Source organism: Enterobacter sp. 22499, from assembly GCF_052044815.1.
GTDB lineage: Bacteria > Pseudomonadota > Gammaproteobacteria > Enterobacterales > Enterobacteriaceae > Enterobacter > Enterobacter bugandensis.
The window spans coordinates 57,542-114,382 of the sequence record NZ_JBQENR010000006.1 but is presented as its reverse complement, the minus strand read 5'-3'; the positions used below and the strand labels follow the sequence as shown (position 1 = coordinate 114,382).

Sequence of the window (56,841 nt, the reverse complement as noted above, 5' to 3'; positions counted from 1 at the left end):
TTCAAACTCCAAAGTATAAAAAATGTAAGGGTGCCGATCTCTAATTCAGCGACCCCATGTACGCCCCGCAGATTGTTAAACAATTTACCGGGCGTTAAGCGGCGATATTCTACTCGTCTCCCCTGCTTATCGCAAGGTGAGGCGTAATCACCGTCACGCGTCGACCGGATATTCGACGACCAGACGACGCGGCGCAACGCGCCCTTCACCGTCCATTTCGCCCATACCGATGAATTTCCCTTCGTCACCTTCCGTCACGCGTACCAGTCCATCCAGCGGCGCATCCGTCGTACGAACCGGGTTTCCGTTTTTAAAGTAAACGGACGATGTTAAAGGAAGATTAACGATCGGGAAGTCCGCTGCCGGACTGTCCATTGGCATCAGCAGTGGATCCAGCAAATCTGCTGGTTCCACTCCCTGCGCTTGTGCCTGCTCAGCCAGCGCGCGCAGCTGCTCAAGCGTCACCATGCGTTCCACCGGATATTTACTGACCGCCAGACGACGCAGGTAGATCACATGCGCGCCGCAGCCCAGCTTTTCACCGAGATCGTCAATGATGGTGCGAATATAGGTCCCTTTCGAACAGTGGACTTCCAGCTCCAGCTCGTCACCTTCGTGGCGAATGAACAGCAGCTCATACACGGTTATCGGACGCGCTTCGCGCGGGACGTCAATTCCCTGGCGCGCATATTCGTAGAGCTTCTTGCCCTGATATTTCAGCGCCGAATACATCGACGGCACCTGCATCGTGTCTCCGCGGAAGCTCTCCAGGGTCGCATCAAGCTGTTCGGCGCTGAAGGTCACCGGGCGCTCTTCCACCACCTGACCATCCGCGTCGGAAGTATCCGTACGCTGGCCCAGTTTAGCGATAACGCGGTAGCGTTTATCGGAATCGAGCAGGTACTGGGAAAACTTTGTCGCTTCACCCAGGCAAATCGGCAGCATGCCGGTCGCCAGCGGATCCAGCGCGCCGGTGTGGCCCGCACGGTTAGCGTTATAAATACGCTTCACTTTTTGCAGCACGTCGTTGCTGGATGCACCCTGTGGTTTATCCAGCAGCAGCACGCCATGCACGTCGCGACCGCGACGACGAGGACGACTCATCAGTCCTCCTTGCTGTCGTCCGTCGGGTTAACACGACGTTCGTCGTCATGTTTCACCACGCTGGTCACCAGGTTGGACATGCGCATACCTTCGACCAGCGAGTTGTCGTAGAAGAAGGTCAGCTCGGGAACAATACGCAGGCGCATCGCTTTGCCGAGCAGAGAGCGGATGAAACCAGAGGCTTCCTGCAGTGCTTTAATGCCGTTCTTCACCGCCGCTTCGTCCTGATCGTTCAGGAAGGTCACGAACACTTTGGCATAGGCCAGGTCACGAGACATTTCCACGCCAGAGACGGTGGTCATCATACCGATACGCGGATCTTTGATTTCGCGTTGCAGGATGAGTGCGATCTCTTTCTGCATCTCCTGCGCCACGCGCTGTGGGCGACCAAATTCTTTCGCCATAATAAATTCTCCAGACAAAAAAGGGGCTAAAAGCCCCTTTTAAAATTATTGCCGGGTGGCACGAGGCGATCCCGGCCTACATATGGACTTATCCCTAAGGATTAGTCGATGCTGCGTTGGATCTCGATGATTTCGAACACTTCGATCATATCGCCAACGCGAACGTCGTTGTAGTTCTTAACGCCGATACCACATTCCATGCCGTTACGGACTTCGTTAACGTCATCTTTGAAGCGGCGCAGGGATTCCAGCTCGCCTTCGTAGATAACCACGTTGTCACGCAGTACGCGGATTGGGTTGTGACGCTTGATGGTACCTTCGGTAACCATACAGCCCGCGATCGCACCGAATTTCGGTGATTTGAACACGTCACGCACTTCAGCCAGACCGATGATCTGCTGTTTCAGCTCAGGAGACAGCATACCGCTCATCGCGGCTTTCACTTCGTCGATCAGGTTATAGATGACGGAGTAGTAGCGCAGATCCAGGCTTTCCGCTTCGATCACGCGGCGAGCAGATGCATCAGCACGCACGTTGAAGCCAACCAGGATAGCGTTGGATGCCGCAGCCAGGGTTGCGTCGGTTTCGGTGATACCACCTACGCCAGAACCGATGATCTTCACTTTCACTTCGTCGGTAGACAGTTTCAGCAAGGAGTCGGAGATCGCTTCCACAGAACCCTGAACGTCCGCTTTCAGAACGACGTTCACTTCGTGAACTTCGCCTTCAGCCATGTTCGCAAACATGTTCTCAAGTTTAGATTTCTGCTGACGCGCCAGCTTAACTTCACGGAATTTGCCCTGACGATACAGTGCCACTTCACGCGCTTTCTTCTCGTCACGCACAACGGTCACTTCATCACCGGCAGCCGGAACACCGGACAGACCCAGGATTTCCACTGGAATGGACGGACCTGCTTCCAGCACTTCCTGACCCAGTTCGTTACGCATCGCACGAACGCGACCGTATTCGAAGCCACACAGAACGATGTCGCCCTTGTTCAGCGTACCTTCGCGAACCAGAACCGTTGCAACCGGACCACGACCTTTATCCAGGAAGGATTCGATTACCGCACCGCTCGCCATACCTTTACGAACGGCTTTCAGCTCCAGAACTTCGGCCTGAAGCAGGATAGCGTTCAGCAGGTCGTCGATACCAGTACCCGCTTTTGCAGATACAGGGATGAACTGCGCTTCGCCGCCCCACTCTTCCGGCATAACGCCGTACTGAGACAGTTCGTTCTTCACGCGGTCCAGATCGGCTTCTGGCTTATCGATTTTGTTGACCGCAACAACCAGAGGCACCTGCGCCGCTTTCGCGTGCTGGATAGCTTCAATGGTCTGTGGCATAACGCCATCGTCTGCTGCAACAACCAGTACAACGATATCCGTAGCCTGAGCACCACGAGCACGCATTGAGGTGAACGCTGCGTGGCCTGGGGTATCCAGGAAAGTGATCATGCCGTTTTCAGTTTCTACGTGGTAAGCACCGATGTGCTGGGTAATACCACCCGCTTCGCCGGAGGCAACTTTCGTAGAACGAATGTAGTCGAGCAGAGAGGTTTTACCGTGGTCAACGTGACCCATGATGGTCACAACCGGTGCACGCGGTTCAGCCGCAGCGCCAGTGTCACGGTCGCTCATTACTGCTTCTTCCAGCTCGTTTTCACGACGCAGGATAACTTTGTGGCCCATCTCTTCGGCAACCAGCTGTGCGGTTTCCTGGTCGATAACCTGGTTGATGGTCGCCATTGCGCCCAGCTTCATCATCGCTTTGATGACCTGAGAGCCTTTAACCGCCATCTTGTTCGCCAGATCGCCAACGGTGATGGTTTCGCCAATCACGACGTCACGGTTAACCGCCTGAGCTGGCTTCTGGAAGCCCTGCTGCAGAGAAGAACCTTTACGCTTACCGCCTTTACCACCGCGAACCGCTGCACGAGCTTCTTCGCGGTCAGCTTTAGATTCAGCGTGTTTGTTACCTTTCTTAGCCGGACGCGCGGCTTTTGCATTACGACCACGGCCACGGCCGCCTTCTACTTCACGGTCGTTATCATCTTCAGCCTGACGCGCATGCTGAGAAGTGGTCACGTGATAGTCGCTGGTGTCTTCAGTCGGTTCAGCGGTATTCACGCCATTCTTCTCGTTTTCTTCTGCCATACGGCGCGCTTCTTCAGCGACGCGGCGAGCTTCTTCTTCCAGCTTACGGCGGGCTTCTTCTTCCGCTTTACGCTTCAGCTCGGCAGCTTCATTTTCACGGCGGGCTTTTTCAGCCTGGGCGGTTTTGGTCATTTCGTCTGTCTGTTGATTGCTCACTTTGTCTTTTTCCGCAGCGTCACGCTTCACTTTATCACTGGCGTCGCGTTTCGCTTTTTCTGCGGCCTCACGTTCAGCTTTTAATTCTGCTTCACGTTTGGCGGCTGCTTCCGCCTCACGCTGAGCTTGTTCTTCCGCTTCACGCTGTGCCTGCTCTTCCGCGGCAAGGCGTTCTGCCTCTTGCGGATCACGTTTTACAAAGGTGCGCGTCTTGCGGACTTCAATTTGTACCGATTTGCTTTTGCCACCGGTACCAGGAATGTTTAACGTGCTGCGCGTTTTGCGCTGCAGCGTTAACTTGTCAGGCGTAGAACCGTGTTCGCGGTTCAGGTGCGTTAACAAGGTTTGTTTTTCTTGCGCGGTCACCGAGTCATCAGCGGACTTCGGGATCCCTGCATCAGCAAATTGCTGTACCAGGCGGTCCACGGAGGTCTGAATCTCAGCAGCCAGCGATTTTACAGTTACATCAGTCATGCTGTTCCTTCCTGCTACAGTTTATTACGCTTCGTCGCCGAACCAGCAAATATTACGTGCGGCCATGATGAGTTCGCCGGCTTTCTCGTCGGTTAAACCTTCGATATCGGCCAGGTCATCAACGCCTTGCTCAGCGAGATCTTCCAGCGTACAAACACCACGGGCAGCCAGCTTGAACGCAATCGCACGATCAAGACCTTCCAGATTCAGCAGGTCATCAGCCGGCTTCTTATCGCCAAGGCTTTCTTCCTGAGCCAGTGCCAGGGTGGTCAGTGCGTTTTTAGCGCGTTCACGCAGGGCTTCAACGGTTGGCTCATCCAGACCGTCAATTTCCAGCAGCTCTTTCATTGGCACATAGGCCAGTTCTTCCAGCGTAGAGAAACCTTCTTCTACCAGAACAGTGGCGAAGTCTTCGTCAATGTCGAGGTATTTGGTGAAGGTATCGATCGCCGCATGGGCTTCAGCCTGATGCTTAGCCTGCAGGTCATCAACGGTCATGACGTTGAGTTCCCAGCCGCTCAGCTGTGACGCCAGGCGTACGTTCTGACCGTTACGGCCAATCGCCTGCGCCAGGTTGCCCGCTTCAACAGCGATATCCATGGTGTGTTTGTCTTCGTCAACAACGATAGACGCGACATCAGCCGGAGCCATTGCGTTGATCACGAACTGCGCCGGGTTGTCGTCCCACAGAACGATATCAATACGCTCGCCGCCCAGTTCGGTAGAAACCGCCTGAACGCGCGCACCGCGCATACCGACGCAAGCACCGACCGGGTCGATACGCTTGTCGTTGGTTTTCACCGCAATTTTCGCACGAGAGCCTGGATCGCGAGCTGCTGCTTTGATCTCAATAACTTCTTCGCCGATTTCCGGCACTTCGATGCGGAACAGTTCAACCAGCATTTCTGGTTTAGAACGGGTCACGAACAGCTGTGCTCCACGCGCTTCAGGGCGCACGGCGTACAGAACACCACGAATACGGTCGCCCGGGCGGAAGTTTTCACGCGGCAGCATGTCTTCACGCAGGATCACGGCTTCAGCGTTGCCCGGCATCCCTTCGGATTTAATTTCCAGAGAGATGTTGTCACGGTTCACTTTCTTCACCACGCCGGTGATGATTTCGCCTTCCTGATCGCGGAACTGATCGACAACCAGCGCGCGCTCGGCTTCGCGCACTTTCTGCACGATAACCTGCTTAGCGGTCTGGGTGGTGATACGGTCGAAGGTCACAGATTCAATCTGATCTTCAACGTAGTCACCCACGTTCAGACTTTCGTCTTCAAAACGTGCCGCTTCCAGGGTGATCTCTTTGGTCGGCTGGGTCACTTCTTCAACGATTACCCAACGACGGAATGTATCGAAGTCACCGCTTTTACGATCGATTTCTACGCGAACATCGATCTCTTGTTCGTATTTTTTCTTGGTTGCTGTAGCCAGTGCACTTTCCAGCGCTTCGAAAATTTTCTCACGCGGCAGTGATTTCTCGTTGGAGACGGCTTCAACAACAGCCAAAATTTCTTTGTTCATCGCGGGCTTTTCACCTCAATCCAGACTGTTAAAAGTGGGGAACCAGGTTCGCCTTCTGGATATTACTCAGCGCGAACACTTCATCTTTGCCTTCGACTGTTACCGTGATCATTTCACCATCAACGGCTTTGATAATTCCCTGCCATTTACGGCGGTTCTGTACGGCCATACGCAGAACGAGAGCCACTTCTTCACCGGTAAAGCGCACATAGTGCTCGGCCGTGAACATCGGGCGATCCAGGCCAGGTGAGGAAACTTCCAGGTTGTACGCAACGGTAATCGGGTCTTCAACATCAAGAACCGCACTCACCTGGTGGCTGACATCAGCACAATCATCAACATTGATGCCATCTTCACTATCAATATAGATGCGCAGCGTCGATGTACGGCCGCGAACGAATTCGATGCCGACCAGTTCGTAGCCCAGTGCTTCGACCGGTGCAGTAATCATCTCTGTTAATTTTTGCTCTAATGTGGACAAGCCCACCCCCAAGACATAAAAAAAGGGCGTAAAGCCCAGTTATTCTGTAGTCAGATAACAAAAAACCCCGATAAATCGGGGCTTTAGATAACTGAACCCTATAGCCACAACTGTGGCCTGGAGCACTCTCCGAAAGAATTTTTTCAAATCCAGCTACGAAGGCTCTAAGTCTTCACAGTATATTTGAAAAAGAACTTTATGGGAAAGTGGTTGCGGGGGCCGGATTTGAACCGACGACCTTCGGGTTATGAGCCCGACGAGCTACCAGGCTGCTCCACCCCGCGCCTGAAACGTGGCAAATTCTACGCGTTTTGGACAGAATTTGCAAATAATGCTGGGATTTGGTACCGAAGACGGGACGTAAAATCGGCGTTTAGTATATTGATAGTTGACCCCACCTGTCAACCCAGCTTCCGCCAGAGAGAACAGGCCAAATTTTTTACAAAAAACGCATGAGTCTCTTCCGGTATTCGATAAAAGATGATTAAATGAATACTCACTTATTTTGCATAAAAATGCACAAGAGAACGAAAGCGGTCTCTAATCAGTCAATCAAGCAGGGTTTTATTCTATGACGACGATTCTCAAGCATCTTCCGGTAGGACAACGTATTGGCATCGCTTTCTCAGGCGGCCTGGATACCAGCGCTGCACTGCTGTGGATGCGCCAGAAGGGAGCGGTTCCGTATGCATATACTGCGAACCTGGGTCAGCCGGATGAGGACGATTACGATGCTATTCCTCGTCGCGCTAAAGAGTATGGCGCAGAAAACGCGCGACTGATTGACTGCCGTAAGCAACTGGTTGCTGAAGGTATCGCCGCTATTCAGTGCGGTGCGTTCCATAACACCACGGGCGGCCTGACCTATTTCAACACCACCCCGCTGGGTCGTGCCGTCACCGGCACCATGCTGGTTGCCGCCATGAAAGAAGATGGCGTAAACATCTGGGGTGACGGCAGCACCTATAAAGGCAACGATATCGAACGTTTCTATCGTTATGGCCTGCTGACCAACGCGGAGCTGCAGATCTACAAGCCGTGGCTCGATACCGACTTCATCGACGAGCTGGGTGGTCGTCATGAGATGTCTGAGTTTATGATTGCCTGCGGCTTTGACTACAAAATGTCCGTTGAGAAAGCCTACTCTACCGACTCCAACATGCTGGGCGCGACGCACGAAGCGAAGGACCTGGAGTTCCTGAACTCCAGCGTGAAGATCGTTAACCCAATCATGGGCGTGAAGTTCTGGGACGAGAGCGTGAAGATCCCGGCAGAAGAAGTGACCGTGCGTTTCGAACGTGGTCATCCGGTTGCCCTGAACGGTAAGACCTTCTCTGACGACGTTGAACTGATGCTGGAAGCAAACCGCATCGGCGGTCGTCACGGTCTGGGCATGAGCGATCAGATTGAAAACCGTATCATCGAAGCGAAAAGCCGCGGTATCTATGAAGCTCCGGGGATGGCGCTGCTGCACATCGCTTACGAGCGTCTGCTGACCGGTATTCACAACGAAGACACCATCGAGCAGTATCATTCTCATGGTCGTCAACTGGGCAAACTGCTGTATCAGGGTCGCTGGTTCGATCCGCAGGCGCTGATGCTGCGTGACGCGCTGCAGCGTTGGGTAGCGAGCGCGATCACCGGTGAAGTGACCCTGGAACTGCGTCGTGGTAACGACTACTCCATTCTTAACACCGTGTCGGACAACCTGACCTATAAAGCCGAGCGTCTGACCATGGAAAAAGGTGAGTCTGTGTTTTCTCCGGACGACCGTATTGGTCAGTTGACCATGCGTAATCTGGACATCACCGATACCCGTGAGAAGCTGTTCAACTACGTTGAGAATGGTCTGCTCTCCGCGAATTCCGGTAACGGCCTGCCGCAGGTTGAAAACCTGGAGAATAGCGATAAGAAGTAATCGCTGATGTAACATGCAAAAGGCGCCCAATGGGCGCCTTTTTGTTTGGCTTTTGTAGGGCGGGTAAGCGCAGCGCCACCCGCTATTTTGCCCGGTGGCGCTGCGCTTAACGGGCCTACGAAAGGCAAAAGCTACAGACGAAAAAAAAGACGTCTTGCGACGTCTTTTTTCTGGAATATTGGTACCGAGGATGGGACTCGAACCCACAAGCCCGTTAGGGCACTACCACCTCAAGGTAGCGTGTCTACCAATTCCACCACCTCGGTACGGAATACTTACTGCGGGATATCGCTGGTTGGCTTAGCCGGTGCAGCTGGCTGAGTCTGCTCAGTTTTGGCTGGCGCGCTCAGATTTTCCCACTCGCTTCCTTTGCTGGTCTTGTTGCTGTTGATATTGCCCAGCACCAGACTGATGATGAAGAACAGCGTAGCCAGAATCGCCGTCGTGCGGGTCATGAAGTTCGCAGAACCACTTGAACCGAACAGCGTACCGGAAGCGCCTGCTCCGAAGGAGGCTCCCATATCAGCGCCTTTACCTTGCTGCAGCATAATCAGCGCTACGAGAGCGATGGCTACAATAAGGAAAATAACTAAAAGAGCTTCGTACATAATCAACCTGTTCCTTGCGGATTTGCCGCATACCAATGCTTCGACCAATTAGCAGGATTTTTGTTTCCCACTGAAGCGGGTGTGAATACTAACCAAAGCGAATGGCCTTCGCAAGGGCATTTTCGACGCATTGTATCAACTGCGGAAAAAAACAGCAAAAAGCCATTAATTGCTTAAAACAAAGGCGGCAAACGCCGCCTTTTTAAACATTTAGCATGCAAGATTATGCAGCTTTTACGGCATCCGCAATACGGTGCGCAAATTCGGTGACCTGCGCTTCGTCTTCGCCTTCCACCATCACGCGGATCAGTGGTTCGGTACCGGACTTACGCAGCAGCACGCGTCCACGGCTGCCCAGCGCCGCTTCAACGTCAGCCATTACCGCTTTCACGTTGTCATTTTCCAGCGGATCGCCTTTACCCGCAGTGAAACGCACGTTCACCAGGATCTGCGGGAACATTTTCATCCCGCTGCACAGATCGTGCAGGCTCATATGGTTGCGCGCCATCGCGGCAACTACCTGAAGCGCCGCTACGATACCGTCGCCAGTCGTGGTTTTGTCGAGCAGGATCACGTGGCCGGAGTTCTCAGCACCAATGCGCCAGCCCTTCTCCTGCAGCTTTTCAAGCACGTAGCGGTCGCCCACTTTCGCGCGGACGAACGGAATACCGAGCTGTTTCAGCGCCAGCTCCAGACCCATGTTGCTCATCAGCGTCCCAACCGCGCCGCCGCGCAGCTGACCCTGGCGCAGGCCTTCACGGGCAATGATGTAGAGGATCTGATCGCCGTCGACTTTATTACCTTCGTGGTCAACCATGATCACGCGGTCACCGTCGCCGTCCAGGGCAATACCCAGATCGGCTTTTTCCGCCAGCACGCGCGCCTGCAGGGCGCGCACGTCCGTCGCCCCGACTTCTTCGTTAATATTCAGACCATCCGGCTCGCAGCCGATGGCGATCACTTTCGCACCCAGCTCGCGGAAGACATTCGGCGCAATGTGATAGGTCGCACCGTTCGCACAGTCCACCACAATTTTGAGATGCGCCAGGCTCAGCTCGTTCGGGAAGGTGCCTTTGCAGAATTCGATATAACGACCCGCCGCATCGACGATACGGTTCGCTTTACCCAGCTCGGCGGAATCAACACAGGTGATCTCTTTTTCCATTTCGGCTTCAATGGCCTCTTCCACTTCGTCCGGCAGCTTGGTGCCGTCAATGGAGAAGAACTTGATGCCGTTGTCGTAGAACGGGTTATGAGACGCCGAAATCACAATTCCCGCTTCCGCGCGGAAGGTGCGCGTAAGATAGGCAACAGCAGGCGTTGGCATTGGGCCAGTAAAAGAGGCTGAAAGCCCTGCCGCTGCCAGACCCGCTTCCAACGCAGATTCCAGCATATAGCCCGAAATACGGGTATCTTTACCAATAATGATCTTACGTGAGCCATGACGCGCCAGCACCTTGCCGGCAGCCCAGCCGAGCTTCAGAACAAAATCAGGGGTAATTGGAGCATCGCCTACGCGCCCACGGATACCATCGGTACCAAAATACTTACGATTACTCATAGCGTTTGTTTTCCTTCGCTGCCAGTGTGGCTTCCACCACACGCATGGCTTCTACTGTTTCTTTGACGTCATGGACACGGATAATGTGCGCGCCTTGCATCGCCGCAATTACCGCGCAGGCCAGGCTGCCACTCAGGCGCTCGCTCGGTCCTACATTCAGCAATTGGCCAATCATCGACTTTCTCGACATACCCACCAGCAGTGGCAGACCAAAGTGATGAAATTCCGATAAGCGCGCAAGCAACGCATAATTGTGCGAGAGATTTTTACCGAAACCGAACCCCGGGTCGAGCAGCAATTTCTCTTTTGGGATGCCTGCACGCTCACAGCGTTCAATATGCTCAATAAAGAAGCGATTCACGTCGGCAAAGACATCATCATACTTCGGCGCTTCCTGCATGGTTTTCGGTTGCCCCTGCATATGCATCAGGCATACCGGCAGGCCGGTTTCTGCAGCGGCCTCGATCGCACCCGGTTCGGTCAGCGAGCGGATGTCATTAATAATGTGAGCACCCACTCTCGCCACTTCACGAATCACTTCTGGTTTGGACGTGTCGACGGAGATCCACACCTCGAAACGTTGCGCGATGGCCTCAACCACCGGCACCACGCGCGCCAGCTCTTCTTCCACCGAAACATCTGCCGCGCCGGGACGCGTCGATTCACCGCCCACATCTATGATGGTGGCACCCGCGTTGATCATTAGATTTGCGTGCTTAACCGCGTCGATAAGCGTGTTATGCGTGCCGCCGTCAGAGAAGGAGTCAGGGGTAACATTCAGGATCCCCATCACGTGCGGATGTGAAAGATCGAGATGCGAGTCCTGGGCGAAGAGTTTCATGGTTAAATCCCTGGTTTTAGTGTGGTTTAACGGAAAAGAAAAACCCCGGAGCAAGCTCCAGGGTTTGGGGTACAGACAAACGCTTCAACAGCAGTGACTTACTTGTCGCCCAACTGCTCTGACATGGTGTTGCCCGGGTTTGGCGTACGCGGTTCATCGACCGGACGCGGCGCGCGCGGGGTACCATTGTTGTCAGAATTGTTGGAAGCGCCTGGGTCTTCCCAGCCTGCTGGCGGACGCACTTCGCGGCGAGCCATCAGGTCGTCAATCTGCGGTGCATCGATGGTCTCATATTTCATGAGCGCATCTTTCATCGAATGCAGAATGTCCATATTGTCGTTCAGGATCTGACGCGCGCGACCGTAGTTACGTTCTATCAGCGCTTTCACTTCCTGGTCGATGATACGTGCCGTCTCATCGGACATATGTTTTGCTTTCGCCACGGAGCGGCCCAGGAATACTTCACCCTCTTCCTCTGCATACAGCAGCGGACCGAGTTTGTCGGAGAAGCCCCATTGAGTCACCATGTTACGCGCCAGGTTTGTCGCCACTTTAATGTCGTTCGACGCACCGGTAGAAACATGTTCTGGACCGTAGATGATCTCTTCTGCCAGACGACCGCCGTACAGGGTCGAAATCTGGCTTTCCAGCTTCTGACGGCTGGCGCTGATCGCGTCGCCCTCAGGCAGGAAGAAGGTCACACCCAGCGCACGGCCGCGCGGAATAATCGTTACCTTGTGTACCGGATCGTGTTCCGGCACCAGGCGACCGATAATCGCGTGACCCGCTTCGTGGTAAGCCGTGGACTCTTTCTGCGCTTCCGTCATCACCATGGAGCGACGTTCCGCACCCATCATGATTTTGTCTTTCGCTTTCTCGAACTCCACCATGGAGACCACGCGCTTGTTACCGCGAGCGGCAAACAGTGCAGCTTCGTTGACCAGGTTAGCCAGGTCCGCACCGGAGAAGCCCGGGGTACCGCGCGCAATGATTGCCGCGTCGATATCTGGCGCCAGCGGTACGCGACGCATGTGCACTTTCAGAATCTGTTCACGACCACGAACATCCGGCAGACCGACAACAACCTGACGGTCGAAACGGCCTGGACGCAGCAGCGCAGGGTCAAGTACGTCCGGACGGTTAGTCGCCGCGATAACGATAATACCTTCGTTACCTTCGAAGCCGTCCATCTCAACCAGCATCTGGTTCAGGGTCTGCTCACGCTCATCGTGACCACCGCCCAGGCCCGCGCCACGCTGGCGGCCTACGGCGTCGATTTCATCGATAAAGATGATGCACGGTGCTGCCTTCTTGGCCTGCTCGAACATGTCACGCACACGAGATGCACCGACACCCACGAACATTTCAACGAAGTCAGAACCTGAAATAGTAAAGAACGGCACCTTCGCTTCACCCGCGATGGCTTTCGCCAGCAGGGTTTTACCGGTACCCGGAGGGCCTACCATCAGGACGCCTTTCGGGATCTTACCGCCCAGTTTCTGGAAACGGCTCGGCTCGCGCAGGTATTCAACCAGTTCACCCACTTCTTCTTTTGCTTCGTCACAACCGGCGACGTCAGCAAACGTGGTCTTGATCTGGTCTTCCGTCAGCATACGCGCCTTGCTCTTACCGAACGACATGGCACCTTTGCCACCGCCGCCCTGCATCTGGCGCATAAAGAAGATCCAGACGCCGATAAGAAGCAGCATCGGGAACCAGGAAATGAAGATAGAAGCCAGCAGGCTTGGTTCTTCTGGCGGCTCGCCTACCACTTTGACGTTTTTGGTCAGAAGGTTATCAAGCAGCTTAGGATCGTTCACCGGGATGTAAGTCGTGTAACGGTTACTATCTTTCTTGGTAACGTTGATCTCACGTCCGTTGATACGCGCTTCGCGAACCTGGTCCTGATTGACCTCTTGCAGGAAGGTAGAATAATCCACCTTGCGGCCATTCGACTCGCTGGGCCCAAAGCTCTGGAATACTGACATCAGCACAACGGCAATGACCAGCCAGAGTATTAGGTTTTTCGCCATGTCACTCAAGGGATTAACCTCATATTACAACTGTGTTAAAAACAGCGTCAGGATACTCTATATCCAGTTTCATTCAAACTTTCGTCTGAAATCTCCCGGTTATCATTTTCGCCCGGTCGCTACAATATACACTTCACGGGAACGGGCCCGGGAAGAGTCCGGCTTACGAACTTTGACCTTCGCAAACAGGGAGCGAATTTCCTTAAGATACTCCTCGAAACCTTCGCCCTGAAACACCTTCACAACAAAACTACCACCAGGCGCTAGTACATCACGACACATTTCTAACGCTAGCTCCACCAGATACATGGCGCGGGGGATATCCACCGCCGGTGTTCCGCACATATTTGGTGCCATATCCGACATGACAACCTGGACCTTACTGTCACCAACACGATCAAGTAACGCTTTCAGCACTAATTCATCACGAAAGTCGCCCTGAAGGAAGTCGACACCAACGATGGGATCCATTGGTAAAAGATCGCACGCGATGATTCGGCCCGTTCCGCCGATCTGCGTTACCGCATACTGGGACCATCCGCCAGGTGCCGCACCGAGGTCGACAACCGTCATCCCCGGCTTAAAAAGTTTGTCACTTTGCTGTATTTCATCAAGTTTAAACCAGGCACGGGAACGTAACCCCTTTTTCTGTGCCTGTTGAACATATTTATCGCTAAAGTGTTCCTGAAGCCAGCGGCTGGAACTGGCAGAACGCTTTTTACCTGTCATTTAACATTTCCGTCCTGGTTCATCGTTGCTTGCCTGTGACGTAAATTTCTACGCAGCTATTTGGCGATATAAGGGAGATGGCGGTAGAATGAACCGTTTTCAATCCCAACGTAAGCAAAAATATACGATGAATCTGAGTACTAAACAAAAACAGCACCTTAAAGGTCTGGCACATCCGCTCAAGCCTGTAGTCATGCTTGGCAACAATGGTTTGACCGAAGGGGTGCTTGCCGAGATTGAACAAGCGCTGGAACACCACGAGCTGATCAAGGTGAAAATCGCCTCTGAAGACAGAGACACTAAAAACCTGATCGTGGAAGCCATCGTGCGCGAAACCGGCGCCTGTAATGTACAGGTCATCGGTAAAACGCTGGTGCTCTATCGCCCATCTAAAGAGCGTAAAATCTCGCTGCCACGCTAAGGATATCCTGAATCAATCACATTTTCTGTGTGAAACGAGGGATTTCTTTCAGCAGGCTCAGCAAAATGCCATGCTCCTTGAGTTGATAAAAGGCCGCTATGCGGCCTTTTTCTTTTCTTTACAATGTATCAACATCTTAGTAGAGAAGCGAATTACAGGTATTCAACCTTGATAATTTCGTATTCCACTTCACCGCCAGGGGTGCGGATGGTGACAACATCGTCCTGCTCTTTGCCAATCAGGCCGCGAGCAATGGGTGAGTTCACCGAAATCAGGTTCTGTTTGAAGTCTGCTTCATCATCGCCCACGATGCGATAGGTTTGCTCTTCATCGTTGTCGAGGTTCAGAACGCTGACGGTAGAACCAAAGATCACGCGACCGTTGTTAGGCATTTTGGTGATATCGATAACCTGCGCATTAGACAGTTTCGCTTCGATATCTTTAATGCGCCCTTCACAGAAACCCTGCTGCTCGCGCGCCGCATGGTATTCAGCATTCTCTTTCAGGTCGCCATGCTCACGGGCTTCCGCGATAGCGGCGATGATTTCAGGGCGACGCACGGATTTCAGGAAATCCAGCTCTTCGCGCAGTTTTTCGGCACCACGTAAGGTCATCGGAATAGCTTGCATTTGTTATACCTCTTAAACATTCCTGTTGGGAGCAGTGTTCCCTGCTCCTGCCCCCCGAAGCGGGCAAGAAGCAAAAAGAAAACCGACCCGGGAGCGACGCCCCAGGTCAGCAGCAATTTTTCAATTTGATACGCATTTTACCGCGAAGTTCACTATGGGTCATCGTTTACTTTGCAGTGCCATGCACCGTAGTATGACGGTTTGTTTTCGGGTTGTTAGCGCGAGATTATGCGATTTTCCAGTTTTATCATCGGATTGACTACCAGTATAACGTTCACCGCCCAGGCCGCGAATGTTGATGAGTACATTAATCAGCTCCCCGCAGGCGCGAACCTCGCCCTGATGGTGCAGAAGGTTGGCGCACAGGCTCCCGAGATTGACTATCACAGTCAACAGATGGCGCTGCCTGCCAGTACCCAGAAGGTGATCACTGCCCTCGCCGCCCTGCTCCAACTCGGGCCTGACTTCCGTTTTACCACCACGCTTGAAACCAAAGGTAACGTCGACGGTGGCGAACTGAAAGGCGATCTTATCGCCCGTTTCGGTGGCGATCCCACCTTTAAGCGCCAGGATATCCGCAACATGGTAGCGGTGTTGAAAAAATCCGGCGTGACAAAAATCGATGGCAACGTGCTGATCGATACCTCCATTTTTGCCAGCCACGATAAAGCACCAGGCTGGCCGTGGAACGACATGACGCAGTGCTTTAGCGCCCCGCCAGCCGCCGCGATTGTTGACCGCAACTGCTTCTCGATTTCCCTTTACAGCGCGCCCAAGCCAGATGATTTAGCGTTCATTCGCGTGGCATCTTACTATCCGGTGACCATGTTTAGCCAGGTGCGAACGCTGGCTAAAGGCTCCCCTGATGCCCAGTACTGCGAACTGGACGTGGTGCCTGGCGATCTTAACCGCTACACCCTCACCGGCTGCCTGACGCAGCGCGCCGATCCCCTGCCGCTGGCCTTCGCGATTCAGGATGGCGCAAGCTATGCGGGTGCGATTCTCAAGGATGAGCTGAAGCAGGCGGGAATAACCTACTCCGGCACGCTGCTACGCCAGACGCAGGTCAACCAGCCCGGAACGGTCATTGCCAGCAAACAGTCGCCACCGCTGCACGATTTGCTGCGAATTATGCTGAAAAAGTCTGACAACATGATTGCCGACACCGTGTTCCGCATGATTGGCCACGCGCGTTTCGGCGTGCCGGGAACCTGGCGCGCGGGCTCAGACGCTGTTCGTCAGATCCTGCGCCAGCAGGCGGGGATCGTTCTGGGTAACACTATCGCCGTTGATGGTTCAGGATTATCGCGTCATAACCTGATTGCCCCGGCCACCATGATGCAGGTGCTTCAGTACATTGCACAACATGACACTGAGCTAAACTTTATCTCAATGCTGCCGCTTGCCGGACACGACGGTTCGCTGCAATACCGCGCCGGGCTTCACGCGGCAGGTGTGGATGGCAAAGTATCCGCGAAAACAGGTTCACTGCAGGGGGTGTATAACCTGGCAGGGTTCATCACGACCGCCAGCGGACAGCGCATGGCATTCGTGCAGTATCTTTCCGGCTATGCCGTCGAACCGACCGACCAGCGCAACCGCCGTATTCCACTGGTTCGCTTCGAAAGCAGGCTTTATAAAGACATCTACCAGAATAACTAGCGATGAAACTACTTATAGTTGAAGACGATCTGTTATTACAGGAAGGACTGGCTCTGGGACTCGCCAATGAAGGCTATGCCCTGGACTGTGCCGGCACCGCGGCAGAAGCAGATGCCCTGATCCAGAGCGGCGAATACAGCCTGGTGATCCTTGACCTGGGCTTGCCGGACAAAGACGGCGCGACGTTGCTTACCCAGTGGCGTCGCCGGGGCATCGCCAATCCGGTGTTAATCCTGACGGCACGCGACGCCATTGAAGATCGTATTACCGGCCTTGATGCTGGCGCCGATGATTACCTGGTGAAGCCCTTTGCGCTTGCAGAACTTCAGGCTCGGGTGCGAGCGTTAATACGCCGTTATCAGGGCCATAGTGATAACTTACTAACCGACGGGGACATTACCCTGAATCTGCAAACCCAGCAGGTATTGCGCCAGTCCCAGCCCGTTGAAGTCACACCAAAAGAGTTCGCCTTGCTGACGCGTCTGATCATGCGCAGCGGACAAACGGTACACAGAGAAACCCTTCAGCAGGATATCTATTCCTGGCAGGACGATCCGGGGTCAAATACCCTGGAAGTCCACATCCACAACCTGCGTCGTAAGCTCGGCAAAGACCGGATTAAAACCGTCCGCGGCGTTGGCTACCGCCTGGAGAGCCAGAAATGAACAGCATGCGTCGGCGATTAATGGTGTTGCTGGCGGTCATTCTGTTATTTTTCCAGCTGATAAGCGTCATTTGGTTGTGGCACGAAAGCCGCGAGCAGATTGGCTTTCTGGTGAACGAAACGCTGTCGGCAAAATCGCGTAACAACCACGTCGAGAAAGAGATCCGCGAAGCGATTGCCTCGCTGCTGGTTCCTTCCCTGGTGATGGTTGGGTTTACGTTGTTTTTCTCGTTCTGGGCGGTCACCTGGATAACCCGACCGCTGAACAAACTGCGCGTGAGCCTGGCTAACCGTTCGGCGGATAACCTAACCCCACTTCCTATGTATTCCGACATGGAAGAAATCGGCGCCGTTACCACCTCGCTCAATCAGCTACTCGCCAGGCTGGACAGTACCATTCAGCAGGAGCGTCTCTTCACGGCTGACGCCGCCCATGAACTGCGAACGCCTCTTGCCGGAATCAGGCTCCATCTGGAGCTCATGGCCCAGTCAGGCTCTACGCAGGCCACGACGCTCATCAGCCGTATTGACCAGCTAATGCACACCGTTGAGCAACTGCTGATGCTGGCCCGTGCAGGACAGGCAATGGCGAGCGGCCACTATGAAACCATCAACTGGACGGACACCATTATCACGCCTCTTGGTCTTGAGCATGAAGCCAAAGAGCATACGGTGATTTGGCCTGCTAAAAGCGCGCTCACGGTTCAGGGAGACGCGGTACTGCTGCGGCTGATGCTGCGCAACCTGCTGGAGAATGCCGGGCGCTACAGCCCGACAGGCACCACGATTACCGTGACGCTTACCGAGGTCGAAGGCGGTACGCAGCTCAGCGTTATCGATCAGGGGCCTGGTATTGACGAAGCGCATCGACAGTCGATCACGGAGCCGTTCCGTCGCCTCGATCAGCGTTACGGCGGCAGCGGCCTTGGCCTGAGTATCGTACAGCGCATCCTGCAGCTTCATCACGGTAAGCTGATGCTGGAGAATGGTGCTGAAGGCGGCCTGATAGCAAGCTGCTGGCTGCCCTCAACGCTGGAATGAAAAAAGCCCCCTGATGGGGGCTTTGGACAGATATTAGTGCTTGTAGATGAACTCGACGCCTTCTTCGTCGTCTTCATCCCAGTCATCGTCCCAGTCGTCTTCCTCTTCCGCTTCCAGCTCTTCGAGCTGCTGGCGGTGGTAGTCATCCCACATGAATTCGACTTTTTCTGGCTGTTTCGCTTCTTCAGCCTGAACGACAGGATTCTCGATGATGAAGGTCATCACATCCCAGCAGAGATCTTTCACGCCAACCTGGCTTGCCGCGGAGATAAGGTAGTATTTATCTTCCCAGCCCATCGCTTCGGCAATCGCTTTGGCTTTCGCTTCGGCTTCCGCTTTATCCATCAGGTCGATCTTGTTGAAGACCAGCCAGCGTGGCTTACTCGCCAGTTTTTCGCTGTATTTTTCCAGCTCACCGATAATGATACGGGCGTTTTCAACCGGATCGGAACCGTCAATCGGATCGATGTCGATGAGGTGCAACAGTACGCGGCAACGCTCAAGGTGCTTCAGGAAGCGAATACCCAGGCCAGCCCCTTCCGCAGCGCCTTCAATCAGGCCCGGAATATCGGCGACCACAAAGCTCTTCTCGTTATCCATACGGACAACGCCAAGGCTTGGTACCAGCGTGGTAAACGGATAGTCCGCTACTTTTGGCTTGGCCGCAGAGACGGCGCGAATAAAGGTCGATTTACCTGCGTTTGGCATACCCAGCATGCCCACGTCAGCCAGCAGCATCAGTTCAAGTTGCAGGTCGCGCTTATCACCCGGGGTACCCATCGTTTTCTGACGCGGGGTACGGTTAACGGAAGATTTGAAACGGCTGTTACCCAGACCGTGCCAGCCGCCTTTCGCCACCATCAGGCGCTGACCGTGTTTGGTCATATCGCCCATGGTTTCACCGGTGCCCTGATCGATAACGCGCGTACCAACCGGAACCTTAATGGTCACGTCTTTACCGCGTTTACCGGTACAGTCACGGCTCTGGCCGTTCTGTCCGCGTTCTGCGCGGAAGGATTTTTCAAAGCGGTAGTCGATCAGCGTGTTGAGGTTTTCATCCGCCTCCAGCCACACGTCACCACCATCGCCACCGTCACCGCCGTCAGGGCCGCCACGAGGAATATATTTTTCACGGCGGAAGCTTACACAACCGTTACCGCCATCACCTGCCACGACCAGAATCGTCGCTTCATCAACAAACTTCATTTTACTCTCCGTAACTCATTCGCCTGAGCGGGGGACTACTACGACCGCTTCATTTTTGCGCCAACGTCCCCAAAGACGATGACCAATGGCGGAATACATCGCGCCCGCAACCACGACAAACGCACCGAGATAGCCCAACAGGTTGAGCATCGGTCTGACGAAGACATCGGGCCAGGCCATTGATAACAAATCTGAAAATAACAGCGTAAACAGCGGGGTAAGCGTGATCAATGCGCTCACCTGTGCTGCCTGCCAGCGCGCCATCGCTTCCGCCAGCGCGCCATAACCGACCAGCGTGTTAAGCCCACAAAAAATGAGGCACGCCAGTTGCCAGTCGCTCAGCTGGGTAATGACGCCCGGCTTCGCTAACGGCAATAATGCCACTGTACACAAAGTGTACAGCAAAAAAAGGATCTGCTGTGAGGCCAGGCGACGCAATAACACCTTTTGCGCGACGCCATAGCTCACCCAGACCGTTGCTGCACCCACGCCGAAGATCACGCCCCAGGTGTAGTCCGTAAGCCGGGTAAAGATCTCGATCAGGCTGGTGTTGAAGAACATCACCAGGCCGCATAGCAGCATGCTTGCCCCGATAATCTGCGTCCCGCGCATCTTCTCTTTGAGGATGAACACGCTCGCGACCATCATGCCGACAGGCGAAAGCTGACCAATCACCTGAGACGCCGTAGGGCTCAAATACTGCAGGGAAGAGCTGAACAGGATAAAGTTACCGAACAGACCGCCCGTCGCAATGGCCAGTAACACCAGCCATCGAGGTTTGCGGAAGAGCCGTAGCGGTGGAAGCTTGCCTTTAACTGCAAGGATGGTCCCGAGACCAATGCTTGCCATCAGGAAGCGATAAAAGACCACCGTAGGCGGCTCCATCACTTCCAGTACCTGCTTCATTGCAATTGGCAGCGCACCCCAGCACATTGCGGTCGTGAGCGCCAAAAGAATACCAATGCCGGCCTGCTGCTTCATGCCCGTTTTCCCTACAGAAAATTTTCCGGGTTTCCAATGTAAAAAGCCCCGCAACACGTTGCGGGGCTTTAATCCGTTACCGGACCGAGAAAACCTTACTCAGCAACGATGCTGATGTATTTACGGTTGTTCGGGCCTTTAACTTCAAATTTCACTTTACCGTCTGCTTTAGCAAACAGAGTGTGGTCACGACCGCAACCTACGTTGTTGCCAGCGTGGAATTTGGTACCACGTTGACGAACGATGATGCTACCCGCCAGAACGGATTCGCCACCGAAACGCTTAACGCCCAGGCGTTTAGCTTCTGAATCGCGACCGTTACGTGTGGAGCCGCCAGCCTTTTTATGTGCCATTTAAATCTCTCCTCAGGTCTTAGGCGCTGATGCCAGTAATTTTCACATCAGTGAACCACTGACGGTGGCCCTGCTGCTTACGGTAGTGTTTACGACGACGAAACTTAACGATTTTAACTTTCTCGCCACGACCGTGTGCAACAACTTCAGCTTTGATAACGCCGCCATCAACGAAAGGAACGCCGATTTTGACTTCTTCACCGTTTGCGATCATCAGAACTTCTGCGAACTCAACAGATTCGCCAGTTGCGATGTCCAGCTTTTCCAGGCGAACGGTCTGACCTTCGCTTACTCGGTGTTGTTTACCACCACTTTGGAAAACCGCGTACATATAAACTCCGCTTCCGCGCACGTCCTCGTATGAATCAGAGTGCGCTATAAATATTCACAATAGGGCGCGAATATTACGCAAAACGCGAGCCTTTGACAAGTGCTACCGTCAATACATGAAGAAAAAAAACACAACACGTACGGTAACGTTTATCTGAGCCGTTTTTTCAGTACAATCAGCACTACTATTGATAAACCGAAACCCTTCGTTACCCCATTGAAGATGGGATCAACAGGATAAAAAGCCCGGCTTTTGCGATGAATTTAGAAAAAATCAACGAGTTAACCGCGCAAGATATGGCGGGTGTAAATGCAGCAATCCTGGAGCAACTCAACTCTGACGTTCAGCTGATCAATCAGTTGGGCTATTACATTGTCAGCGGCGGCGGTAAACGCATTCGCCCGATGATTGCCATTCTGGCTGCCAGAGCCGTTGGCTATCAGGGAAATGCCCACGTGACGATCGCCGCGCTGATCGAATTTATTCACACCGCGACGCTTCTGCATGACGATGTTGTGGATGAATCCGATATGCGTCGTGGCAAGGCCACGGCAAACGCTGCCTTCGGGAACGCCGCCAGCGTTCTGGTCGGGGACTTTATCTATACCCGCGCCTTCCAGATGATGACCAGCCTGGGCTCTCTGAAAGTGCTCGAGGTGATGTCCGAAGCCGTCAACGTCATCGCTGAAGGCGAAGTGCTGCAGCTGATGAACGTCAATGACCCCGATATCACCGAAGAAAACTACATGCGCGTTATCTACAGCAAAACAGCGCGCCTGTTTGAAGCGGCCGCCCAGTGTTCCGGCATCCTGGCTGGCTGTTCCGAGGCGCAGGAAAAAGGACTGCAGGATTATGGACGCTACCTGGGTACTGCCTTCCAGCTGATTGATGATTTGCTGGACTACAGCGCGGACGGCGAAACGCTCGGCAAAAACGTTGGCGATGACCTGAACGAAGGCAAACCGACCCTGCCGCTGCTTCACGCGATGCGTAACGGAACGGCCGACCAGGCGAAAATGATCCGTGAGGCGATCGAACAGGGAAATGGCCGCCATCTTCTGGAACCTGTACTGGAAACGATGGCCATCTGCGGCTCGCTGGAATGGACCCGCCAGCGTGCTGAAGAAGAGGCTGACAAAGCCATCGAAGCTCTCCAGGTTATTCCAGACAGCCCATGGCGCGATGCTCTGATTGGTCTTGCCCATATCGCTGTTCAACGCGACCGTTAATCTTGCACCCACCTCCCCGTATCCATCGCGGGGAGGTTCAAAAACGCACCAGTAAATTCCGCATTCATGTAAATGAATCGGGTTAGAGCCCGCATGAATAAAGCCATGTCTTATTCTGAATATCCCTTCAAGTAACGCGAACTTTTTAGAACAAGAAGTCGAAATGGGTATAGTAAGCCAGTCGTTTCAGAAGAAACGGCGTAGGTGAATCCGAACTTAAGGACAGCGTTATGGATACGAAATTTATCGACTGGCATACGGCAGATATCATTGCGGCACTGCGCAAAAGAGGTACGTCACTTGCAGCAGAGTCCCGCCGCCATGGTCTGAGTTCTTCCACCCTGGCCAACGCCCTGACCCGCCCCTGGCCAAAGGGAGAATTGATTATCGCGACGGCGCTGGAAACGCACCCGTGGGTGATCTGGCCTTCACGTTATCACGATCCTGTTACTCATGAATTTATCGACAGAACGCGCATGATGCGCCAGAGAAAAGCAAAAACAGAACCGCAGGGATAACGGTTTTTTTGACAGGAATAGCAACCCCCCGGTCATTTCTGGCAGGGGGCTGCCGGAACGATTACTCGCCCTTCACACGCTCGATATTGGCACCCAGCGCGCGCAGTTTGTCTTCAATACGTTCATAGCCACGATCGATGTGATAAATACGATCCACCACCGTTGTGCCTTCCGCGATACAGCCCGCCAGCACCAGGCTTGCAGACGCACGCAGATCCGTTGCCATTACCTGAGCACCGGACAGTTTCTCAACGCCATGGCAAATCACGGTGTTACTTTCGATCTCAGCGTGTGCACCCATACGGATCAGTTCCGGTACGTGCATAAAACGGTTCTCGAAAATCGTCTCGGTAATCACACCGGTTCCTTCGGCAACCAGGTTCAGCAGAGTGAACTGTGCCTGCATATCGGTCGGGAATGCCGGATGCGGAGCCGTACGCACGGTCACCGCTTTAGGACGCTTGCCGTGCATGTCGAGGCTGATCCAGTCTTCACCAGTTTCAACATCGGCACCCGCTTCACGCAGCTTCGCCAAAACGGCATCCAGAGTGTCTGGCTGTGCATTACGGCAGACAATCTTACCGCCAGAGATCGCCGCAGCCACCAGGAAGGTGCCGGTTTCGATACGGTCCGGCAGAACGCGATACACACCACCGCCCAGACGCTCAACGCCTTCAATGGTGATGCGGTCAGTACCCTGGCCGGAAATCTTCGCGCCCAGCGCCACGAGGAAATTGGCGGTATCCACGATCTCCGGTTCGCGCGCGGCGTTTTCGATGATGGTGGTACCTTCTGCCAGCGTTGCCGCAGACATGATGGTGACGGTAGCGCCTACGCTCACTTTGTCCATGACAATGTGCGCGCCTTTCAGACGACCATTGACGGACGCTTTCACGTAGCCTTCTTCCAGCTTGATCTCTGCGCCCAGTTTCTCCAGGCCAAAGATATGCAGGTCAACCGGACGCGCGCCGATGGCGCAACCACCCGGCAGCGAAACCTGACCCTGACCGAAACGTGCCACCAGCGGGCCAAGCGCCCAGATAGATGCACGCATGGTTTTAACCAGATCGTAAGGCGCAGAGAAGTTGTTCACGTTGCTGGCGTCGATCCAGACGGAACCGTTGCGCTCAACTTTAGTGCCCAACTGGGTGAGCAACTTCATGGTCGTGTCGATATCTTTCAGCTTCGGTACGTTCTGAATTTCTACCGGCTCTTCCGCGAGCAGCGCAGCAAAGAGGATGGGCAGCGCGGCGTTCTTCGCGCCAGAAATTGTGACTTCGCCCTGGAGACGCGTTGGCCCCTGTACACGAAATTTATCCATTGTGTGCTCTCTTATAAATTCAACCGTGCTGCGGGCCTGTCGCCCTCAGCTCAAAAACCGTTTAGTTTGCGATCGCGTGCCCACTCTTGCGGGGTGAACGCTTTAATCGACAGGGCGTGGATGCGGTTATCCGCAATATATTCCATCAGCGGCGCGTACACAGCCTGCTGCTTCTTCACACGGCTCATACCGTCGAACATCTCACCCACAGCAATAACCTGGAAGTGACTGCCATCGCCAGTGACGTGGGCTTCCTGAAGGGAGAGTGCATTCATCAGCACTGTCTGGATTTCATGATTTTCCATGGGCTCTTAATCATCTGATAGTGAAAACAAGCCCAACATCTTAGAGCAAAGTGGCGTCGTCTTAAACAAGCAAAAAGCCCCGACGATGAAACTGTCAGGGCTTTCGGAAGTAACGCACTGAAAATATTAACGAGGCAGTACATCCTGAGGCAGATTGTAGAGTTGCGCAAGGGTAACGACATTGTCACTCGCGCCATGAAGCATGACGCTTGTTCCCTGCTTTTTGCCCACGGCAACCAGATGGGCGAGCAGCGCAACGCCTGCCGTATCCACCCGCGTGACGTCGGTTAAGTCGATAAGCGTCACGCCCTGCATCGCTTCCTGGCGTTTATCCCACAGTGGGTTCAGCAGATCCTGGTCCAGCTCACCGGACAGCCTTAACGTCTCACCTTCACGCGACCAGCGGAGTTGCTGCGACATTACTTCTTCTCGTCCAGGGTGATTTTCTGACGAGCAATGGACTGCAGCTGTGCGGTCAGGCCATCAATGCCCTTGGTGCGCAGCAGGTCGCTCCACTCGTTCTGCTTGGTGGTGATCATGCTTACGCCTTCGGCGATCATGTCATACGCCTGCCAGTGGCCGGTCTGGCTGTTTTTACGCCACTGGAAATCCAGGCGCACCGGCGGACGGCCGTTAGGATCGATGATCGTTACGCGAATAGGCACGATGGTCGCATCACCCAGCGGCTGCTCCGGGGCGATCTGATAGGTCTGACCGTGGTACATCGCCAGCGCCTGACCATACGCCTGCTTCAGGTATTCACGGAATGCGGCAAAATAGGCCTCACGCTGCGCCGGGGTGGCGTCTTTGTAATAGCGGCCCAGCACCAGCGCTCCCGCATATTTGATCTGCACATACGGCAGCAGTTCCTGGTCAACCACGTCACGCAGATAGTCAGGATTCGCGCGAATTTTTGGCTGTTCGTTTTTGAGACGGTCGAAGGTTTTCTTCGCAGCTTCGTCCATCAGTTTGTACGGGTTGCTCTGATCCGCAGCATGTGCCGCAGTGAGAGGGGCAATGACCAGCATGGCAACCATTAACAGTCGTTTAAACATGAATGACTTCTCCTGAATTAATTCGCAGCACCAGGGGTCGGCGCAACGTTGGTATGGTCTTCACTCTGCGCAGGGGCATCGTCAGACTTTTTATCATCCCCTTTACTGTTGTAAAGGAACTGACCAATCATGTCCTCCAGCACCATCGCGGACTTCGTATCCTGGATAACGCTACCGTCTTTAAGGATAGTCGTTCCCAGCTCAGGATCTTCAAAGCCGACGTTAAGTGCCAGATATTGTTCACCCAGCAGGCCGGAAGTACGGATAGAAAGGGAGCTGGTGTCCGGAATGTGGTTGTAACGTTCTTCGATATCCATCGCGACGCGCGGCAGATACGTTTTCTCATCGAGCGTAATGTCAGATACGCGGCCGATCACCACACCGCCAATGCGGACCGGTGAACGCGCCTTCAGCCCGCCGATGTTATCGAACGTGGCATAGATGCGATACGTCGGCTCGGTGCGTACTGAGGTGATATCCGCCGCTCTCAGGCAGATAAACAGCGCCGCCAGCAGCGCCAGCAGCAGGAAAACGCCGACCCAAATTTCATTTTTTCTCGTTTGCATGAACTCAATTCCCAAACATCAGTGCGGTGAGCACAAAATCCAGGCCCAGTACGGCCAGCGACGAATGTACGACAGTACGTGTAGTTGCACGGCTAATGCCCGCCGACGTCGGGATAGCATCGTAACCATTGAACAATGCAATCCAGGTGACCGTAATGGCAAACACCACGCTTTTAATCAGGCAGTTAACCAGATCCATTCGCAGGTCGATGGCGTCCTGCATCGCGGACCAGAAGAAGCCGGCATCGATGCCTTTCCAGTGGACCCCAACCAGCGAACCGCCCCAGATCCCCACGGCGACAAACAGAATAGTCAGTAGCGGGAGCGAGATCACCCCCGCCCAGAAACGCGGCGAGATCACGCGACGCAGCGGATCGACCGCCATCATTTCCATGCTGGATAGCTGCTCGGTCGCGCGCATCAGGCCAATTTCGGCCGTTAAGGCCGACCCCGCGCGCCCGGCGAAGAGCAGTGCCGCCACAACCGGACCCAATTCGCGCAGCAGCGAAAGCGCCACCAGCATTCCGAGGCTGGTTTCCGCACTGTAGGTTGTCAGAACAAGGTAGCCCTGCAGCCCCAGCACCATGCCGATAAACAGACCGGAAACAATAATGATGAGCATCGACAGCACGCCGACATTATAAAGCTGACGCACCAGCAGAGGGGCGTGCTTGCTAAACTCCGGCTTGCCGACCAGCGCGTTGAATAACATCAATCCGGCACGCCCGAACGTCCTGATGGTTTTTATGCCACGGTGTCCGAGAGCGGCCAACGCATTTAACAGCATGAGTGGCTTAACTCCCTATTCCCAGTAAATCGTCACGATAATCGCCCGCCGGGTAGCGGAACGGTACGGGTCCGTCAGCAATACCGTCGAGGAACTGCCGCACGCGTGGATCGCAATTTTCCTGCAGCGCCTGGGCGCTGCCGTGTGCAACGATCTTTTTGTCCGCCACGATATAGGCGTAATCGGCAATGCTCAACACTTCCGGTACATCGTGAGACACCACGATACAGGTGACGCCGAGCGCGCTGTTCAGTTCAGAGATGAGCTTTACCAGCACGCCCATCGTGATGGGATCCTGCCCGACGAACGGTTCGTCGAACATGATTAAATCGGGCTCTAATGCAATAGCTCGCGCCAGCGCGGCGCGGCGCGCCATCCCGCCGGACAGCTCCGAAGGCATTAGCTTCGCGGCTCCCCGCAACCCCACAGCTTCAAGCTTCATCATCACCGTGCTTTTCAGCAGCTCAGGCGGCAGGCTGGTATGCTCGCGCAGCGGATAGGCCACGTTATCGAAGACGTTCATGTCGGTGAACAACGCCCCCGACTGAAAGAGCATACTCATACGTTTGCGGACAGTATACAGGCGCGAGCGCGACATCTCCGGGACGTTTTCGCCATCGAAGAGGATTTCACCGCTATCCGGTGGGATCTGACCACCAATAAGGCGCAGGAGGGTCGTTTTACCGATCCCGGACGGCCCCATGATGGCGGTGATTTTGCCACGCGGTACGGTCAACGAAATATCATCGAATATCAGTCGATTGCCGCGAGAAAAACTCACACCGCGGACATCGACGATATTCGCCATCGTTTGGCTCATTTATAGTTCCTTTCTTACCCTGCTCACGTTAAGACGTGCAGCCTGAATCAGCCCTTAACCCCGCATTTTTACAGAATATTAGCCGTTGAGGTTAGCGAAAGCTGGCATTTGTTTTACTTTTCCGGCGCATAAAGTCAAAATTAGGAATTCGTTACGCCTCAGACCGTATGCAGTCCAGCCATTCCCGCGCGATGGACCGACAAGTATACCTGAAGAAAGGACTTTTGATGCTTTTAGCAACAGCACTGTTAATCATTGGTTTACTGTTAGTGGTCTACAGTGCTGACCGTTTAGTCTTTGCTGCATCTATCCTGTGTCGCCTGACGGGTGTACCGCCTGTAGTCATCGGGATGACCGTGGTCAGCGTTGGCACGTCACTTCCTGAAATCATCGTCTCCGTCTCGGCGTCGCTGCATGGTCAGTTAGACCTGGCAATTGGCACCGCGATTGGCTCTAACATCGTCAATATATTACTGATTTTAGGCCTTGCGGCACTGCTCCATCCATTTCGCGTGCATTCTGATGTTCTGCGCCGTGAATTGCCGCTAATGTTAGTCGTAAGCCTGCTGGCAGGGTGCGTATTTTATGATGGCGTACTGAGCTATAGCGACGGCATTTTCCTGCTGGCGCTGGCCGTCATCTGGTTACTGTATAGTGTTAAAATTGCCCGCCAGGCGGAAAAACAGGGTCAGGATAGCCTGACGCGTGAACAGGTTGCCGAACTCCCGCGGGAAGGCACGCTGCCGGTCGCTCTCCTCTGGCTTGGCGTTGCGCTGATCATTATGCCGATGGCAACGCGCATGGTCGTGGATAACGCGACGGTACTGGCGAACTATTTCGCCATGAGCGAACTGACGATTGGCCTGACGGTTATTGCTATCGGCACCAGCCTGCCGGAGCTGGCCACCGCCATTGCGGGGGCGCGTAAAGGGGAAGATGACATCGCCATTGGTAATATTATCGGCTCCAATATATTTAATATCGCGATTGTCATGGGCCTGCCGGCTCTGATTACGCCGGGGCCGTTTAATCCTCTGGCGTTTTCACGCGATTACGGGGTGATGTTGCTGGTCAGCGTGATATTTGCCCTGCTCTGCTGGCGGCGGCAACGCCAGATCGGCAAAGGCGCAGGCGCGCTGCTGACGGGTGGATTTATCGTATGGATGGCGATGCTGTACTGGCTCTCGCCTCTTCTCTCTGGGTAAACGGAAACGCATTATGTCGCAAATAGAATTGCAGCCGGGTTTTGACTTTCAGAAAGCAGGCAAAGAGGTTCTGGAGATTGAACGTGAAGGTCTGGCGCAGTTAGATCAGTACATTAATCAGGATTTTAGTCTGGCATGTGAGAAGATATTCTACTGTGCCGGGAAAGTCGTGGTGATGGGGATGGGCAAGTCCGGCCACATTGGGCGCAAAATGGCGGCAACGTTTGCCAGCACCGGAACCTCGTCCTTCTTTGTACACCCGGGGGAAGCCGCGCACGGCGACCTGGGGATGGTCACGCCGCAGGATGTCGTTATCGCGCTGTCCAACTCCGGTGAGTCCAATGAAATTCTGGCATTGATCCCCGTACTTAAGCGTCTGCAGGTGCCGCTGATTTGCATGACCAGCCGTCCGGAAAGTAGCATGGCGCGTGCAGCCGATATTCATCTGTGCGTTAAAGTACCGAAAGAGGCCTGCCCGCTCGGCCTGGCGCCAACATCCAGCACTACCGCCGCGCTGGTCATGGGCGATGCGCTTGCCGTCGCGCTGCTTGAAGCCCGCGGTTTTACGCCGGAAGATTTCGCGCTCTCCCATCCGGGCGGCGCGCTGGGGCGCAAGCTGCTGCTGCGGGTAAACGATATTATGCACACCGGGGATGAGATCCCTCACGTCAGCAAAGAAGCCTCCCTGCGTGATGCGCTGCTGGAAATCACCCGTAAGAATCTGGGTATGACGGTTGTGTGCGACGATCTGATGAAAATTCAGGGGATCTTCACCGATGGCGACCTGCGTCGCGTGTTCGACATGGGTGTAGATGTCCGCACGCTCGGCATTGCCGATGTGATGACGCCCGGCGGCATTCGCGTGCGTCCGGGAACGCTGGCCGTGGATGTGCTGAACCTGATGCAGTCCCGCCATATCACCTCCGTTATGGTTGCCGATGGCGACCAGTTGCTGGGTGTGGTACATATGCATGATCTGCTGCGCGCTGGCGTAGTGTAATAAAGGATAAGACAATGAGTAATGCGGGTGCATCCCTTGCAACCTGTTATGGTCCGGTCAGTACCCAGATGATGGCAAAGGCGGAAAATATTCGTCTGCTCATTCTGGATGTGGATGGCGTACTTTCCGATGGCCTGATTTACATGGGCAATAATGGTGAAGAGCTGAAAGCGTTTAACGTTCGCGACGGCTACGGTATCCGCTGTGCGCTCACCTCGGGTATCGAGGTTGCTATCATCACCGGACGAAAAGCTAAACTGGTAGAAGACCGCTGTGAAACCTTAGGCATTACCCATCTTTACCAGGGTCAATCCGATAAGATGGCAGCGTTCAATGATTTACTGGGTAAACTGGCTATCGCACCGGAAAACGTGGCCTACGTCGGGGACGACCTGATTGACTGGCCGGTGATGGCTGAAGTCGGTCTCAGCATCGCGGTTGCTGATGCTCATCCGCTGTTAATCCCGCGCGCTGACTACGTTACCCACATCAACGGTGGCCGGGGTGCCGTCCGTGAAGTCTGCGATCTGCTTCTGCTGGCGCAGGGCAAGCTTGATGAAGCCAAAGGGCAATCGATATGAGTAAAACCAGACGTTGGGTTATCATTCTGCTTTCGCTTGTCGCACTGGTATTGATTGGCGTGAACCTTGCCGATCGCGACGATACGCAAACGGAAGTCGTCAACAATAACGATCCAACCTATAAAAGCGATCACAGTGACACCGTGGTCTATAGCCCGGAAGGTGCGCTGAATTATCGCCTGATTGCCCAGCACGTTGAATACTTTTCCGATGACGGCGTTTCGTGGTTTACCCAACCTGTCATGACCACTTTCGATAAAGACAAAGTGCCGACGTGGTCAATTAAGTCAGATCGGGCCAAACTGACAAATGACCGTATGCTTTATCTGTATGGCCACGTTGAAGTCAACGCCCTGACCGCTGACTCGCAACTGCGAAAAATTACGACGGATAATGCCCAGATCAACCTGGTAACCCAGGACGTGACGTCGCAGGATCTGGTCACACTGTATGGCACAACATTTAATTCCAGCGGTTTAAGAATGCGCGGGAACTTACGCAGCAAGAACGCCGAGCTGATTGAAAAGGTTAGAACCTCCTATGAAATTCAAAACAAACAAACTCAGCCTTAAAGTAATTATCGCCAGCGCGATGCTGGCGGCCAGTCTCCCCGCGCTTGCTGTAACGGGCGATACCGACCAGCCGATCCATATCGAGTCCGACACTCAGTCTCTCGATATGCAGGGTAACGTCGTCACCTTCACGGGTAACGTCGTCATGACTCAGGGGACCATCAAAATTAACGCCGATAAAGTGGTCGTTACCCGTCCGGGCGGCGAGCAGGGCAAAGAGATCATTGATGGTTACGGCAACCCGGCCACCTTCTACCAGATGCAGGACAACGGCAAGCCGGTGAAGGGCCACGCCTCGCATATGCACTATGAGCTGGCGAAGGACCTGGTCATCCTGACCGGAAACGCGTATCTGGAACAGCTGGACAGCAATATTACCGGTGACCAGATTACCTATCTGGTGAAAGAGCAAAAAATGCAGGCCTCCAGCGAGAAAGGCAAACGCGTAACCACCGTGCTGGTTCCGTCGCAGCTGCAGGACAAAGGCAAGGGCCAGGCCCCGGCACAGAAGAAGAGTAACTAATTCGCTATGGCAACATTAACTGCAAAAAATCTCGCGAAGGCCTATAAGGGCCGCCGTGTCGTAGAAGATGTCAGTCTGACCGTCAACTCCGGCGAAATTGTGGGCCTGCTTGGCCCGAACGGTGCGGGTAAAACCACCACCTTCTACATGGTGGTGGGTATTGTGCCGCGCGATGCCGGCAACATTATTATTGACGATGAAGATATCAGCCTGCTGCCGCTGCACGCGCGCGCGCGCCGTGGCATCGGCTATCTGCCGCAGGAAGCCTCTATTTTCCGTCGTCTGAGCGTCTTTGATAACCTGATGGCAGTCCTGCAAATTCGCGACGACCTGACCAACGAACAGCGTCAGGATCGCGCCAACGAGCTGATGGAAGAGTTTCATATCGAACACCTGCGCGACAGCCTGGGCCAGGCCTTGTCCGGGGGGGAACGCCGTCGTGTTGAGATTGCGCGCGCGCTGGCCGCCAATCCGAAGTTTATCCTTCTGGATGAACCGTTTGCGGGCGTTGACCCGATCTCCGTTATCGACATTAAACGCATTATCGAGCATCTGCGTGACAGCGGACTTGGCGTGCTGATCACAGACCACAACGTTCGTGAAACGCTGGCGGTATGTGAACGCGCGTATATCGTGAGCCAGGGCAATCTGATCGCTCACGGTACGCCGCAGCAGATCCTCGAAGACGATCATGTTAAGCGCGTCTATCTTGGGGAAGACTTCAGACTCTGATAGGGTAGAGGTAACGTAACGCCGAACCGGAGAAAAATGCTCTGAACATGAAGCAAGGTTTGCAATTAAGGCTCAGCCAACAGCTGGCGATGACGCCGCAGTTACAGCAGGCAATTCGTCTGTTGCAACTGTCCACCTTAGAACTCCAGCAGGAGCTCCAGCAGGCGCTGGACAGCAATCCCCTGCTGGAGCAAGCCGATCTTCATGACGAGGTAGATACCCAGCAGTCACAGGACACAGAAGCGCTCGACACCGCGGATGCACTCGAACAAAAAGAGATGCCGGACGAGCTTCCGCTGGATGCCAGCTGGGATGAAATCTATACCGCCGGGACCCCTTCCGGCACGCGTGCAGACTACCAGGACGACGAGCTACCGGTCTACCAGGGCGAAACCACCCAGTCGCTGCAGGATTACCTGATGTGGCAGGTAGAGCTTACCCCCTTCTCCGATACCGACCGCGCCATTGCCACCTCGATTGTCGACGCCGTTGATGACACCGGTTATTTGACCGTCACGCTGGACGACATTCTGGAAAGCATGGGCGATGAAGAGATTGAGATTGAGGAGATTGAAGCGGTACTGAAACGCATTCAGCGCTTCGATCCGGTCGGGGTGGCCGCGAAGGACCTGCGCGACTGTCTGCTGATCCAGCTTTCTCAGTTCAGCAAAGAGACGCCGTGGCTCGACGAGGCTCGCTTAATCATCAGCGATCATCTGGATCTTCTGGCTAACCACGATTTCCGCACCCTGATGCGCGTGACGCGCCTGAAGGAAGAGGTGCTGAAAGAGGCGGTAAATCTGATCCAGTCCCTCGATCCGCGTCCCGGTCAGTCGATCCAGACCAGCGAACCCGAGTACGTTATCCCGGACGTGCTGGTCAGAAAACACAATGACCGCTGGGTCGTTGAACTGAACTCTGACAGCATCCCTCGCCTGCAAATCAACCAGCAGTACGCCTCCATGTGTACCAGCGCGCGCAACGACTCCGACAATCAATATATTCGCAGCAATCTTCAGGAAGCGCGATGGTTGATCAAGAGCCTGGAGAGCCGGAATGATACCCTGCTTCGCGTGAGCCGCTGCATCGTCGAACAGCAGCAGGCCTTCTTTGAGCAGGGCGAAGAGTATATGAAGCCGATGGTGCTGGCGGATATCGCCCAGGCCGTCGAGATGCATGAATCCACTATTTCCCGCGTTACTACGCAGAAGTATCTGCACAGTCCGCGCGGTATTTTTGAGCTTAAGTATTTCTTCTCCAGCCACGTGAACACCGAGGGTGGCGGCGAAGCCTCCTCAACGGCGATTCGCGCCCTGGTGAAGAAGTTGATCGCCGCGGAGAATCCCGCGAAGCCACTAAGTGACAGTAAGTTGACCACCATGCTGTCCGATCAGGGTATTATGGTGGCACGTCGTACTGTTGCGAAGTATCGAGAGTCTTTATCCATTCCGCCGTCTAACCAGCGTAAACAGCTGGTCTGACACAACCGATAAGGAAGACACTATGCAGCTCAATATCACAGGACATAACGTCGAGATTACTGAGGCTTTACGTGACTTCGTGAACGCTAAGTTCGCGAAACTCGAGCAGTATTTCGAAAGGATCAATCAGGTCTACGTTGTGTTAAAAGTGGAGAAAGTGACTCATATCTCGGATGCAACCCTGCATGTTAACGGGGGTGAACTCCATGCCAGTGCGGAAGGGCAAGACATGTACGCGGCTATCGACGGCTTGATTGACAAGCTTGCGCGACAGCTCAATAAACATAAAGATAAACTGAAACAACACTAATTGTCCGGGCAGTTAACGGGTGCAGGACGGCCTGTTGTGAAACACAACGGGCCATTTGTACAGTTAGCGCTTAGGTGAAATTATGATGAACAACGATTCCGCTCTTCAACTGAGCAATGTCCTTAACCAGGAATGTACCCGCAGTGCCGTTCACTGCCAGAGCAAAAAACGTGCGCTGGAGATCATCAGTGAATTGGCTGCAAAACAGCTGGGCCTGCCGCCGCAGGTGGTGTTCGAAGCCATTCTGACCCGTGAAAAGATGGGCAGTACCGGTATCGGCAACGGCATCGCGATCCCGCACGGCAAGCTGGAAGAGGACACCCTGCGTGCCGTCGGTGTGTTTGTGCAGCTGGAAACCCCAATCGCTTTTGACGCCATTGATAACCAGCCCGTCGATCTCCTCTTCGCGCTGTTGGTGCCTGCCGACCAGACCAAGACCCACCTGCATACGCTTTCGCTGGTTGCTAAACGTCTGGCGGATAAAACCATCTGCCGTCGACTGCGCTCAGCCCAAAGTGATGAAGAGCTTTATCAAATTATCACTGAAGCAGAAGGCAATCAGGATGACGCATAACCAGGTGATGGCCTTCACATCTGTTGTCCTGAGGAGAAACGGAACATGGTGCTGATGATTGTCAGTGGTCGTTCAGGGTCGGGGAAATCCGTTGCTCTGCGCGCGCTGGAAGACATGGGTTTTTACTGCGTCGATAACCTGCCGGTCGTGTTATTGCCCGATCTGGCACGCACGTTAGCGGAGAGACAAACCTCCGCCGCCGTCAGTATCGACGTTCGTAACATGCCGGAATCGCCAGAGATCTTCGAACAGGCAATGAGTAACCTGCCTGACGCGTTCTCGCCTCAGCTGCTGTTCCTTGACGCCGACCGCAATACCCTGATCCGCCGCTACAGCGACACCCGTCGTCTGCATCCGCTTTCCAGCAAGAATCTCTCGCTGGAGAGCGCCATCGACGAAGAGAGCGATCTGCTTGAGCCGCTGCGCTCTCGTGCCGATCTGATTGTCGACACCTCAGAGATGTCCGTTCACGAGCTGGCGGAAATGCTGCGAACCCGGCTGCTGGGCAAACGCGAGCGCGAGCTGACGATGGTGTTCGAATCCTTCGGCTTTAAGCACGGTATTCCGATTGATGCGGACTATGTTTTCGACGTGCGCTTCCTGCCGAACCCGCACTGGGATCCTAAACTGCGTCCAATGACCGGTCTGGATAAGCCCGTGGCGGCGTTCCTCGACCGACACACAGAAGTTCACAATTTTATCTACCAGACGCGAAGCTACCTTGAGCTATGGTTACCTATGCTGGAGACAAACAATCGTAGCTACCTGACAGTGGCGATTGGCTGTACCGGCGGTAAACATCGTTCGGTCTACATCGCCGAACAGCTGGCCGACTATTTCCGCTCGCGCGGTAAGAACGTTCAGTCCCGTCATCGCACGCTGGAAAAACGTAAAACATGACCGTAAAACAAACCGTTGAGATCACCAATAAGCTGGGCATGCATGCACGCCCGGCGATGAAGCTGTTTGAGCTGATGCAGGGTTTCGATGCAGAAGTGCTGCTGCGTAATGACGAAGGCACCGAAGCGGAAGCCAACAGCGTAATTGCGCTGCTGATGCTGGACTCCGCCAAAGGGCGTCAGATTGAGGTTGAAGCCACCGGTCCTCAGGAAGAGGAAGCTCTGGCAGCGGTAGTTGCGCTGTTTAACGCCGGGTTCGACGAAGATTAGGCCTGCTATTCTGGCGGGTGGCGCTGCGCTTACCCGCCCTACATTAACGCATTTCTCTCCATAAACCCTTCCCCACCCAGCTGGCGCATCTGGCGCATGATCCACGCCTGACGGCTTCGCACGTACCCTGACGGGGCGCTGGCCTTGAAGCGGACAGGATTAGGCAGAACAGCCGCGAGCAGCGCCGCCTCCGACATGCTCAGCCTGCTGGCAGGTTTATTAAAATAGCGTTGTGATGCAGCTTCGACACCAAATACCCCGTCGCCGAACTCGGCGATATTAAGGTAAACGGTCAGAATACGCTTTTTGCTCCAGACCGTTTCCATTCCCAGGGTCAGACCCGCTTCCAGCCCTTTTCGCACCCAGCTTCGGCCATCCCACAGGAACAGGTTTTTAGCCGTCTGCTGCGACAGCGTTGACGCACCGCGCACACGGTTTTCGTGACGTTCGTTATGGGCCAGCGCCTTTTCAATCGCAGCCACATCGAACCCCCAGTGCTCCGGGAATTTCTGGTCTTCCGCCGCGATAACCGCCAGCCCCATGAAAGGAGAAATTTCATCCATGCTCACCCAGTCAGAATGGGCAACATAGCCGAAATCACCGGAGAACCACGCGCTAAGCTGGCGCTCAACCATGACCGCTGAAAACGGTACCGGCAAAATGCTGAACACGGCCAGCCCGCCTCCCCAGAACACCGCCAGGACGAGAACGATGCGTAAAAGAAGGCGTTTCACCCATGCGCCTGCGGAAAACTGACGCCTCATTCCGTCAGCACCAGCACCCGGGCGACCAGCTTTTCAATGCCCACGGCGGCTTCCGCAATATTCTTCGCCAGCATATACGCGGGCGTGGTGACAACTTTGTTGTCTTCATCCACCACAATGTCATCGACCGGGCACGGAACGTGTTCGCCCCCCATATCCTCGACGACCTCTGCGGTATCAATATCGGTTCCGATCGTCAGCCGTAACGGAAAATCGAAAATATTTGGCAGCATGGCCGGTGCAATACAGATAAAGCCCAGCGGCTTGCCCGCGGCATGCATCGCCAGCGTCAGCGCTTTGAGATCAGGGTCCACCGTGCATGCGGCACCCTCGGCAGCAAAGGTGCTGAGATTTTTCGCGGCGCCGAAGCCGCCCGGCACAATGAGCGCATCCAGTTCAGCGGCATCTGCCTTCGCCAGCGGATGAATCTCTCCCCGGGCAATACGCGCGGCTTCAATCAGGACGTTACGCGTTTCGGCCATCGGCTCGCCGGTCAGATGGTTAATCACATCCGACTGATTTTTGTCGGGCGCAAAACAGATAACCTCTGCTCCCTGTTTCGTCAGGGCCAGCAGCGTGATTACGGCTTCATGTATTTCTGAACCATCAAAAACACCGCATCCGCTCAGGACAACACCAATTTTTTTCATCTTGACGATCCTTCTTTGCAACTCGCTGAAGCACATTAATAATTTTGATTAAAACGCTATGCTTCACACATTTCACTGATTCATGTAACAAACCATTTAAGATTTGCTATCTTATCTGCGTGCGGCCTAAATTTTTACGGCGGCGCCCATTAGAAAATTACTTTAAAAAACAGGCGCAGCCACGATTTCCCTGGTGTTGGCGCAGTATTCGCGCACCCCGGTCTAGCCGGGGTCATTTTTTTCTGGCATCCACCCAGGCTTTAAGCACCGCAACATCGTTCTGCCACTCTTGTTTCATCTCTTCAACCCAATCACCAACGTTATCTTCCCAAGCTGGTAAATCAGGCGACTGAATCTGTTGACCCAGCTGCTGCAGGTGGCGTAACCCGACCGAGCCGGCTGCGCCTTTGATTTTATGCCCTTCTTCCACGATGCCCTTCTGGTCACGCGCCGTCAGGTTTGACTCCAGCACGCTCAGATAACCCGGCATCATTTTTTCAAACACCGCCAGGCCGTCGGTAATCAGTTTCGGGCCGACCAGATCGATATACTGCTCCAGCATCGCGGTATCGAGTATCGTTTGGGCTTTTGCGCTATCAACAGACGTCATGGTGCTCTCCTCTTCATCGTGGGTATCCCAGAACTTCTTGATCATGGCGGTCAGAGCAGGCACCGCCAGAGGCTTGCTGAGTACATCGTCCATACCGGCGTTGAGGTACTCTTTTTTATCTTTCAGCACGTTCGCCGTCAGCGCCACCAGCGGCGGCAGTTCATCAGCCGCGTACTGACGCGTCAGTTCACGCGAGATATCCAGCCCGGTCATATCCGGCAACTGGATATCCAGCAGAACGAGGTCATATTCACCAGGTGTAAACATCTCCAGCGCGGCTTTACCGGTCATCGCGACATCCACGCTGTTGCCCAGTTTTTCCAGCACCGAGCGCGCTACAATCACGTTAAGCTCAATATCCTCCACCAACAGGACGTGCAGCGCAGGCAGCGGCATATCGTCATTTTCAAAGGTATCCTCTACCTCTTCCGCCACCGCCGGCGCATGCACCGTCAGCGTGAAGGTTGACCCTTTGCCCGCCTGGCTGGCAACGGTGATGTCACCGCCCATGCTCTTCGCCAGCCGCTTAGACACCGCCAGACCGATTCCGGTACCAGTGGCCGGTTTTCCACCGTTGCTGTCCTTCACCTGGTAGTACATCGCGAAAATCTTGTCCTGCTCCTCCTGCGGAATACCAATCCCGGAGTCCTCCACCTCGAAGTGCAGCATGTCCCCGTCGTCATAGCGAATACGCACCGCCACCTGCCCCTTCTGGGTAAATTTCACCGCGTTGCTGATGAGATTCCACAGGATCTGACGCAGGCGCGTGCCGTCGGTAATCACTTTATGCGGCAGCGGCAGGGTGGGATCCATGACAAAATTCAGCCCCTTCTGCTGGGCCTGCAGACCAGACAAGTTTTCCAGATCGGCAAGGAAGCTGGTGAAATCAACCGGCTGATTATCAAGCTGAACCTTTCGGCGCTCCATCTTATCCATGTCAATAATATCGTTGAAGATATTACCCAGCGTGACCGCCGAGACATGAATCGTTTTGAGGTATTTTTCCTGCTCTGCGGTCAGGTCGGTATCCAGCAGAATGCGGCTCAGCCCCACAATGCCATTAAGCGGCGTACGAAGCTCATGGCTGATGGTGGAGATGAAGGTGGTCTTGTCGCGGCTGGCGCGCTCCAGCGCATCCTGATAACGCTTACGCTCGGTAATATCACGGCCGAAGCCCATCAGGCCGTGGCGCTTCCCGACGCGGTCATAGTACGGCACCTTACGGATCTCAAAGCAGGCTTTGCGCCCGTCCGGGTAATCCAGCCACTGTTCGTAGGTCAGCGAGACGTTATGGCGGAACACTTTTTCGTCCGTCTCCATGACCTTGGCGGCCGCCTCTTCGGAGTAAACGTCCTGCGGCTTGAGGTGAATCAGCTGCTTCTCACTTTTCCCGGTCAGGAGCTCCATCGCCCGGTTACAGCCTGAAAATTCTTTATCTTCGTTACGGTAGAATACCAGATCCGGCGAAGCGTCCAGGAACGAACGCAGGAAGGAGGATTGCTGCTCAAGCTGGATCTGCGTCACCTCGCGCTCTTTCATTTCGATTTTCAGCTGTTCCAGCGTGGCCTGACGCTCTGCCTCCGCCTTCTCACGATCTGAAATTTCCTGATTCAACTGAGCAATGTTGTCTTTAAGCTGAACGTTGAGCTTCAGGTCGCGCTCGCGCATCTCCTCCAGCTTATCGACCAGTTTTGATAAGCGCTGACGGGACTCCTCAAGCTGTTCGACCACCACGGAAAGGAAATAGACCGCCCAGGGGGTAATGAGCAGGCCGAAGAAGATAGAGCGGATAACGTCGATACTCTCGACCTGACCATGCAGAACCATCGTAACGGCCATCTGCACGACAATCGCCAGAACGACCAGCGCCAGCGCCAGCAGCATGGAGAAACGCACCAGCCCAAGCTTCATCATCAGGTCGACGTAGTACTGGGCTAGCATTCGAATTTGCTTCATAGAGGATCCCTTCACGACTTTATCGCTCAATAATACTCAAATTCGAGGCGGGACGTTGAAGGTTGTGAGAAAAAGTGCGGGGTGAAACAGGAGATTAGCCTCGCCTCCGGTTCACCGGAAGCGAGGAGAGGTCAATCAGGAGCGTTTCAACAGCAGCCAGAGGCTGATCAGGAAGAAGCTAGCGCTCGGCAGCAGCGCACCGATAATCGGCGGGATGCCATAAACCAGCGTCAGCGGACCGAAGATCTGATCGAGTACATAGAAGACAAAGCCGAAGCTAATACCGGTCACGACGCGCACACCCATCGGCACGCTACGCAGCGGGCCGAAGATAAACGACAGCGCCATCAGCATCATCACCGCCACGGACATCGGCTGGAAGATTTTGCTCCACATGTTGAGCTGATAGCGTCCGGCATCCTGCCCGCTCGACTTCAGGTACTTCACATAGTTGTGCAAGCCGCTGATAGAGAGCGCGTCAGGATCCAGCGCAACAACCCCGAGCTTATCCGGCGTGAGGTTGGTCTTCCAGGTGCCGGTCACCGTCTGTGACCCGGTAATCTGTTTTGGATCGGTCAGGTCAGATTCATCAACCTGCGACAAACGCCACTGCTTATGTTCAGCGTCAAACTTCGCGGAAGAGGCGTGTCGGACAGACTCCAGACGGCGCTGGTCGTTGAACGCGTAGATGCTCACCCCGCCCAGTTCATCATCACCCTTTACCCGTTCGATGTAGACGAAGTTTTTCCCGTCTTTCGCCCATAAACCTTGCTGAGTCGAGAGCAGTGAACCACCGTACATTGCCTGAGCACGATAGTTACGCGCCATCTGCTCGCCCTGCGGTGCCACCCACTCGCCAATTGCCATGGTCAACAGCACCAGCGGGATTGCGGTTTTCATTACCGACAGCGCAACCTGCATACGGGTAAAGCCTGAGGCCTGCATCACCACCAGCTCGCTGCGCTGAGCCAGCATCCCCAGCCCCAGCAGCGCGCCCAGCAGGGCCGCCATCGGGAAGAAGATCTGCACATCTTTTGGCACGCTGAGCAGGGTGTACATCCCCGCACCCATCGCGTCATAGCTGCCCTGCCCGGCTTTTTTCAGCTGATCGACAAATTTGATAATGCCGGAGAGCGACACCAGCATGAACAACGTCATCATGATGGTGGTGAAAATGGTTTTACCGATATAGCGATCAAGAACGCCAAACGCCTGCATTAGATGGCTCCTTTACGCGAGAATCGGGCACGTATGCGGCGCACAGGCACCGTATCCCACAGGTTTAATCCCAGCGCCAGTAAGATGTACAGGCTGTTAACGAACCACGTCCAGACCATCGGATCCAGTTTACCCTTCGCGCCGTTAGAGCGAATCGAGGTTTGCAGCAGGAAGTAGATCAGGTAAAGCAGCATCGCTGGCAGCATAGAGAGCACGCGGCCCTGGCGCGGGTTCACCACGCTCAGCGGCACGACAATCAGTGCCATCATAAACACGGTGAATACGAGCGTAATACGCCAGTGGAACTCAGCCCGCGCTCTGTCGGTATCGGTATTCCACAGCGTGCGCATATCCATTTGCTCGGTATCCGTCGGATCGAGCGCTACCGCCTGATGACCAATAATGGCCTGATAGTTCTGGAAATCCGTAATACGGAAGTCACGCAGCATCGCGGTGCCTTCGAAACGGGTGCCTTTATTCAGCGTGACGACCTGAGAACCGTCTTTGCGCTGAGAAAGCTGGCCAGAATCGGCAACCACCACTGACGGACGCGCGTTACCTTTAGGACGCAGCTGCGCCAGAAATACATCGTTGAATTTACTGCCGTCAACGCTCTCAATAAACAACACGGAGTTTCCGTCAGTCGCCTGCTGGAACTGCCCCTGCGCGAGCGCCGCCATGCCGGGGTTTGCTTTCGCCTCGGCCAGCACTTCGTCCTGATGACGGGAAGACATAGGGCCCGCCCACATCACATTCACCGCCGCAACAATGCCCGTGAACAGCGCCAGTATCATCGCCGCTTTCACCAGTACGGCTTTACTCAGGCCGCAGGCATGCATCACCGTAATTTCACTCTCGGTGTACAGCTTACCGAGGGTCATCAGCAGGCCGAGGAATAGACTCAGCGGCAGAATAAGCTGCGCCATTTCCGGGATCCCCAGCCCAAGCAGGGAAAGCACCAGATTCGTTGGAATTTCGCCGTCAACGGCCGCACCGAGGATCTTAACCAGCTTCTGACAGAAAAAAATCAGCAGCAGGATGAAGAGGATCGCCAGTTGGCTTTTGAGCGTCTCCCGCACCAGATATCTTATGATTATCACTTTAAATACGCCCGTAAAAACCCGTCTCTTTGCTGGAAAATCGCTTGTTTCATGGCTTAAACGTCATTTATTCTCTTGAGTCGTCGAAATCGTCGCTAAGATTAAAACATCCGGCGGATTCACGCTTCAGGACTTTTTCTGACGTGTCGAAACCGTAGTAACGTAAGATTAACACGAAGTCACCACAACAGCGGACATGAGTTACGAAAGGTTTCAATTCTATCTGTAGCAGCCGCCGTTGTCTTTAAGATTCAGGAGCGTAGTGCATGGAGTTCAGTGTAAAAAGCGGTAGCCCGGAGAAACAGCGGAGTGCCTGCATCGTTGTGGGCGTCTTTGAACCGCGCCGACTCTCCCCGATCGCCGAGCAACTCGATAAAATCAGTGACGGCTATATCAGCGCCCTGCTGCGCCGTGGCGAACTGGAAGGCAAACCTGGGCAGACGCTGTTACTGCACCATGTTCCGAACGTCCTGTCAGAGCGTATTCTGCTGATTGGCTGCGGCAAAGAGCGCGAGCTGGATGAACGTCAGTATAAGCAGGTTATTCAGAAAACCATTAATACGCTGAATGACACCGGTTCAATGGAAGCCGTCTGCTTCCTGACCGAGCTACACGTCAAAGGCCGTAACACCTACTGGAAAGTGCGTCAGGCCGTCGAAACGGCAAAAGAGAGCCTTTACAGCTTCGATCAGCTTAAGACCAATAAAAGCGAGCCGCGTCGCCCGCTGCGCAAAATGGTCTTTAACGTGCCAACCCGTCGCGAACTGACCAGCGGCGAGCGCGCCATCCAGCATGGTCTGGCGATTGCCGCCGGTATTAAAGCGGCAAAAGATCTCGGCAACATGCCGCCAAACATCTGTAACGCCGCCTACCTCGCCTCTCAGGCGCGCCAGCTGGCTGACTCCTACAGCAAAAACGTCATCACCCGCGTCATCGGCGAACAGCAGATGAAAGAGCTGGGGATGCACTCTTATCTGGCGGTGGGTAACGGCTCGCAGAACGAATCCCTGATGTCGGTCATCGAATACAAAGGCAATCCGTCTGAAGACGCGCGTCCGATCGTGCTCGTCGGTAAAGGGCTGACCTTTGACTCCGGCGGTATCTCCATCAAGCCTTCAGAAGGCATGGACGAGATGAAGTACGACATGTGCGGCGCGGCGGCGGTTTACGGCGTCATGCGCATGGTTGCGGAGCTTCAGCTGCCCATCAACGTAATCGGCGTGCTGGCAGGCTGCGAAAACATGCCTGGCGGTCGCGCGTATCGTCCAGGCGACGTCCTGACCACCATGTCCGGCCAGACCGTTGAAGTGCTGAATACCGACGCCGAAGGCCGTCTGGTACTCTGTGACGTGTTGACCTACGTTGAGCGCTTCGAACCTGAAGCGGTTATCGACGTGGCCACCCTGACCGGTGCCTGCGTGATTGCCCTGGGCCATCACATCACCGGCCTGATGTCGAACCACAACCCGCTGGCACACGAGCTTATCGGCGCGTCCGAGCAGGCCGGTGACCGTGCATGGCGTCTGCCGCTGGGTGACGAGTATCAGGAACAGCTTGAGTCTAACTTTGCGGACATGGCTAACATCGGCGGTCGTCCTGGCGGCGCAATTACCGCAGGCTGCTTCCTGGCGCGCTTCACCCGTAAATATAACTGGGCGCACCTGGATATCGCGGGTACCGCATGGCGCTCCGGTAAAGCCAAAGGCGCTACCGGACGTCCGGTGGCCCTGCTGTCGCAGTTCCTGCTTAATCGTGCGGGTTTTAACGGCGACGAGTGATGTAATGTGCCGGGTGGCGGNACGCCACTCAACCGTAGGCCGGGTAAGCGAAGCGCCACCCGGCTTTGCATTTAAATCCTCGACAAGAAGCCCCATATATGAAGAATGCAACGTTCTACCTTCTGGACAACGACACCCATCAGGATGGCCTCAGCGCCGTTGAACAGCTGGTGTGTGAAATTGCCGCAGAACGTTGGCGCGCAGGTAAACGCGTACTGATTGCCTGTGAAGATGAGCAGCAGGCGATTCGCCTGGATGAAGCGCTATGGGCGCGCCCGCCGGAAAGTTTTGTTCCGCATAACCTGTCGGGCGAAGGTCCACGCGGCGGGGCACCGGTCGAAATTGCCTGGCCGCAAAAGCGCAACAGCAGCGCGCGCGATATTCTCATTAGCCTGCGGACAGACTTTGCAGATTTTGCCACCGCTTTCACAGAAGTGGTAGACTTTGTCCCTTACGAAGAATCCTTGAAACAACTGGCGCGCGAACGCTATAAAGCGTACCGCCTGGCCGGTTTTAACCTGAATACGGCAACCTGGAAATAATGGAAAAGACATATAACCCACGCGATATCGAACAGCCGCTTTACGAGCACTGGGAACAGCAGGGCTATTTCAAGCCTAACGGCGACGAAAGCAAAGAGTCCTTCTGCATCATGATCCCGCCGCCGAACGTCACCGGCAGTTTGCATATGGGGCATGCTTTCCAGCAGACCATCATGGACACCATGATCCGCTACCAGCGCATGCAGGGCAAAAACACCCTGTGGCAGGCGGGGACTGACCACGCGGGTATCGCGACCCAGATGGTGGTTGAGCGTAAAATTGCCGCTGAAGAAGGTAAAACTCGTCACGACTACGGTCGCGATGCGTTCATCGACAAAATCTGGCAGTGGAAGGCAGAATCCGGCGGCACCATTACCCGTCAGATGCGCCGTCTCGGCAACTCCGTGGACTGGGAGCGCGAGCGCTTCACCATGGACGAAGGCCTGTCCAACGCCGTAAAAGAAGTGTTCGTCCGTCTGTACAAAGAAGACCTGATTTACCGCGGCAAACGCCTGGTAAACTGGGACCCGAAACTGCGCACCGCAATTTCTGACCTGGAAGTGGAAAACCGCGAGTCCAAAGGCTCCATGTGGCACATCCGCTATCCGCTGGCCGACGGCGCAAAAACTGCAGACGGTAAAGATTACCTGGTGGTGGCGACCACCCGTCCGGAAACCCTGCTGGGCGATACCGGCGTGGCCGTTAACCCGGAAGATCCGCGCTATAAAGATCTGATCGGCAAATTTGTGGTGCTGCCGCTGGTGAACCGCCGCATTCCGATTGTGGGCGACGAACACGCCGACATGGAAAAAGGCACCGGCTGCGTGAAAATCACCCCGGCGCACGACTTCAACGACTATGAAGTGGGTCGTCGTCACGCCCTGCCGATGATCAATATTCTGACCTTCGACGGCGATATCCGCGAAAGCGCAGAGGTGTACGATACCAAAGGCAACGAATCCGACGTTTACTCCAGCGAGATCCCGGCGGAGTTCCAGAAGCTGGAGCGCTTTGCTGCACGTAAAGCCATCGTAGCCGCCGTTGATGCGCTCGGCCTGCTGGAAGAGATTAAGCCTCACGATCTGACCGTGCCGTACGGCGACCGTGGCGGCGTGGTTATTGAGCCAATGCTGACCGACCAGTGGTACGTCCGTGCCGACGTGCTGGCGAAACCGGCTGTGGAAGCGGTTGAGAACGGCAGCATCCAGTTCGTGCCGAAGCAGTACGAAAACATGTACTTCTCCTGGATGCGCGACATTCAGGACTGGTGTATCTCCCGTCAGCTGTGGTGGGGTCACCGCATCCCGGCATGGTACGACAACGAAGGCAACGTCTACGTTGGCCGTAGCGAAGACGAAGTGCGTCAGGAAAATAACCTGAGCGCTGACGTGGCCCTGCGCCAGGACGAAGACGTGCTGGATACCTGGTTCTCCTCCGCGCTGTGGACCTTCTCTACCCTCGGCTGGCCTGAAAACACCGACGCGCTGCGTCAGTTCCATCCTACCAGCGTAATGGTGTCCGGCTTCGACATCATCTTCTTCTGGATTGCCCGCATGATCATGATGACCATGCACTTCATCAAAGACGAAGACGGCAAGCCGCAGGTTCCGTTCCATACCGTCTACATGACCGGCCTTATCCGCGACGACGAAGGGCAGAAGATGTCCAAGTCCAAGGGCAACGTGATTGACCCGCTGGACATGGTTGACGGGATCTCCCTGGAAGACCTGCTGGAAAAACGTACCGGCAACATGATGCAGCCGCAGCTGGCTGAGAAAATCCGCAAGCGTACCGAGAAGCAGTTCCCGAACGGGATCGAATCTCACGGTACCGACGCCCTGCGCTTCACCCTGGCGGCGCTGGCCTCGACCGGCCGTGACATCAACTGGGACATGAAGCGTCTGGAAGGTTACCGTAACTTCTGTAACAAGCTGTGGAACGCCAGCCGCTTCGTGCTGATGAACACCGAAGATCAGGATTGCGGCTTCAACGGCGGCGAGATGACCCTGTCTCTGGCGGACCGCTGGATCCTGGCGGAATTTAACCAGACGGTGAAAGCCTTCCGCGAGGCGCTGGACAGCTACCGCTTCGATATCGCAGCGGGCATTCTGTATGAATTCACCTGGAACCAGTTCTGTGACTGGTATCTGGAGCTGGCGAAGCCGGTCATGAACGGCGGTTCTGAAGCAGAGCTGCGCGGCACGCGCAACACGCTGATTACCGTCCTGGAAGGCCTGCTGCGCCTGGCGCATCCGGTTATTCCATTCATCACCGAAACCATCTGGCAGCGCGTGAAGGTCATTGCGGGCATCAACGCCGATACCATCATGCTGCAGCCGTTCCCGGAATTCGATGCGGCTAAGGTTGATGAAGCCGCGTCTGCGGATACCGAGTGGCTGAAGCAGGCGATCGTTGCGGTACGTAACATCCGTGCCGAAATGAACATCGCCCCGGGTAAACCACTGGAGCTGCTGCTGCGCGGCTGCAGCGACGCTGCCGTTCGTCGCGTCACCGAGAACAACACCTTCCTGAAAACCATGGCGCGTCTGGAAAGCATCACCGTGCTGCCTGCCGATGACAAGGGTCCGGTTTCCGTGACTAAAATTATCGACGGTGCGGAGCTGCTGATCCCGATGGCAGGCTTGGTCGACAAAGACGCAGAGCTGGCGCGTCTGGCGAAAGAAGTGGCGAAAGTCGACGTGGAAATTGGCAAAATCGAAAGCAAGCTGGCGAACGAAGGCTTTGTTGCCCGCGCGCCGGAAGCGGTCATTGCCAAAGAGCGTGAGCGTCTGGTTGCCTTCGCCGATGCGAAGACCAAACTGATCGAGCAGCAGGCCGTTATCGCGGCCCTGTAATGCTTTTACCCCTTACGCTTCAGGGCGTAAGGGGTAACCTTCCTGAAAACTCCTCGCTTGCACTCCCTTTTCTGCGGTGCTATTAACAGCAACTGTGTGTCAATTTTTGTAATGAGTAATGCTATGAGCGTGATTACCCCCGTCGCGACGACGATGCGTCGGATCACTGAGCAGGACAATCCGGCTATCGCCGCCGTTATCCGCACCGTTTCTGCAGAGTTTGGGCTGACGGCGGATAAAGGTTACACCGTTGCCGACCCGAATCTTGACGAACTGTTTAAGCTGTACAGCCAGCCGGGCCACGCCTACTGGGTCATTGAGCAGGACGGCCAGGTTGTGGGCGGCGGCGGTGTTGCACCGCTGAGCTGCAGCGAGCCGGATATCTGTGAGCTGCAGAAAATGTATTTCCTGCCGTCGGTTCGTGGACAGGGTCTGGCGAAGAAGCTGGCGCTGGTCGCCCTGGAGCACGCGCGCAATCAGGGTTTTAAACGCTGCTACCTCGAAACCACCGCCTTCCTCAAAGAGGCCATCGGCCTGTATGAACATCTGGGCTTTGAGCATATCGATGCGCCGCTGGGCTGCACGGGCCACGTTGACTGCGAAGTCAGAATGCTGAAAAGTCTGTAAGTTTCGTTCCTGCCCCCTTCTGTTAAGCGGCTGTAAACTGAATGCTCTACACTCTCAGTTCACACCACAACGGGGGAAACACGATGTCGAAGATAAAAAGCTACGCCGCACCGCAGGCGGGTGCAGAACTTGAGCTTTACGAGTACGATGCGGGCGAACTAAAAGCAGAAGACGTCGAAGTACAGGTTGATTACTGCGGGGTCTGCCACTCAGATCTCTCGATGATCGACAACGAATGGGGCTTCTCCAGCTATCCGCTGGTTGCCGGGCACGAAGTGATTGGCCGCGTCGTCGCGCTCGGCAGCGCCGCGCAGGACAAAGGGCTGAAGGTTGGCCAGCGCGTGGGCATTGGCTGGACAGCACGGAGCTGCGGCCACTGCGACGCCTGTATCAGCGGCAACCAGATCAACTGCCTTGAAGGCGCAGTGCCCACCATCCTGAACAAGGGCGGTTTCGCCGATAAGCTGCGCGCCGACTGGCAATGGGTCATCCCGCTGCCGGACAGCATTGATATTGAATCTGCTGGTCCACTGCTGTGCGGCGGGATCACCGTCTTTAAACCGCTGCTGATGCACCACGTCACCGCCACCAGCCGCGTGGGCGTGATCGGTATCGGTGGTCTGGGCCACATCGCCATCAAGCTGCTGCACGCGATGGGCTGTGAAGTGACGGCGTTTAGCTCGAATCCGGCGAAGGAGAAAGAAGTGCTGGCAATGGGCGCGGACAAAGTCGTGAACAGCCGCGATCCGGACGCGCTGAACGCGCTGGCTGGGCAGTTTGACCTGATCATCAACACCGTGAACGTCGATCTCAACTGGCAGCCGTACTTTGAAGCGCTGGCCTACGGCGGTAACTTCCACACCGTGGGTGCGGTGATGAAGCCGCTGCCGGTTCCGGCCTTTACCCTGATCGGTGGGGATCGCAGCGTGTCAGGCTCCGCGACCGGTACGCCATACGAGCTGCGCAAGCTGATGAAGTTTGCCGGCCGCACCAAAGTGACGCCGACCACCGAGCTGTATCCAATGTCGAAAATTAACGAAGCCATCCAGCACGTGCGCGACGGCAAAGCCCGTTATCGCGTGGTGTTGAAAGCGGATTTCTGATGTGAGTTTGCCGGGTAGCGGCTTCGCCTGACCCGGCCTACTTTTGCTACTGCGCCAATGTATTAAACACTTCCGCCACCGCGACCGCCCCCGGGTCCATTACCCCATCCAGATTCTCTTTATTCACATACGATGAGCGCCCTGCTCCGGCTTTCGCCATTTTCGCCGTTGCCTCCGCTCCCTGCTGCGCAGCCTGCGCTGCCGCCTGAAGATCTTTTTTCTTCAAGGCTTCCAGCGCCGGTTGCAGCGCATCGATCAGCGTACGATCGCCGAGATCTGCCCCGCCATACTGCTTCATCTGCGCCAGTCCGCTCAGCAATGCTTCAGGTAGCGGCTCTCCATCGTGAAGCTTTTGCCCCGCCGCCGTGAAGAAGATCGACATGAGTACACCGCTCGATCCGCCCATCACCGTGGCCAGTCGTTCCCCCACCAGCAACAGCAGCTTAGGCACGTCATTCAGCGGGAGAGTGTTTTCTTCCAGGCGCTGCGCAATATCCCGTGCACCTTGCGCAAACGTAGAGCCGGTATCGCCATCGCCCACTTTGGCATCCAGCGCATTCAGGCGATTTTCAAGCTGTATGAGCGTCTTCGTCACCTGTGAAACAGACTCCTTCACCTGCGGATTGTCGGACGCGGCATATTCCACGCTATCGTGAATAGCGCTTTGCGGAACGGTACGCAGAGGGGCAAACGCCACAGGCTTCTGCCAGCCCAGCGTCTCGACCTCGGCGTGAATCGCCTTTTCAAAGTAATCGTTGAGCTTTAGCAGCGTCAGAGAAAAGCCCTTCATATCCAGCGCGCTCACCAGCGGCGCAGGGCCAATCAGGTACGCAATATTCTCTTTCAGCGCTGAATGTGCCAGCTCTTTGGTGAGCAAAGCCATCTCCAGCGCGGACACGCCGCCGAGGTTGTTGATCAGCACCGCGAAACGCCCCTCGCCCGCCTGCGCTTTGAGCGGCGTCACCAGCGTGTCGATAATCGCTTTACTGTTTTGCGTATCAACCACCGAGGCACCCGGCTCCCCGTGGATCCCCAGCCCCAGCTCGACATGGCCCTTCTTGATGCGCCCCTCTTCATCGTCGCTGCCCGGCAGGTTGCAGGTTTGCATCGCAACGCCCAGGCTCCAGAGGTTATCGCAGGCCTGCTGCGCAATATCCCGCACCTCGCTCAGCGATTTTCCTTGCTCCGCTGCATAGCCCGCAATCTTGTGCACCAGCACCGTGCCGGCAATGCCGCGCGGCTGCTTGTTGTCGGGCAGCGCGATATCGTCCGCCACAATCACCATCTCGACCTTCAGGCCGTAGCGTTTGGCCTTTTCTGCCGCCAGGCCAAAGTTAAGCCGGTCACCGGTATAGTTTTTGACGATCAGCAGGCAGCCGCGATCGCCCGTCACCGCCACAATAGCGTTCAGCACCGCATCCACGCTCGGGGAGGCGAACAGATCGCCACACACTGCCGCCGTCAGCATGCCTTTACCGACAAATCCGGCGTGCGCCGGTTCGTGCCCGGAGCCACCGCCGGAGATCACCGCCACGCGGCTTTTATCCCAGTCGCCGCGGGCGACAACCCTGATAGCTGGATCGATATCAAGTTTGACGAGATTCGCATGTGGCGCAGAAAGCAGTATGCCTTCAATGGCGTCATTGACCAGCTGTTTGCGATCGTTAAAGAAGAATCTGGACATTGTTTTCCACTATTTTATGAACCGTATGCAAAAGCATAGTCCGCGCTGGACAATGCGCCGCAAAGTCAGCAATTTACTCAACCATTTTGCCGTCAGGTTGCCTATACTCCACCCAGGACTAAGAGAGGAAGCGCATCATGAGTACACCATTGTTAATTGCCCGGACGCTGGAAAAAGAGCTGTATCTACTGCCCGCGATGGCGAACCGCCACGGTCTGATTACCGGCGCCACCGGCACAGGGAAAACAGTCACTCTCCAGAAGCTGGCGGAGTCACTTTCAGAGATTGGCGTGCCGGTCTTTATGGCTGACGTAAAAGGCGATTTAACCGGTGTGGCTCAGGAGGGTACCGCTTCTGAAAAACTGCTCGAACGACTGAAGAATATTGGCATTACGGACTGGACGCCGCACGGCAACCCGGTGGTGGTCTGGGACATCTTCGGTGAGAAAGGCCACCCGGTACGCGCCACCGTTTCCGATCTCGGCCCGCTGCTGCTGGCCCGCCTGCTCAACCTCAACGACGTGCAGTCCGGCGTGCTGAACATCATCTTCCGTATCGCCGACGATCAGGGGCTGCTGCTGCTCGATTTCAAAGATCTGCGCGCCATTACCCAGTACATCGGCGATAACGCCAAATCCTTCCAGAACCAGTACGGCAATATCAGCAGCGCCTCTGTCGGTGCCATTCAGCGTGGGCTACTGACGCTGGAGCAGCAGGGCGCCGAACACTTCTTCGGCGAGCCGATGCTGGATATTAAAGACTGGATGCGCACCGACAGCAGTGGCAAAGGCATCATCAACATTCTGAGTTCAGAGAAGCTCTACCAGATGCCAAAGCTTTACGCCGCCAGCCTGCTGTGGATGCTCTCCGAACTGTACGAGCAGTTACCGGAAGCGGGCGATCTGGAAAAACCCAAACTGGTCTTCTTCTTTGACGAAGCACACCTGCTGTTTAACGACGCGCCGCAGGTGCTGCTGGACAAAATTGAACAGGTTATACGCCTGATCCGCTCCAAAGGGGTCGGCGTCTGGTTTGTGTCGCAAAACCCATCGGATATTCCTGACAATGTGCTGGGCCAGCTTGGTAACCGCGTGCAGCACGCCCTGCGCGCCTTTACGCCGAAGGATCAGAAAGCGGTGAAAGCCGCCGCGCAAACCATGCGTGCCAATCCGGCCTTTGATACCGAAGCCGCGATTCAGGCGCTGGGCACCGGTGAAGCGCTGATCTCGTTCCTGGATGCCAAGGGCAGCCCGTCCGTGGTGGAACGCGCAATGGTTATCGCGCCCTGCTCGCGCATGGGGCCGGTTACCGACGATGAACGTAACAGCCTGATTAATCACTCCCCGGTGTACGGCAAGTATGAAGACGAAGTGGATCGGGAGTCTGCGTTCGAGATGCTGCAAAAAGGGGTACAGGCAACCACCGAATCGCAGGATGCTCCACCCGCTAAGGGCCAGTCAGTCGCAGTGGATGACGGCATTCTCGGCGGGCTAAAAGACATTTTGTTTGGCACAACCGGACCGCGCGGCGGCAAGCGCGACGGCGTGGTACAGACTATGGCGAAAAGCGCCGCGCGGCAGGTCACCAATCAGATTGTGCGCGGCATGCTGGGGAGTCTGCTAGGCGGCCGCCGTCGGTAGACGGGGAACCCACGGGCGGCCCAGCGCCGAACCCTGTACGCCGTTTTCCTGAAGATAGCGGTCGATTTCCACCATCCCCGTCCACCGGTTCTCGCACCAGAGCGGTGCCAGAAGCGTTGGACGGCGGGCGCTGGCGGAGATGCGGTGGTAGACAATCTCCGGCGGCGTGTGGCGAATCATCTCTCCCGCCGTCACCGTATAGTCGTCGAGCTCGATACTGCTTAACCGCCCGGCTTCCCAGGCTTTCGCCATTATGCTTCCCTTCACGATATGCAGCGGGTGCAGCTTAATGCCGTCTACGCCGGTTTCCACGACTTTTTCCAGCGTCTCCAGGCTGTGCTGCTGCCCTTCTCCGGGCAAGCCGACAATCAGATGCGAACAGACTTTCAGGCCACGCTCGCGGGCGAGACGCGTAGTGCGCTGGTAGCAGGCGAAATCATGCCCACGATTGATACGGTGCAGGGTTTTATCGTGCGCGGTCTGCAGGCCCAGCTCCAGCCAGATCTCATAGCCCTTCTCTCTGTACTCGCTAAGTAAATCCAGCACCGCCTCCGGTACGCAGTCCGGGCGCGTACCCACGCACAGCCCGACAATGTTCGCCTGAGCAACCGCCTGCTGGTACATGGAACGCAGCACCTGCACCTCCGCCCACGTGCTGGTGTAGGCCTGGAAATAGGCCAGATACTGCTTCGCGCGGTTCACCAGGCTGGCCTGATGGGCGAGCTGTTCCGCGATAGATTTATGCTGCTGGGCTTCGTCAGCAAACGACGCAACGTTACAGAAGGTGCAGCCGCCGCGCCCGATGGTGCCGTCGCGGTTCGGGCAGCTAAAGCCGCCGTGCAGCGTCAGCTTATGCACCTTTTGACCGTACCGCTGCAAAAGATCCCCACCAAACATATTGACTAATTTCTGTAACTGCATAATCTGATAGACCGTCCCGAAGAAAGGGGACAAGCCTGCCATTTTTAGCCTCTGTCGGCGATGACCTGGATCAATCGCCCTGGACGGCCTTTATCCATTTGAATAAATAATCACGATTACCGAGATTTCATTCACCCGCCACGTAATTACTTTTCCTTATGTTCTGATGGTTTTTTTCATTTATAGCGCCAGGACTGAAAAACAGTGATTTTATGCGGGTTCGAAGACTGCGCCAGATTATTATTCTGCCATAAATCCGCATTTCAGCATGCTGCATCAATAATACCGCTTTCATATAGTGAGTCAGATCACACTCCCCTGAGCCTTCCTGGCGCTTTCAGTGGTTGTAAAATTAGCCAAATAACCAATAAAAACAAAATGATAATTACGCTTTAGCACATTTTTGTATAAATAAGATTGCCATTTGACCTGTGTACCAATTCCCGATAAGTTGGAAATCCGCTGGAAGCTTTCTGGATGAGCGGCCTGCTCATCATATTTATGCAGTAATTGAGATTCCCTCTGAAGCAAGTCCTCAAACTTGTTTACCTGCGCGAAAGGATGAAAAAGAGGGCGAATGCGAGGTCCGCGTATGAAACGCTAACCCCGTCGCCATGCTCTTTCTGCGCCTGTGCGCCACGGTAAAGTTCAGTGGGAAGCCCGACGAGCCTGGGGAGGTTCACTGATATGTTGTACGATAAATCCCTTGAGAAGGATAACTGTGGTTTCGGCCTGATCGCCCACATAGAAGGCGAACCTAGCCACAAGGTAGTGCGTACCGCTATTCACGCACTGGCCCGTATGCAGCACCGTGGCGCCATCCTGGCCGATGGTAAAACCGGCGACGGTTGCGGCCTGCTGCTGCAAAAACCGGATCGTTTCTTCCGCATCGTGGCGGAAGAGCGCGGCTGGCGTTTAGCCAAAAACTACGCTGTCGGCATGCTGTTCCTGAATCAGGATCCTGAAAAGGCTGCCGCCTCACGCCGCATCGTTGAAGAAGAACTTCAGCGCGAAACCCTGTCGATTGTCGGCTGGCGCGATGTGCCAACCAACGAAGGGGTACTCGGTGAAATCGCCCTCTCCTCGCTGCCTCGTATTGAGCAGATTTTCGTTAACGCGCCTGCGGGCTGGCGTCCGCGCGATATGGAACGCCGTCTGTTTATCGCCCGTCGCCGCATTGAAAAACGTCTCCAGGACGATAAAGAGTTCTACGTCTGTAGCCTCTCTAACCTGGTGAACATCTATAAAGGTCTGTGTATGCCGGCTGACCTGCCGCGCTTCTACCTGGACCTGGCGGACCTGCGTCTGGAATCGGCCATTTGCCTGTTCCACCAGCGCTTCTCCACCAACACCGTGCCGCGCTGGCCGCTGGCGCAGCCGTTCCGCTACCTGGCGCACAACGGCGAGATCAACACCATCACCGGTAACCGCCAGTGGGCGCGTGCTCGTACCTATAAGTTCCAGACCCCGCTGATCCCTGACCTGCACGATGCCGCCCCGTTCGTGAACGAAACCGGCTCTGACTCCAGTTCCATGGATAACATGCTGGAACTGCTGCTGGCAGGCGGCATGGATATCGTGCGCGCCATGCGTCTGCTCGTGCCGCCGGCCTGGCAGAACAACCCGGATATGGATCCGGAGCTGCGCGCGTTCTTCGACTTTAACTCCATGCACATGGAGCCGTGGGACGGTCCGGCAGGTATCGTGATGTCCGACGGTCGCTTCGCTGCCTGTAACCTGGACCGTAACGGTCTGCGTCCGGCGCGCTACGTCATCACCAAAGACAAGCTCATCACCTGCGCCTCTGAAGTGGGGATCTGGGATTACCAGCCTGACGAAGTGGTCGAGAAAGGCCGCGTCGGTCCGGGCGAGCTGATGGTGATCGATACCCGCGGCGGCCGTATTCTGCACTCTGCGGAAACCGATAACGATCTGAAAAGCCGCCATCCGTATAAAGAGTGGATGGCGAAAAACGTCCGTCGCCTGGTGCCGTTCGAAGATCTGTCTGACGACGAAGTGGGCAGCCGCGAGATGGACGACGATACCCTCGCGAGCTTCCAGAAGCAGTTTAACTACAGCGCGGAAGAGCTGGACTCGGTTATTCGCGTGCTCGGCGAAAACGGCCAGGAAGCGGTCGGCTCGATGGGTGACGATACCCCGTTCGCCGTGCTCTCCAGCCAGCCGCGCATAATTTACGACTATTTCCGTCAGCAGTTTGCGCAGGTGACCAACCCGCCAATCGACCCGCTGCGTGAAGCCCACGTGATGTCGCTGGCCACCAGCATCGGCCGTGAGATGAACGTCTTCTGCGAAGCCGAAGGCCAGGCGCACCGTCTGACCTTTAAATCGCCGATCCTGCTGTACTCCGATTTCAAACAGCTCACCACCATGACCGAGGAGCACTACCGCGCCGACACGCTCGATATCACCTTCGACGTGACCGAAACGAGCCTCGAAGAGACGGTGAATGCGCTGTGTGACAAAGCCGAGCAGATGGTGCGTAACGGCACCGTTCTGCTGGTGCTGTCTGACCGTAACATTGCGAAAAACCGTCTGCCGGTGCCTGCGCCAATGGCTGTGGGGGCTATCCAGACGCGTCTGGTCGACAAGAGCCTGCGCTGCGACGCCAACATCATTGTGGAAACCGCCAGCGCCCGCGATCCGCACCACTTTGCCGTGCTGTTAGGCTTTGGTGCGACGGCGATCTATCCATACCTGGCCTACGAAACGCTGGCCCGCCTGGTAGACACCCGCGCCATCGACAAAGACTACCGCACGGTGATGCTGAACTACCGTAACGGCATCAACAAAGGCCTGTACAAGATCATGTCCAAAATGGGCATCTCGACCATTGCCTCTTACCGCTGCTCGAAGCTGTTTGAAGCGGTCGGCCTGCACGACGACGTCGCCAACCTCTGCTTCCAGGGCGTGGTCAGCCGCATCGGCGGGGCCGGTTTTGCTGACTTCCAGCAGGATCTGGTGAACCTGTCGAAGCGCGCCTGGCTGGCACGTAAGCCGCTGGAACAGGGCGGCCTGCTGAAATACGTTCACGGCGGCGAATATCACGCCTACAACCCGGACGTGGTGCGCACGCTGCAACAGGCGGTACAGAGCGGCGAATACAGCGATTATCAGCAGTATGCCGAGCTGGTGAACAACCGTCCGGCAGCGACGCTGCGCGACCTTATTGCCCTCAATCCGGGCGATGAAGCGGTCAGCGTTGACGAAGTTGAGCCTGCATCCGAACTGTTCAAACGCTTCGATACCGCGGCGATGTCCATCGGCGCGCTGAGCCCGGAAGCGCACGAAGCGCTGGCGGAAGCCATGAACAGCATCGGCGGCAACTCCAACTCCGGCGAGGG

The 56,841-nt window shown here is 55.3% G+C and carries 55 protein-coding genes and 2 tRNA genes (1 of these 57 running past the window's edge); 25 read left to right on the top strand and 32 right to left on the bottom strand.

Features of this window, described 5'->3' with window-relative positions:
- Positions 1-153: 153 nt before the first annotated feature.
- The 6 genes from truB to ACTJI7_RS17160 all read right to left on the bottom strand — a co-directional run bounded on the left by truB (position 154) and on the right by ACTJI7_RS17160 (position 6,589).
- Positions 154-1,104, bottom strand: a complete 951-nt coding sequence (truB, locus tag ACTJI7_RS17185) for a tRNA pseudouridine(55) synthase TruB (RefSeq protein WP_192978567.1) — start codon at positions 1,102-1,104, stop codon at positions 154-156.
- A complete protein-coding gene (gene rbfA, locus ACTJI7_RS17180; RefSeq protein ID WP_041907887.1) occupies positions 1,104-1,508 on the bottom strand; it encodes a 30S ribosome-binding factor RbfA in 405 nt (134 codons plus the stop codon). The genes truB and rbfA overlap by 1 nt, the downstream gene beginning before the upstream one ends.
- Before the next feature lie 101 nt (positions 1,509-1,609).
- Positions 1,610-4,297 carry a translation initiation factor IF-2 gene (gene infB, locus ACTJI7_RS17175; RefSeq protein WP_041907885.1) on the bottom strand — a complete coding sequence of 896 codons (2,688 nt, stop codon included), beginning with the start codon at positions 4,295-4,297 and terminating at the stop codon, positions 1,610-1,612.
- Between the two features lie 24 nt (positions 4,298-4,321).
- Positions 4,322-5,824 carry a transcription termination factor NusA gene (gene nusA, locus ACTJI7_RS17170; RefSeq protein ID WP_014885374.1) on the bottom strand — a complete coding sequence of 501 codons (1,503 nt, stop codon included), beginning with the start codon at positions 5,822-5,824 and terminating at the stop codon, positions 4,322-4,324.
- A gap of 28 nt (positions 5,825-5,852) precedes the next feature.
- The gene (rimP, locus tag ACTJI7_RS17165) at positions 5,853-6,305 is read right to left on the bottom strand and encodes a ribosome maturation factor RimP (RefSeq protein ID WP_014833432.1); all 453 of its coding nucleotides are present in this window, start codon (positions 6,303-6,305) and stop codon (positions 5,853-5,855) included.
- A 207-nt stretch (positions 6,306-6,512) separates the two neighbouring features.
- Positions 6,513-6,589, bottom strand: a tRNA-Met gene (locus ACTJI7_RS17160).
- Positions 6,590-6,876: 287 nt separating this feature from the next.
- Between ACTJI7_RS17160 and argG the strand changes: the two genes are divergently transcribed.
- Entirely contained in the window at positions 6,877-8,223 is a 1,347-nt protein-coding gene (argG, locus tag ACTJI7_RS17155) for an argininosuccinate synthase (RefSeq protein WP_028014551.1), read from the top strand.
- Positions 8,224-8,402: 179 nt separating this feature from the next.
- Here the strand turns inward: argG and ACTJI7_RS17150 are convergent.
- The 6 genes from ACTJI7_RS17150 to rlmE all read right to left on the bottom strand — a co-directional run bounded on the left by ACTJI7_RS17150 (position 8,403) and on the right by rlmE (position 13,995).
- A tRNA-Leu gene (locus tag ACTJI7_RS17150) sits at positions 8,403-8,489 on the bottom strand.
- 9 nt (positions 8,490-8,498) lie between these two features.
- A complete protein-coding gene (gene secG, locus ACTJI7_RS17145; RefSeq protein WP_003861803.1) occupies positions 8,499-8,831 on the bottom strand; it encodes a preprotein translocase subunit SecG in 333 nt (110 codons plus the stop codon).
- Positions 8,832-9,054: 223 nt separating this feature from the next.
- Positions 9,055-10,392: a phosphoglucosamine mutase gene (glmM, locus tag ACTJI7_RS17140; RefSeq protein ID WP_028014552.1), complete on the bottom strand. Its 1,338-nt coding sequence runs from the start codon at positions 10,390-10,392 to the stop codon at positions 9,055-9,057.
- Positions 10,385-11,233 (bottom strand): dihydropteroate synthase, encoded by an 849-nt coding sequence (gene folP / locus ACTJI7_RS17135; protein WP_014885377.1) that lies wholly within the window; start codon positions 11,231-11,233, stop codon positions 10,385-10,387. The genes glmM and folP overlap by 8 nt, the downstream gene beginning before the upstream one ends.
- 98 nt (positions 11,234-11,331) lie before the next feature.
- The gene (ftsH, locus tag ACTJI7_RS17130; RefSeq protein WP_013098921.1) at positions 11,332-13,266 is read right to left on the bottom strand and encodes an ATP-dependent zinc metalloprotease FtsH; all 1,935 of its coding nucleotides are present in this window, start codon (positions 13,264-13,266) and stop codon (positions 11,332-11,334) included.
- Positions 13,267-13,368: 102 nt separating this feature from the next.
- Positions 13,369-13,995 carry a 23S rRNA (uridine(2552)-2'-O)-methyltransferase RlmE gene (gene rlmE / locus ACTJI7_RS17125; protein WP_003861812.1) on the bottom strand — a complete coding sequence of 209 codons (627 nt, stop codon included), beginning with the start codon at positions 13,993-13,995 and terminating at the stop codon, positions 13,369-13,371.
- 127 nt (positions 13,996-14,122) lie between these two features.
- On the opposite strand from rlmE, the gene yhbY reads away from it, so the two are divergent.
- On the top strand, positions 14,123-14,416 hold the full coding sequence (yhbY, locus tag ACTJI7_RS17120) for a ribosome assembly RNA-binding protein YhbY (protein ID WP_003861814.1): 294 nt from the start codon (positions 14,123-14,125) through the stop codon (positions 14,414-14,416).
- 152 nt (positions 14,417-14,568) lie between these two features.
- Here the strand turns inward: yhbY and greA are convergent, their stop codons facing one another.
- Entirely contained in the window at positions 14,569-15,045 is a 477-nt protein-coding gene (gene greA / locus ACTJI7_RS17115; protein WP_006812122.1) for a transcription elongation factor GreA, read from the bottom strand.
- Between the two features lie 228 nt (positions 15,046-15,273).
- Here greA and dacB point away from each other — a divergent pair, with 228 nt between their 5' ends.
- From dacB to pmrB, 3 genes are read left to right on the top strand one after another with little or no spacing between them, the layout of a single operon-like run.
- Positions 15,274-16,707: a serine-type D-Ala-D-Ala carboxypeptidase gene (gene dacB, locus ACTJI7_RS17110; RefSeq protein ID WP_440670454.1), complete on the top strand. Its 1,434-nt coding sequence runs from the start codon at positions 15,274-15,276 to the stop codon at positions 16,705-16,707.
- A 2-nt stretch (positions 16,708-16,709) separates the two neighbouring features.
- Positions 16,710-17,372 (top strand): two-component system response regulator PmrA, encoded by a 663-nt coding sequence (gene pmrA / locus ACTJI7_RS17105; RefSeq protein WP_028014555.1) that lies wholly within the window; start codon positions 16,710-16,712, stop codon positions 17,370-17,372.
- Positions 17,369-18,412: a two-component system sensor histidine kinase PmrB gene (gene pmrB, locus ACTJI7_RS17100; protein ID WP_041907874.1), complete on the top strand. Its 1,044-nt coding sequence runs from the start codon at positions 17,369-17,371 to the stop codon at positions 18,410-18,412. The genes pmrA and pmrB overlap by 4 nt, the downstream gene beginning before the upstream one ends.
- A 33-nt stretch (positions 18,413-18,445) precedes the next feature.
- Here pmrB and cgtA read toward each other — a convergent pair whose 3' ends face one another.
- From cgtA to rplU, 4 genes are all read right to left on the bottom strand, one after another.
- The gene (cgtA, locus tag ACTJI7_RS17095) at positions 18,446-19,618 is read right to left on the bottom strand and encodes an Obg family GTPase CgtA (protein WP_014885381.1); all 1,173 of its coding nucleotides are present in this window, start codon (positions 19,616-19,618) and stop codon (positions 18,446-18,448) included.
- A 15-nt stretch (positions 19,619-19,633) separates the two neighbouring features.
- The gene (locus ACTJI7_RS17090) at positions 19,634-20,599 is read right to left on the bottom strand and encodes a DMT family transporter (protein ID WP_028014557.1); all 966 of its coding nucleotides are present in this window, start codon (positions 20,597-20,599) and stop codon (positions 19,634-19,636) included.
- Between the two features lie 95 nt (positions 20,600-20,694).
- Positions 20,695-20,952: a 50S ribosomal protein L27 gene (gene rpmA, locus ACTJI7_RS17085; RefSeq protein WP_004385076.1), complete on the bottom strand. Its 258-nt coding sequence runs from the start codon at positions 20,950-20,952 to the stop codon at positions 20,695-20,697.
- Positions 20,953-20,971: 19 nt separating this feature from the next.
- Positions 20,972-21,283: a 50S ribosomal protein L21 gene (rplU, locus tag ACTJI7_RS17080; RefSeq protein WP_003025032.1), complete on the bottom strand. Its 312-nt coding sequence runs from the start codon at positions 21,281-21,283 to the stop codon at positions 20,972-20,974.
- A gap of 257 nt (positions 21,284-21,540) precedes the next feature.
- Between rplU and ispB the strand changes: the two genes are divergently transcribed.
- Together ispB and sfsB are read left to right on the top strand one after the other, a co-directional pair.
- A complete protein-coding gene (gene ispB, locus ACTJI7_RS17075; RefSeq protein WP_028014558.1) occupies positions 21,541-22,512 on the top strand; it encodes an octaprenyl diphosphate synthase in 972 nt (323 codons plus the stop codon).
- 230 nt (positions 22,513-22,742) lie between these two features.
- Complete coding sequence (sfsB, locus tag ACTJI7_RS17070; protein ID WP_028014559.1) at positions 22,743-23,030, top strand: DNA-binding transcriptional regulator SfsB; 288 nt, start codon at positions 22,743-22,745, stop codon at positions 23,028-23,030.
- Positions 23,031-23,091: 61 nt separating this feature from the next.
- On the opposite strand, the gene murA is transcribed toward sfsB, so the two are convergent.
- The 7 genes from murA to mlaF all read right to left on the bottom strand — a co-directional run bounded on the left by murA (position 23,092) and on the right by mlaF (position 27,884).
- On the bottom strand, positions 23,092-24,351 hold the full coding sequence (gene murA / locus ACTJI7_RS17065; protein WP_028014560.1) for a UDP-N-acetylglucosamine 1-carboxyvinyltransferase: 1,260 nt from the start codon (positions 24,349-24,351) through the stop codon (positions 23,092-23,094).
- A gap of 50 nt (positions 24,352-24,401) precedes the next feature.
- Positions 24,402-24,656, bottom strand: coding sequence for a BolA family iron metabolism protein IbaG (gene ibaG, locus ACTJI7_RS17060; protein ID WP_008501458.1), 255 nt, complete (start codon positions 24,654-24,656; stop codon positions 24,402-24,404).
- A gap of 126 nt (positions 24,657-24,782) precedes the next feature.
- Positions 24,783-25,076 carry a lipid asymmetry maintenance protein MlaB gene (mlaB, locus tag ACTJI7_RS17055; protein WP_028014561.1) on the bottom strand — a complete coding sequence of 98 codons (294 nt, stop codon included), beginning with the start codon at positions 25,074-25,076 and terminating at the stop codon, positions 24,783-24,785.
- A complete protein-coding gene (gene mlaC, locus ACTJI7_RS17050) occupies positions 25,076-25,711 on the bottom strand; it encodes a phospholipid-binding protein MlaC (RefSeq protein ID WP_028014562.1) in 636 nt (211 codons plus the stop codon). Before mlaC ends, mlaB begins: the two co-directional genes overlap by 1 nt.
- Before the next feature lie 17 nt (positions 25,712-25,728).
- Entirely contained in the window at positions 25,729-26,277 is a 549-nt protein-coding gene (mlaD, locus tag ACTJI7_RS17045) for an outer membrane lipid asymmetry maintenance protein MlaD (RefSeq protein ID WP_041911946.1), read from the bottom strand.
- A 4-nt stretch (positions 26,278-26,281) separates the two neighbouring features.
- Positions 26,282-27,064, bottom strand: coding sequence for a lipid asymmetry maintenance ABC transporter permease subunit MlaE (gene mlaE, locus ACTJI7_RS17040; protein WP_028014564.1), 783 nt, complete (start codon positions 27,062-27,064; stop codon positions 26,282-26,284).
- Positions 27,065-27,071: 7 nt separating this feature from the next.
- Positions 27,072-27,884, bottom strand: a complete 813-nt coding sequence (mlaF, locus tag ACTJI7_RS17035) for a phospholipid ABC transporter ATP-binding protein MlaF (protein WP_028014565.1) — start codon at positions 27,882-27,884, stop codon at positions 27,072-27,074.
- A 227-nt stretch (positions 27,885-28,111) separates the two neighbouring features.
- On the opposite strand from mlaF, the gene ACTJI7_RS17030 reads away from it, so the two are divergent.
- The 11 genes from ACTJI7_RS17030 to npr all read left to right on the top strand — a co-directional run bounded on the left by ACTJI7_RS17030 (position 28,112) and on the right by npr (position 36,031).
- Positions 28,112-29,089, top strand: coding sequence for a calcium/sodium antiporter (locus tag ACTJI7_RS17030; RefSeq protein WP_028014566.1), 978 nt, complete (start codon positions 28,112-28,114; stop codon positions 29,087-29,089).
- A 13-nt stretch (positions 29,090-29,102) separates the two neighbouring features.
- Complete coding sequence (gene kdsD / locus ACTJI7_RS17025; protein ID WP_028014567.1) at positions 29,103-30,089, top strand: arabinose-5-phosphate isomerase KdsD; 987 nt, start codon at positions 29,103-29,105, stop codon at positions 30,087-30,089.
- A 14-nt stretch (positions 30,090-30,103) separates the two neighbouring features.
- The gene (kdsC, locus tag ACTJI7_RS17020; protein ID WP_025756695.1) at positions 30,104-30,670 is read left to right on the top strand and encodes a 3-deoxy-manno-octulosonate-8-phosphatase KdsC; all 567 of its coding nucleotides are present in this window, start codon (positions 30,104-30,106) and stop codon (positions 30,668-30,670) included.
- Positions 30,667-31,242, top strand: a complete 576-nt coding sequence (gene lptC, locus ACTJI7_RS17015) for an LPS export ABC transporter periplasmic protein LptC (protein WP_028014568.1) — start codon at positions 30,667-30,669, stop codon at positions 31,240-31,242. The genes kdsC and lptC overlap by 4 nt, the downstream gene beginning before the upstream one ends.
- Complete coding sequence (gene lptA, locus ACTJI7_RS17010; protein WP_028014569.1) at positions 31,211-31,765, top strand: lipopolysaccharide ABC transporter substrate-binding protein LptA; 555 nt, start codon at positions 31,211-31,213, stop codon at positions 31,763-31,765. Before lptC ends, lptA begins: the two co-directional genes overlap by 32 nt.
- A 6-nt stretch (positions 31,766-31,771) precedes the next feature.
- Positions 31,772-32,497: an LPS export ABC transporter ATP-binding protein gene (gene lptB / locus ACTJI7_RS17005; RefSeq protein ID WP_028014570.1), complete on the top strand. Its 726-nt coding sequence runs from the start codon at positions 31,772-31,774 to the stop codon at positions 32,495-32,497.
- Positions 32,498-32,544: 47 nt separating this feature from the next.
- Positions 32,545-33,978 carry an RNA polymerase factor sigma-54 gene (gene rpoN / locus ACTJI7_RS17000; protein WP_028014571.1) on the top strand — a complete coding sequence of 478 codons (1,434 nt, stop codon included), beginning with the start codon at positions 32,545-32,547 and terminating at the stop codon, positions 33,976-33,978.
- A gap of 22 nt (positions 33,979-34,000) precedes the next feature.
- Positions 34,001-34,288, top strand: a complete 288-nt coding sequence (gene hpf / locus ACTJI7_RS16995; protein ID WP_014171818.1) for a ribosome hibernation promoting factor — start codon at positions 34,001-34,003, stop codon at positions 34,286-34,288.
- An 82-nt stretch (positions 34,289-34,370) separates the two neighbouring features.
- The gene (gene ptsN / locus ACTJI7_RS16990) at positions 34,371-34,862 is read left to right on the top strand and encodes a PTS IIA-like nitrogen regulatory protein PtsN (RefSeq protein ID WP_008501443.1); all 492 of its coding nucleotides are present in this window, start codon (positions 34,371-34,373) and stop codon (positions 34,860-34,862) included.
- Between the two features lie 45 nt (positions 34,863-34,907).
- Complete coding sequence (gene rapZ / locus ACTJI7_RS16985; RefSeq protein ID WP_014885397.1) at positions 34,908-35,762, top strand: RNase adapter RapZ; 855 nt, start codon at positions 34,908-34,910, stop codon at positions 35,760-35,762.
- Positions 35,759-36,031: a PTS phosphocarrier protein NPr gene (gene npr, locus ACTJI7_RS16980; RefSeq protein ID WP_025756690.1), complete on the top strand. Its 273-nt coding sequence runs from the start codon at positions 35,759-35,761 to the stop codon at positions 36,029-36,031. The genes rapZ and npr overlap by 4 nt, the downstream gene beginning before the upstream one ends.
- A gap of 38 nt (positions 36,032-36,069) precedes the next feature.
- Here the strand turns inward: npr and mtgA are convergent, their stop codons facing one another.
- From mtgA to ACTJI7_RS16950, 6 genes are all read right to left on the bottom strand, one after another.
- On the bottom strand, positions 36,070-36,795 hold the full coding sequence (mtgA, locus tag ACTJI7_RS16975) for a monofunctional biosynthetic peptidoglycan transglycosylase (RefSeq protein WP_045630731.1): 726 nt from the start codon (positions 36,793-36,795) through the stop codon (positions 36,070-36,072).
- Positions 36,792-37,445, bottom strand: coding sequence for an isoprenoid biosynthesis glyoxalase ElbB (gene elbB / locus ACTJI7_RS16970; protein ID WP_047364720.1), 654 nt, complete (start codon positions 37,443-37,445; stop codon positions 36,792-36,794). Before elbB ends, mtgA begins: the two co-directional genes overlap by 4 nt.
- Positions 37,446-37,677: 232 nt before the next feature.
- On the bottom strand, positions 37,678-40,011 hold the full coding sequence (gene arcB, locus ACTJI7_RS16965; protein WP_136431112.1) for an aerobic respiration two-component sensor histidine kinase ArcB: 2,334 nt from the start codon (positions 40,009-40,011) through the stop codon (positions 37,678-37,680).
- Between the two features lie 135 nt (positions 40,012-40,146).
- Positions 40,147-41,229: an LPS export ABC transporter permease LptG gene (lptG, locus tag ACTJI7_RS16960; RefSeq protein WP_047367047.1), complete on the bottom strand. Its 1,083-nt coding sequence runs from the start codon at positions 41,227-41,229 to the stop codon at positions 40,147-40,149.
- Positions 41,229-42,329 (bottom strand): LPS export ABC transporter permease LptF, encoded by a 1,101-nt coding sequence (gene lptF, locus ACTJI7_RS16955; protein WP_028014576.1) that lies wholly within the window; start codon positions 42,327-42,329, stop codon positions 41,229-41,231. The genes lptG and lptF overlap by 1 nt, the downstream gene beginning before the upstream one ends.
- A gap of 63 nt (positions 42,330-42,392) precedes the next feature.
- Positions 42,393-42,452, bottom strand: coding sequence for a hypothetical protein (locus tag ACTJI7_RS16950; RefSeq protein WP_213743486.1), 60 nt, complete (start codon positions 42,450-42,452; stop codon positions 42,393-42,395).
- 143 nt (positions 42,453-42,595) lie between these two features.
- On the opposite strand from ACTJI7_RS16950, the gene pepA reads away from it, so the two are divergent.
- From pepA to ahr, 5 genes are all read left to right on the top strand, one after another.
- Entirely contained in the window at positions 42,596-44,107 is a 1,512-nt protein-coding gene (gene pepA, locus ACTJI7_RS16945) for a leucyl aminopeptidase (RefSeq protein ID WP_028014577.1), read from the top strand.
- 98 nt (positions 44,108-44,205) lie between these two features.
- On the top strand, positions 44,206-44,649 hold the full coding sequence (gene holC / locus ACTJI7_RS16940) for a DNA polymerase III subunit chi (protein WP_003861884.1): 444 nt from the start codon (positions 44,206-44,208) through the stop codon (positions 44,647-44,649).
- Entirely contained in the window at positions 44,649-47,504 is a 2,856-nt protein-coding gene (locus tag ACTJI7_RS16935) for a valine--tRNA ligase (protein WP_045630735.1), read from the top strand. Before holC ends, ACTJI7_RS16935 begins: the two co-directional genes overlap by 1 nt.
- Before the next feature lie 123 nt (positions 47,505-47,627).
- Positions 47,628-48,131: a GNAT family N-acetyltransferase gene (locus tag ACTJI7_RS16930; protein WP_028014579.1), complete on the top strand. Its 504-nt coding sequence runs from the start codon at positions 47,628-47,630 to the stop codon at positions 48,129-48,131.
- An 83-nt stretch (positions 48,132-48,214) separates the two neighbouring features.
- On the top strand, positions 48,215-49,234 hold the full coding sequence (gene ahr / locus ACTJI7_RS16925; protein ID WP_028014580.1) for an NADPH-dependent aldehyde reductase Ahr: 1,020 nt from the start codon (positions 48,215-48,217) through the stop codon (positions 49,232-49,234).
- 46 nt (positions 49,235-49,280) lie between these two features.
- Here ahr and ACTJI7_RS16920 read toward each other — a convergent pair whose 3' ends face one another.
- Complete coding sequence (locus ACTJI7_RS16920; protein WP_063155273.1) at positions 49,281-50,918, bottom strand: glycerone kinase; 1,638 nt, start codon at positions 50,916-50,918, stop codon at positions 49,281-49,283.
- Between the two features lie 137 nt (positions 50,919-51,055).
- Between ACTJI7_RS16920 and ACTJI7_RS16915 the strand changes: the two genes are divergently transcribed.
- A complete protein-coding gene (locus ACTJI7_RS16915) occupies positions 51,056-52,558 on the top strand; it encodes a helicase HerA-like C-terminal domain-containing protein (protein WP_041907858.1) in 1,503 nt (500 codons plus the stop codon).
- Here ACTJI7_RS16915 and ACTJI7_RS16910 read toward each other — a convergent pair.
- Positions 52,538-53,479 (bottom strand): TIGR01212 family radical SAM protein, encoded by a 942-nt coding sequence (locus tag ACTJI7_RS16910; RefSeq protein ID WP_100170953.1) that lies wholly within the window; start codon positions 53,477-53,479, stop codon positions 52,538-52,540. The genes ACTJI7_RS16915 and ACTJI7_RS16910 overlap by 21 nt on opposite strands.
- A gap of 687 nt (positions 53,480-54,166) precedes the next feature.
- Between ACTJI7_RS16910 and gltB the strand changes: the two genes are divergently transcribed.
- Positions 54,167-56,841, top strand: the 5' portion of a protein-coding gene (gene gltB / locus ACTJI7_RS16905; RefSeq protein ID WP_047367043.1) for a glutamate synthase large subunit. Its footprint extends 1,786 nt past the window's final position; the window shows 2,675 of its 4,461 coding nt (coding positions 1-2,675); the start codon lies at positions 54,167-54,169; its stop codon lies off the right edge, out of view.

Coding starts and splice junctions, on each gene's coding strand:
- truB (WP_192978567.1), bottom strand. CDS start 1,104: ATGAGTCGTCCTCGTCGTCGCGGTCGCGACGTGCATGGCGTGCTGCTG.
- rbfA (WP_041907887.1), bottom strand. CDS start 1,508: ATGGCGAAAGAATTTGGTCGCCCACAGCGCGTGGCGCAGGAGATGCAG.
- infB (WP_041907885.1), bottom strand. CDS start 4,297: ATGACTGATGTAACTGTAAAATCGCTGGCTGCTGAGATTCAGACCTCC.
- nusA (WP_014885374.1), bottom strand. CDS start 5,824: ATGAACAAAGAAATTTTGGCTGTTGTTGAAGCCGTCTCCAACGAGAAA.
- argG (WP_028014551.1), top strand. CDS start 6,877: ATGACGACGATTCTCAAGCATCTTCCGGTAGGACAACGTATTGGCATC.
- secG (WP_003861803.1), bottom strand. CDS start 8,831: ATGTACGAAGCTCTTTTAGTTATTTTCCTTATTGTAGCCATCGCTCTC.
- glmM (WP_028014552.1), bottom strand. CDS start 10,392: ATGAGTAATCGTAAGTATTTTGGTACCGATGGTATCCGTGGGCGCGTA.
- folP (WP_014885377.1), bottom strand. CDS start 11,233: ATGAAACTCTTCGCCCAGGACTCGCATCTCGATCTTTCACATCCGCAC.
- ftsH (WP_013098921.1), bottom strand. CDS start 13,266: ATGGCGAAAAACCTAATACTCTGGCTGGTCATTGCCGTTGTGCTGATG.
- rlmE (WP_003861812.1), bottom strand. CDS start 13,995: ATGACAGGTAAAAAGCGTTCTGCCAGTTCCAGCCGCTGGCTTCAGGAA.
- yhbY (WP_003861814.1), top strand. CDS start 14,123: ATGAATCTGAGTACTAAACAAAAACAGCACCTTAAAGGTCTGGCACAT.
- greA (WP_006812122.1), bottom strand. CDS start 15,045: ATGCAAGCTATTCCGATGACCTTACGTGGTGCCGAAAAACTGCGCGAA.
- dacB (WP_440670454.1), top strand. CDS start 15,274: ATGCGATTTTCCAGTTTTATCATCGGATTGACTACCAGTATAACGTTC.
- pmrA (WP_028014555.1), top strand. CDS start 16,710: ATGAAACTACTTATAGTTGAAGACGATCTGTTATTACAGGAAGGACTG.
- pmrB (WP_041907874.1), top strand. CDS start 17,369: ATGAACAGCATGCGTCGGCGATTAATGGTGTTGCTGGCGGTCATTCTG.
- cgtA (WP_014885381.1), bottom strand. CDS start 19,618: ATGAAGTTTGTTGATGAAGCGACGATTCTGGTCGTGGCAGGTGATGGC.
- ACTJI7_RS17090 (WP_028014557.1), bottom strand. CDS start 20,599: ATGAAGCAGCAGGCCGGCATTGGTATTCTTTTGGCGCTCACGACCGCA.
- rpmA (WP_004385076.1), bottom strand. CDS start 20,952: ATGGCACATAAAAAGGCTGGCGGCTCCACACGTAACGGTCGCGATTCA.
- rplU (WP_003025032.1), bottom strand. CDS start 21,283: ATGTACGCGGTTTTCCAAAGTGGTGGTAAACAACACCGAGTAAGCGAA.
- ispB (WP_028014558.1), top strand. CDS start 21,541: ATGAATTTAGAAAAAATCAACGAGTTAACCGCGCAAGATATGGCGGGT.
- sfsB (WP_028014559.1), top strand. CDS start 22,743: ATGGATACGAAATTTATCGACTGGCATACGGCAGATATCATTGCGGCA.
- murA (WP_028014560.1), bottom strand. CDS start 24,351: ATGGATAAATTTCGTGTACAGGGGCCAACGCGTCTCCAGGGCGAAGTC.
- ibaG (WP_008501458.1), bottom strand. CDS start 24,656: ATGGAAAATCATGAAATCCAGACAGTGCTGATGAATGCACTCTCCCTT.
- mlaB (WP_028014561.1), bottom strand. CDS start 25,076: ATGTCGCAGCAACTCCGCTGGTCGCGTGAAGGTGAGACGTTAAGGCTG.
- mlaC (WP_028014562.1), bottom strand. CDS start 25,711: ATGTTTAAACGACTGTTAATGGTTGCCATGCTGGTCATTGCCCCTCTC.
- mlaD (WP_041911946.1), bottom strand. CDS start 26,277: ATGCAAACGAGAAAAAATGAAATTTGGGTCGGCGTTTTCCTGCTGCTG.
- mlaE (WP_028014564.1), bottom strand. CDS start 27,064: ATGCTGTTAAATGCGTTGGCCGCTCTCGGACACCGTGGCATAAAAACC.
- mlaF (WP_028014565.1), bottom strand. CDS start 27,884: ATGAGCCAAACGATGGCGAATATCGTCGATGTCCGCGGTGTGAGTTTT.
- ACTJI7_RS17030 (WP_028014566.1), top strand. CDS start 28,112: ATGCTTTTAGCAACAGCACTGTTAATCATTGGTTTACTGTTAGTGGTC.
- kdsD (WP_028014567.1), top strand. CDS start 29,103: ATGTCGCAAATAGAATTGCAGCCGGGTTTTGACTTTCAGAAAGCAGGC.
- kdsC (WP_025756695.1), top strand. CDS start 30,104: ATGAGTAATGCGGGTGCATCCCTTGCAACCTGTTATGGTCCGGTCAGT.
- lptC (WP_028014568.1), top strand. CDS start 30,667: ATGAGTAAAACCAGACGTTGGGTTATCATTCTGCTTTCGCTTGTCGCA.
- lptA (WP_028014569.1), top strand. CDS start 31,211: ATGAAATTCAAAACAAACAAACTCAGCCTTAAAGTAATTATCGCCAGC.
- lptB (WP_028014570.1), top strand. CDS start 31,772: ATGGCAACATTAACTGCAAAAAATCTCGCGAAGGCCTATAAGGGCCGC.
- rpoN (WP_028014571.1), top strand. CDS start 32,545: ATGAAGCAAGGTTTGCAATTAAGGCTCAGCCAACAGCTGGCGATGACG.
- hpf (WP_014171818.1), top strand. CDS start 34,001: ATGCAGCTCAATATCACAGGACATAACGTCGAGATTACTGAGGCTTTA.
- ptsN (WP_008501443.1), top strand. CDS start 34,371: ATGATGAACAACGATTCCGCTCTTCAACTGAGCAATGTCCTTAACCAG.
- rapZ (WP_014885397.1), top strand. CDS start 34,908: ATGGTGCTGATGATTGTCAGTGGTCGTTCAGGGTCGGGGAAATCCGTT.
- npr (WP_025756690.1), top strand. CDS start 35,759: ATGACCGTAAAACAAACCGTTGAGATCACCAATAAGCTGGGCATGCAT.
- mtgA (WP_045630731.1), bottom strand. CDS start 36,795: ATGAGGCGTCAGTTTTCCGCAGGCGCATGGGTGAAACGCCTTCTTTTA.
- elbB (WP_047364720.1), bottom strand. CDS start 37,445: ATGAAAAAAATTGGTGTTGTCCTGAGCGGATGCGGTGTTTTTGATGGT.
- arcB (WP_136431112.1), bottom strand. CDS start 40,011: ATGAAGCAAATTCGAATGCTAGCCCAGTACTACGTCGACCTGATGATG.
- lptG (WP_047367047.1), bottom strand. CDS start 41,229: ATGCAGGCGTTTGGCGTTCTTGATCGCTATATCGGTAAAACCATTTTC.
- pepA (WP_028014577.1), top strand. CDS start 42,596: ATGGAGTTCAGTGTAAAAAGCGGTAGCCCGGAGAAACAGCGGAGTGCC.
- holC (WP_003861884.1), top strand. CDS start 44,206: ATGAAGAATGCAACGTTCTACCTTCTGGACAACGACACCCATCAGGAT.
- ACTJI7_RS16935 (WP_045630735.1), top strand. CDS start 44,649: ATGGAAAAGACATATAACCCACGCGATATCGAACAGCCGCTTTACGAG.
- ACTJI7_RS16930 (WP_028014579.1), top strand. CDS start 47,628: ATGAGCGTGATTACCCCCGTCGCGACGACGATGCGTCGGATCACTGAG.
- ahr (WP_028014580.1), top strand. CDS start 48,215: ATGTCGAAGATAAAAAGCTACGCCGCACCGCAGGCGGGTGCAGAACTT.
- ACTJI7_RS16920 (WP_063155273.1), bottom strand. CDS start 50,918: ATGTCCAGATTCTTCTTTAACGATCGCAAACAGCTGGTCAATGACGCC.
- ACTJI7_RS16915 (WP_041907858.1), top strand. CDS start 51,056: ATGAGTACACCATTGTTAATTGCCCGGACGCTGGAAAAAGAGCTGTAT.
- ACTJI7_RS16910 (WP_100170953.1), bottom strand. CDS start 53,479: ATGCAGTTACAGAAATTAGTCAATATGTTTGGTGGGGATCTTTTGCAG.